This window comes from Salsuginibacillus halophilus (assembly GCF_003014715.1).
GTDB lineage: Bacteria > Bacillota > Bacilli > Bacillales > Marinococcaceae > Salsuginibacillus > Salsuginibacillus halophilus.
The window spans coordinates 57,672-115,342 of record NZ_PYAV01000009.1 but is presented as its reverse complement, the minus strand read 5'-3'; the positions used below and the strand labels follow the sequence as shown (position 1 = coordinate 115,342).

Annotated in this window: 49 protein-coding genes, 1 tRNA gene and 2 other annotated features (2 of these 52 cut by a window edge); of the genes, 45 read left to right on the top strand and 5 right to left on the bottom strand. The window is 45.0% G+C overall.

Going from position 1 to position 57,671, the window contains the following annotated elements; all coding sequences use genetic code 11:
• Both arsC and B0H94_RS10155 read right to left on the bottom strand, forming a co-directional pair.
• Positions 1-119, bottom strand: partial view of an arsenate reductase (thioredoxin) gene (arsC, locus tag B0H94_RS10160; protein ID WP_106589154.1) — the start only. It extends 304 nt beyond the left edge of the window; only the first 119 of its 423 coding nucleotides appear in the window; it begins with the start codon at positions 117-119; the stop codon falls past the left edge of the window.
• A 20-nt stretch (positions 120-139) separates the two neighbouring features.
• Positions 140-1,435, bottom strand: a complete 1,296-nt coding sequence (locus B0H94_RS10155) for an arsenic transporter (protein ID WP_106589153.1) — start codon at positions 1,433-1,435, stop codon at positions 140-142.
• A gap of 129 nt (positions 1,436-1,564) precedes the next feature.
• Here B0H94_RS10155 and arsD point away from each other — a divergent pair, with 129 nt between their 5' ends.
• Together arsD and arsA are read left to right on the top strand one after the other, a co-directional pair.
• Entirely contained in the window at positions 1,565-1,918 is a 354-nt protein-coding gene (arsD, locus tag B0H94_RS10150; protein WP_106589152.1) for an arsenite efflux transporter metallochaperone ArsD, read from the top strand.
• 33 nt (positions 1,919-1,951) lie between these two features.
• The gene (gene arsA / locus B0H94_RS10145) at positions 1,952-3,673 is read left to right on the top strand and encodes an arsenical pump-driving ATPase (RefSeq protein WP_106589151.1); all 1,722 of its coding nucleotides are present in this window, start codon (positions 1,952-1,954) and stop codon (positions 3,671-3,673) included.
• A 66-nt stretch (positions 3,674-3,739) separates the two neighbouring features.
• Here arsA and B0H94_RS10140 read toward each other — a convergent pair whose 3' ends face one another.
• Entirely contained in the window at positions 3,740-4,138 is a 399-nt protein-coding gene (locus B0H94_RS10140; RefSeq protein ID WP_106589150.1) for a sigma-w pathway protein ysdB, read from the bottom strand.
• A gap of 259 nt (positions 4,139-4,397) precedes the next feature.
• On the opposite strand from B0H94_RS10140, the gene B0H94_RS10135 reads away from it, so the two are divergent.
• On the top strand, positions 4,398-5,483 hold the full coding sequence (locus B0H94_RS10135) for a M42 family metallopeptidase (protein ID WP_106589149.1): 1,086 nt from the start codon (positions 4,398-4,400) through the stop codon (positions 5,481-5,483).
• Between the two features lie 693 nt (positions 5,484-6,176).
• Here the strand turns inward: B0H94_RS10135 and sspI are convergent.
• Positions 6,177-6,389 (bottom strand): small acid-soluble spore protein SspI, encoded by a 213-nt coding sequence (gene sspI, locus B0H94_RS10130; RefSeq protein ID WP_106589148.1) that lies wholly within the window; start codon positions 6,387-6,389, stop codon positions 6,177-6,179.
• Between the two features lie 94 nt (positions 6,390-6,483).
• Here sspI and B0H94_RS10125 point away from each other — a divergent pair, with 94 nt between their 5' ends.
• From B0H94_RS10125 to uvrC, 15 genes are all read left to right on the top strand, one after another.
• A complete protein-coding gene (locus tag B0H94_RS10125) occupies positions 6,484-7,239 on the top strand; it encodes a TrmH family RNA methyltransferase (protein WP_106589147.1) in 756 nt (251 codons plus the stop codon).
• 551 nt (positions 7,240-7,790) lie between these two features.
• Positions 7,791-8,025: a binding site (T-box leader), on the top strand.
• 57 nt (positions 8,026-8,082) lie between these two features.
• The gene (pheS, locus tag B0H94_RS10120; protein WP_106589146.1) at positions 8,083-9,117 is read left to right on the top strand and encodes a phenylalanine--tRNA ligase subunit alpha; all 1,035 of its coding nucleotides are present in this window, start codon (positions 8,083-8,085) and stop codon (positions 9,115-9,117) included.
• Between the two features lie 14 nt (positions 9,118-9,131).
• Entirely contained in the window at positions 9,132-11,561 is a 2,430-nt protein-coding gene (gene pheT, locus B0H94_RS10115; RefSeq protein WP_106589145.1) for a phenylalanine--tRNA ligase subunit beta, read from the top strand.
• A 710-nt stretch (positions 11,562-12,271) separates the two neighbouring features.
• A complete protein-coding gene (gene zapA / locus B0H94_RS10110) occupies positions 12,272-12,529 on the top strand; it encodes a cell division protein ZapA (protein WP_106589144.1) in 258 nt (85 codons plus the stop codon).
• A 6-nt stretch (positions 12,530-12,535) separates the two neighbouring features.
• The gene (locus tag B0H94_RS10105; RefSeq protein ID WP_106589143.1) at positions 12,536-13,075 is read left to right on the top strand and encodes a CvpA family protein; all 540 of its coding nucleotides are present in this window, start codon (positions 12,536-12,538) and stop codon (positions 13,073-13,075) included.
• Positions 13,076-13,149: 74 nt separating this feature from the next.
• Complete coding sequence (gene polX, locus B0H94_RS10100; protein ID WP_106589142.1) at positions 13,150-14,859, top strand: DNA polymerase/3'-5' exonuclease PolX; 1,710 nt, start codon at positions 13,150-13,152, stop codon at positions 14,857-14,859.
• 29 nt (positions 14,860-14,888) lie between these two features.
• Positions 14,889-17,246 (top strand): endonuclease MutS2, encoded by a 2,358-nt coding sequence (locus tag B0H94_RS10095; RefSeq protein WP_106589141.1) that lies wholly within the window; start codon positions 14,889-14,891, stop codon positions 17,244-17,246.
• 389 nt (positions 17,247-17,635) lie between these two features.
• Positions 17,636-19,336, top strand: a complete 1,701-nt coding sequence (locus B0H94_RS10090) for a long-chain-fatty-acid--CoA ligase (RefSeq protein ID WP_106589140.1) — start codon at positions 17,636-17,638, stop codon at positions 19,334-19,336.
• A gap of 752 nt (positions 19,337-20,088) precedes the next feature.
• Entirely contained in the window at positions 20,089-21,783 is a 1,695-nt protein-coding gene (locus B0H94_RS10085; RefSeq protein WP_427909947.1) for a long-chain-fatty-acid--CoA ligase, read from the top strand.
• Between the two features lie 117 nt (positions 21,784-21,900).
• Entirely contained in the window at positions 21,901-22,500 is a 600-nt protein-coding gene (fadR, locus tag B0H94_RS10080; RefSeq protein ID WP_245893957.1) for a fatty acid metabolism transcriptional regulator FadR, read from the top strand.
• A 19-nt stretch (positions 22,501-22,519) separates the two neighbouring features.
• Positions 22,520-23,293, top strand: a complete 774-nt coding sequence (locus B0H94_RS10075) for an enoyl-CoA hydratase (protein WP_106589138.1) — start codon at positions 22,520-22,522, stop codon at positions 23,291-23,293.
• 21 nt (positions 23,294-23,314) lie between these two features.
• On the top strand, positions 23,315-24,088 hold the full coding sequence (locus tag B0H94_RS10070; RefSeq protein WP_106589137.1) for an electron transfer flavoprotein subunit beta/FixA family protein: 774 nt from the start codon (positions 23,315-23,317) through the stop codon (positions 24,086-24,088).
• Positions 24,089-24,104: 16 nt separating this feature from the next.
• Entirely contained in the window at positions 24,105-25,082 is a 978-nt protein-coding gene (locus tag B0H94_RS10065; protein ID WP_106589136.1) for an electron transfer flavoprotein subunit alpha/FixB family protein, read from the top strand.
• 180 nt (positions 25,083-25,262) lie between these two features.
• On the top strand, positions 25,263-25,577 hold the full coding sequence (gene trxA, locus B0H94_RS10060) for a thioredoxin (protein ID WP_106589135.1): 315 nt from the start codon (positions 25,263-25,265) through the stop codon (positions 25,575-25,577).
• Positions 25,578-25,713: 136 nt separating this feature from the next.
• Complete coding sequence (gene uvrC / locus B0H94_RS10055) at positions 25,714-27,444, top strand: excinuclease ABC subunit UvrC (RefSeq protein WP_245893966.1); 1,731 nt, start codon at positions 25,714-25,716, stop codon at positions 27,442-27,444.
• An 18-nt stretch (positions 27,445-27,462) separates the two neighbouring features.
• On the opposite strand, the gene B0H94_RS10050 is transcribed toward uvrC, so the two are convergent.
• Positions 27,463-27,849, bottom strand: coding sequence for a DUF2507 domain-containing protein (locus tag B0H94_RS10050; RefSeq protein WP_106589133.1), 387 nt, complete (start codon positions 27,847-27,849; stop codon positions 27,463-27,465).
• A gap of 120 nt (positions 27,850-27,969) precedes the next feature.
• On the opposite strand from B0H94_RS10050, the gene B0H94_RS10045 reads away from it, so the two are divergent.
• The 27 genes from B0H94_RS10045 to lon form a co-directional block, all read left to right on the top strand.
• Complete coding sequence (locus B0H94_RS10045; RefSeq protein WP_106589132.1) at positions 27,970-29,322, top strand: TrkH family potassium uptake protein; 1,353 nt, start codon at positions 27,970-27,972, stop codon at positions 29,320-29,322.
• Positions 29,323-29,789: 467 nt separating this feature from the next.
• Complete coding sequence (locus B0H94_RS10040; RefSeq protein WP_106589131.1) at positions 29,790-30,419, top strand: succinate dehydrogenase cytochrome b558 subunit; 630 nt, start codon at positions 29,790-29,792, stop codon at positions 30,417-30,419.
• Positions 30,420-30,435: 16 nt separating this feature from the next.
• Positions 30,436-32,217: a succinate dehydrogenase flavoprotein subunit gene (gene sdhA, locus B0H94_RS10035; RefSeq protein ID WP_106589130.1), complete on the top strand. Its 1,782-nt coding sequence runs from the start codon at positions 30,436-30,438 to the stop codon at positions 32,215-32,217.
• Positions 32,214-32,972 (top strand): succinate dehydrogenase iron-sulfur subunit, encoded by a 759-nt coding sequence (gene sdhB, locus B0H94_RS10030; protein ID WP_106589129.1) that lies wholly within the window; start codon positions 32,214-32,216, stop codon positions 32,970-32,972. The genes sdhA and sdhB overlap by 4 nt, the downstream gene beginning before the upstream one ends.
• 157 nt (positions 32,973-33,129) lie before the next feature.
• Positions 33,130-33,354: a helix-turn-helix domain-containing protein gene (locus B0H94_RS10025; RefSeq protein WP_106589128.1), complete on the top strand. Its 225-nt coding sequence runs from the start codon at positions 33,130-33,132 to the stop codon at positions 33,352-33,354.
• A 308-nt stretch (positions 33,355-33,662) separates the two neighbouring features.
• Positions 33,663-33,926, top strand: a complete 264-nt coding sequence (locus B0H94_RS10020) for a phosphocarrier protein HPr (protein ID WP_106589127.1) — start codon at positions 33,663-33,665, stop codon at positions 33,924-33,926.
• Entirely contained in the window at positions 33,926-35,650 is a 1,725-nt protein-coding gene (gene ptsP, locus B0H94_RS10015; protein ID WP_106589126.1) for a phosphoenolpyruvate--protein phosphotransferase, read from the top strand. Before B0H94_RS10020 ends, ptsP begins: the two co-directional genes overlap by 1 nt.
• Positions 35,651-35,807: 157 nt before the next feature.
• Positions 35,808-36,254 (top strand): MarR family winged helix-turn-helix transcriptional regulator, encoded by a 447-nt coding sequence (locus B0H94_RS10010; protein WP_106589125.1) that lies wholly within the window; start codon positions 35,808-35,810, stop codon positions 36,252-36,254.
• A 28-nt stretch (positions 36,255-36,282) separates the two neighbouring features.
• Positions 36,283-37,089 carry a glutamate racemase gene (gene racE, locus B0H94_RS10005; protein WP_106589124.1) on the top strand — a complete coding sequence of 269 codons (807 nt, stop codon included), beginning with the start codon at positions 36,283-36,285 and terminating at the stop codon, positions 37,087-37,089.
• A gap of 78 nt (positions 37,090-37,167) precedes the next feature.
• A complete protein-coding gene (locus B0H94_RS10000; RefSeq protein ID WP_181315349.1) occupies positions 37,168-38,250 on the top strand; it encodes a GerMN domain-containing protein in 1,083 nt (360 codons plus the stop codon).
• A 361-nt stretch (positions 38,251-38,611) separates the two neighbouring features.
• A complete protein-coding gene (gene rph / locus B0H94_RS09995; protein ID WP_106589122.1) occupies positions 38,612-39,403 on the top strand; it encodes a ribonuclease PH in 792 nt (263 codons plus the stop codon).
• A complete protein-coding gene (locus B0H94_RS09990) occupies positions 39,375-39,977 on the top strand; it encodes an XTP/dITP diphosphatase (protein ID WP_106589121.1) in 603 nt (200 codons plus the stop codon). The genes rph and B0H94_RS09990 overlap by 29 nt, the downstream gene beginning before the upstream one ends.
• Positions 39,978-39,979: 2 nt before the next feature.
• Positions 39,980-40,495, top strand: a complete 516-nt coding sequence (locus tag B0H94_RS09985) for a metallophosphoesterase (RefSeq protein ID WP_106589120.1) — start codon at positions 39,980-39,982, stop codon at positions 40,493-40,495.
• 141 nt (positions 40,496-40,636) lie between these two features.
• Positions 40,637-40,713 (top strand) — tRNA-Arg (locus B0H94_RS09980).
• Between the two features lie 474 nt (positions 40,714-41,187).
• Positions 41,188-42,090: a branched-chain-amino-acid transaminase gene (gene ilvE, locus B0H94_RS09975; protein WP_106589119.1), complete on the top strand. Its 903-nt coding sequence runs from the start codon at positions 41,188-41,190 to the stop codon at positions 42,088-42,090.
• 44 nt (positions 42,091-42,134) lie between these two features.
• Positions 42,135-42,390, top strand: a binding site (T-box leader).
• A gap of 93 nt (positions 42,391-42,483) precedes the next feature.
• The gene (ilvB, locus tag B0H94_RS09970; RefSeq protein WP_106589118.1) at positions 42,484-44,208 is read left to right on the top strand and encodes an acetolactate synthase large subunit; all 1,725 of its coding nucleotides are present in this window, start codon (positions 42,484-42,486) and stop codon (positions 44,206-44,208) included.
• Positions 44,205-44,726: an acetolactate synthase small subunit gene (gene ilvN, locus B0H94_RS09965; protein ID WP_106589117.1), complete on the top strand. Its 522-nt coding sequence runs from the start codon at positions 44,205-44,207 to the stop codon at positions 44,724-44,726. Before ilvB ends, ilvN begins: the two co-directional genes overlap by 4 nt.
• Before the next feature lie 63 nt (positions 44,727-44,789).
• Positions 44,790-45,806: a ketol-acid reductoisomerase gene (gene ilvC / locus B0H94_RS09960; RefSeq protein ID WP_106589116.1), complete on the top strand. Its 1,017-nt coding sequence runs from the start codon at positions 44,790-44,792 to the stop codon at positions 45,804-45,806.
• Positions 45,793-47,343: a 2-isopropylmalate synthase gene (locus tag B0H94_RS09955; RefSeq protein ID WP_106589115.1), complete on the top strand. Its 1,551-nt coding sequence runs from the start codon at positions 45,793-45,795 to the stop codon at positions 47,341-47,343. The genes ilvC and B0H94_RS09955 overlap by 14 nt, the downstream gene beginning before the upstream one ends.
• A gap of 24 nt (positions 47,344-47,367) precedes the next feature.
• Complete coding sequence (gene leuB / locus B0H94_RS09950; RefSeq protein WP_106589114.1) at positions 47,368-48,447, top strand: 3-isopropylmalate dehydrogenase; 1,080 nt, start codon at positions 47,368-47,370, stop codon at positions 48,445-48,447.
• A gap of 41 nt (positions 48,448-48,488) precedes the next feature.
• Positions 48,489-49,901, top strand: coding sequence for a 3-isopropylmalate dehydratase large subunit (gene leuC, locus B0H94_RS09945; protein WP_106589113.1), 1,413 nt, complete (start codon positions 48,489-48,491; stop codon positions 49,899-49,901).
• Between the two features lie 38 nt (positions 49,902-49,939).
• On the top strand, positions 49,940-50,527 hold the full coding sequence (gene leuD, locus B0H94_RS09940; protein WP_106589112.1) for a 3-isopropylmalate dehydratase small subunit: 588 nt from the start codon (positions 49,940-49,942) through the stop codon (positions 50,525-50,527).
• Between the two features lie 162 nt (positions 50,528-50,689).
• On the top strand, positions 50,690-52,105 hold the full coding sequence (locus B0H94_RS09935; protein ID WP_106589111.1) for a sodium/glutamate symporter: 1,416 nt from the start codon (positions 50,690-50,692) through the stop codon (positions 52,103-52,105).
• Between the two features lie 53 nt (positions 52,106-52,158).
• Positions 52,159-53,205, top strand: coding sequence for a tetratricopeptide repeat protein (locus B0H94_RS09930; protein WP_106589110.1), 1,047 nt, complete (start codon positions 52,159-52,161; stop codon positions 53,203-53,205).
• A gap of 114 nt (positions 53,206-53,319) precedes the next feature.
• Positions 53,320-54,642 (top strand): trigger factor, encoded by a 1,323-nt coding sequence (tig, locus tag B0H94_RS09925; protein WP_106589109.1) that lies wholly within the window; start codon positions 53,320-53,322, stop codon positions 54,640-54,642.
• A 389-nt stretch (positions 54,643-55,031) separates the two neighbouring features.
• Entirely contained in the window at positions 55,032-56,312 is a 1,281-nt protein-coding gene (clpX, locus tag B0H94_RS09920) for an ATP-dependent protease ATP-binding subunit ClpX (RefSeq protein ID WP_106589108.1), read from the top strand.
• 287 nt (positions 56,313-56,599) lie between these two features.
• Positions 56,600-57,671 carry the start of an endopeptidase La gene (gene lon / locus B0H94_RS09915; RefSeq protein ID WP_106589107.1) on the top strand. The gene runs 1,247 nt beyond the window's last position, so 1,072 of the gene's 2,319 nt are visible here — the first part of the coding sequence; its start codon is at positions 56,600-56,602; the stop codon falls past the right edge of the window.

Genomic DNA, 57,671 nt, shown 5'->3' with positions numbered 1-57,671 from the left:
ATACCTGCAGAGTAAACCTCAAATTCATCGCTCAAATAGTGGCGCCCGAAGCCTTCCGCCATTTGGCTGCGGCAGGAGTTTCCTGTACATAAAAAGTAAATGATTGGTTTGTTTGACATGACTTACACCTTCCTTTGAATTAATAAATAAGTAACAGCCAGAAGTAAAGTGCAGCTAACGTAATAAACAAGGTTGGGATCGTAAGAATGATACCAACTTTAAAGTAGTACCCCCAGGAAATTTTAACGCCTTTCAATGACAGTACATGCAGCCAAAGCAGTGTAGCAAGGGACCCGATCGGAGTAATTTTTGGTCCCAGGTCGCTGCCGATTACATTGGCGTAAATCATTAACTCTTTCATTAAGCCGTTCAGTTCAGCACCATCAATGGCAAGTGCGTTAATCATCACGGTCGGCATATTATTCATGATTGACGATAAAATGGCAGCTAAAAATCCCATAAACATTGTCCCGGCGAAAAAACCTTCGCCTGCTGCAGCTTGAATGCCTTCAGCGAGAACATCGGTTAAGCCGACGTTTTGCAGCCCGTAAACGACAACGTACATTCCGATGGAAAAAACGACAATTGCCCACGGTGCACCTTTCATTACTGTACGTGTTTCAACAGCCGGACTGCGACGGGCAAGTAGTAAAAAGATGACTGCGACAATACCTGCAACAAAGGAGACAGGTAAGTGTATAAATTCGACGACTAAGTAGCCGACGAAAAGAACACTAAGAACAATCCAGGAAATGCGAAACATTTTTGTATCTTGTATCGCATCACGTGGTCGTTTTAAGTGAGATGCATCGTACGTACGCGGAATGTCTTTACGAAAGACGACAAACAAAACGAGAATACTTGCGGCGATGGAAAATAAGTTCGGCACAATCATGCGTGAAGCGTACTCTAAAAAACCGATACCGAAAAAGTCCGCAGAAACAATGTTAACAAGGTTACTTACAATGAGTGGAAGGCTCGTGCTGTCAGCAATAAATCCGCTTGCCATAATAAACGGAAGGATCATTGCTTCTTTAAAGTTAAGCGCACGGACCATCGCAAGCACGATCGGTGTTAAAATGAGCGCAGCACCGTCATTTGCAAAAAAAGCAGCGACAACTGATCCAAGCAGAGAAATATAAACAAACATGCGGATGCCGCTTCCTTTCGCAATCCTCGCCATATGTAGGGCCGACCACTCAAAAAAGCCGATTTCATCAAGAATTAAAGAAATAATAATAATCGCGATAAAAGTTAGTGTCGCATTCCACACGATTCCTGTAACTTCAATCACATCGCTTACATTAACGACACCTGCAATCAACGCGAGAACAGCTCCGGCAGCAGCTGACCAGCCGATAGAAAGTCCGCGCGGCTGCCAGATCACAAAAGTAAGCGTAAGTAAAAAGATAATCACAGCAACAAAGATCTCCAAAGCGGTGATCCTCCTTTCTGTTATAGATTTTTAATCACATTGGTTGCATGTGAAGCCTACAGTGACTATTATATAATTATATAATTATATGTCAATCAATAAACGAAACGAATTAAGGAGGATAACTTAATGGTATTACAAGTATTTGATCCAGCGATGTGTTGTGAAACTGGGGTATGTGGTCCGGAGGTAGACCCGGAACTTGCTAGAGTAGCTGGTGATATTTCGGCATTGAAAACAAAGGGCATAACGGTAGAACGATTTAACCTTGGCAATGCGCCGGCCCCTTTTGTGGAAACGCCTGCTGTAAAAGCACTGCTTGATGCAAAAGGAGCGGATGTCTTGCCGGTTGTGCTCGCTGATGGAAAGGTTGTCAAAGAGGGTGCTTATCCGTCACAGGAAGAATTCGAAGCATGGACAGGTATTAAGTTGAAGCAATTAGATGAAAGTCAATCCAAGGGTGTAGATATAAAAATCCGCTAACCATCGGTACGCTGAAGTAGAGGGAGGAACATTATGAAGCAACATTTTGTACCAGGGACACATATTCAAACAAAGTATAATTTTTTCACTGGTAAAGGAGGGACTGGAAAAACCTCAACTGCGGCAGCTTCAGCACTCAGCCTTGCTGACAAGGGTTATGAAGTACTGCTCGTGAGTACTGATCCAGCTTCTAATCTTGATGATTTATTTACATTAAATTTAAATAGTGAACCAACTGTTATTCCGGAGCAACGAAACCTTCATGCAGTGAATGTAGAACCAGAAACAGCAGCAGAGGCGTATCGTGAACGAGTCGTAGGTCCGTACCGCGGCATTCTTCCGGATTCGGCTGTAGAACAAATGGAAGAGCAAATGTCTGGCGCCTGTACGGTAGAAATCGCCGCCTTTGATCAATTTGCCGGCTGGCTTTCTGACGATGCGAGAGATTTATATGACTATTTTATCTTTGATACGGCGCCGACCGGACATACCCTCCGGCTTTTGCAACTTCCGGGGGCATGGACCGAGTTTTTTGCTGAAAATACAACCGGCGCATCTTGTATTGGCCCACTTTCTGGTTTAACGGAAAAACAGCAGGGTTATGAAGAAGCGTTTGAACGGTTAAAACAAGTTGAAGAAACAACGATGTTTTTTGTGGCTAGACCGGCAGAAGCGCCTTTAGAAGAAGCTGCGCGTAGTGCAGAAGAGCTTGGAGATCTCGGTTTAACTCAACAGGTGTTGATTGTAAACGGGGTGCACCCACTCTTAGAACAAGAAGTTAAAACAGAGGATGAAGTTAGCCGAGAGTTTAAACAAAGCCAGCTCAAAGCTTTACAGCAAAAACCGGAAGTGCTTGCACATTTGACGCAGTATATTCTGCATTTAAAGCAACAGAGCGTCGTTAATCCAGCCACAGCCCGAGAGCTGCTTACACCGGGCAGTGGGGGTGAGAAGTTAGAAATGACGTCCGTACCGGTGTCTTCCACAGCATTGGAGACATGGGTTGATGAAGTGCTTAAGGCAAAACAGCAATTAATTTTCACAATGGGAAAGGGCGGTGTTGGTAAAACAAGTACAGCAGCAACGATTGCACAACTGCTTGCTGACCGTGGTGCCCCAGTCTTACTTGCCTCAACTGATCCAGCCACGCACTGGGAAGACCGGGATGCGTCTTCTGGTACTTTTGCTGTCCGCACAATTGATCCAGAAAAAGAGACGGAAAAATATCGTGCACAAGTGCTGGCGAGTATGGAGGGGGAACTAGGTGAAGAAGGGATTGCTTATATGAAAGAAGAGCTTGCTTCACCGTGCACCGAGGAAATTGCTGTGTTCTACGCATTCAGCCGGCTTGTCGAACAGGCCGATGATTATTATGTTGTTATTGATACCGCGCCGACAGGACATACGTTACTTTTACTTGATGCAGCCGGTTCGTACCATCGAGAGCTGCTGGAAAAAACCGGTGATGATCAAGCGATACGTAGGCTTTTACCTCGGTTGCGGGATCCAAAGCAGACAGCATTCCTTCTCGTAACGCTGCCGGAGGCGACACCGGTGTATGAAACAGAGCGTTTGCAAAAAGATTTAATTCGAGCAGGGTTAACGCCTTCTACATGGCTTATCAATCAAAGCTTAAGCGCAGCTGTCCCTCAAGATTCGCTGTTACGTGCGCGGGCTGCAGGTGAAATGACATGGATTAATCGAGCTGAACAAGTAGCGGAAAATGTGATAGTCAGACCGTGGCAACAGCAGTAAACGTTTGTTGACCGCACCATTTGCAAAAAAAAAGAACCTGCATCATTGTGGTGCAGGTTCTTTTATTCACTCCGATTGATTTCCGTGTTCTTCAAGCAGTTCCTTTACAGGACTCTTCCATTCAACTTCAGCTTCTGGGTAAGCCATTTGGATTTCGTTTTCAATAAACTTAAAATCGTCTGTAGATAAACCCTTTAATCTCTCTTTACGTTGCGGCCAAACGATCACATGAACAATTTCAAAAGCATTCTCGGTTGTACCTAAATATTTTTCCCCTTCAAACATGGCACCTTTGTAGGTAATGAATAAGTTTTTGCGAACGTTCTTTTTTTCATCTAAAAAGAAGAACTGTCTCCGTTCGTGGGCAGCTTCGAGCTTGCGTTTTGGGTTGAAAAAATACTTTGCAGCTGCATAAATGATGATGATAATCGCAGCTAGAATGAGCAGGCGCAAGACAATTGCCATACAATCCCCTCCTGATGTCAGCCGTCACTTACTAATTCCATTGTATACGATCGCTTCTCATTTGTCGTTGCTGGCATACGCTTTTTCGATATCGTTACTTATATGTATTCCCTTACGTTTTTGAGATTAAGCATGTGACTGAAATTTCTCCACATTTTACGGAAAAGGTTTGAGAAACGAAACAAATCCGTTTATACTAAATTTATGCAATGTGTTCTTACTCACATTAATAGAATTACATAGTTCAGGAGGGGTCAGGTTGGCAAACATGGATGAAACCTTAACAATGTTAAAAGAGTTAACTGACGCAAATGGCATCCCAGGAAACGAAAAAGAAGCACGCGAAGCGATGAGAAAGCATATCACACCTTATGCGGATGAAGTTACCACAGATGGTCTCGGCAGCTTAATCGCCAAAAAAACGGGGGAAGCAGATGGACCACGGGTTATGGTTGCCGGTCATTTAGATGAGATCGGCTTTATGGTTACACATATTGATGAAAAAGGCTTTTTAAAGTTCCAAACCGTTGGCGGCTGGTGGGAGCAGGTTATGCTTGCTCAACGCGTGAACGTTATGACGAAAAATGGTAATATTACAGGAATTGTCGGCTCAAAGCCACCTCACATCTTACCGCCGGAGCAGCGGAAAAAGATGGTTGAAAAAAAGGATATGTTTATTGATATCGGTGCTTCAAGCCGTGAAGAGGCGGAGTCGTTTGGCATCCGTCCGGGGGATTCTGTTGTACCAATATGCGATTTTGAAGTTATGACAAACGAAAAGCTGCTTATGGCTAAAGCATGGGATAATCGGATCGGTTGCGCCATTGCCATTGAAGTATTAAAGCAGCTGCAAAATGAAGAGCATCCGAACGAAGTTTACGGTGTCGGTACGGTTCAGGAAGAAGTCGGACTGCGCGGAGCGAAAACATCGGCGCAAAAAATTCAGCCGGATATCGGTTTTGGGGTGGATGTCGGTATTGCCGGTGATACACCAGGTGTGAACGAAAGCGATGCCCGCGCTAAAATTGGTGAAGGTCCACAAATTTTAGTGTATGATGCATCCATGATTTCTCACCGCGGCGTACGTGAGTTTGTCGTTAACACAGCAGAGGAGAACGAGATCCCGTATCAATATGACGCGATGTCTGCCGGTGGAACGGATTCTGGTGCTATTCATTTAACTGCAAATGGCGTACCAGCTTTGTCAATTACGGTACCAACGCGTTATATCCACACGCATGCTGGTATTCTTCACCGCGATGACTTTGAAAATGCAGTTAAACTGATTGTAGAAGTTATTAAAAAACTTGATCAAGATACTGTTGAAAACATCACATTTGAATAATAAAAACAGAAGGGGGCTGTCCCAAAAGGGCAGTCCATTTCCTTTTTTTCCAGATTTGAACACTAAAAAAGAGATCATCCTTTTGAACAATGGAAAGTAACCACACCCACCAAAGAAAGGAAGATCTCTTATATTTAAATAAAATACCATGGGTCAGCTTCTTCTATCAATAAATTTCAGCGATTATATTCCGGAAAGCCATGTTTCTCGTGTGGTGCATGAAATGATCGAGCAAGCTGAAAGCCAAATCTTCTACGATCCTTACGATGGGGGCAACCGCTCTTCATATCATTCGAAAATGAGATGATAAAAGTCATTTTATCTTGTTTAGGCGATTCATGCCCCACCTCTTAGCTTAGCGTAGGTGGGGGTGGTTCAAATGTTTGTATCTAGAAGTGGTACTCCTAACGTGATATCCAAAAGGGGATTGATGATCCGCAAATTTAAAAGTAAACGAAACGAAAGACGGCGACTCCCAGAGGATCAAGCGCAGGCTGAAGATCCACTTGTTCGAATGGTTTTTATTCGAACAAGTTAGCTGAAGCCAAGCCCTCGGGAAAGCGTCCGTCTGAAGTGAAGGTTGCGTTCATTATTATCAAGCGATAGGCGATTTCAAACGTCAAGAAAAAACGACGTCAAAGTAGCATTAACATAGCAAAACGACCGTCAACTTCTCGTTTCTAGAATCCGGGTCTATACATTTTGAGCTTCTTTAGATAACGTTTTCACCATCTCATCCTTTTCATCTTCGTCTGCTTGTTTCCAAAACATCTCAAATAAAACTCCAAGGCCAGGCAGCATCTTTTCTTCACCTTTTGTAAGTGCATCCTGAATGGTTGCCTCCATATCTTCTTTGCTGCTTCCGGAAATGTTAGACATGACAGCTTGACGCAAATTAATGCTCATACCCGAAAACCTCCTTCTCATGTATAATAAATGTACGATCTTCTACATAGGTTGAGCCGACAATGAGAAAATATACATAAGGACGGAGGCTATTATGGAGCGAATTGAGTCAAGTAAGAATCAAAAAGTGAAAGATGCAAAACGGCTGCGCTATAAAAAGTACCGTGAACGTGATGAGCGCTTTTTAATTGAAGGCCCGCATCTAATTGAAGAAGCATTGAAAAGCGGCAGGGAAATCGAGCGGATTTTTGCGGATGATCCAGATAAAGTACCTGACGTTGCCGGCCGTTACAATATTCCGACGGCCCTCGTAAACGAACAGGTTATTCAAGAGTTAACTGGTGTACAAAATCCGCAGGGATTGGTTGCAGTATGCATGATACCTTCTAAGCCTGAAAAGCTTGTAGAAGGCATTTATTTACTGCTTGATGAAATTCAAGATCCTGGAAACGTAGGTACAATGATTCGTACCGCAGATGCGGCCGGCGCTAAAGGTGTCATCCTTGGTGAAGGATCAGCGGATGTTTATAATGAAAAAGCGGTGCGGGCAACGCAAGGCTCAATATTTCATATCCCTGTGATTCAAGGACCGCTTGAAGAGTGGATCGATCAACTGAAGGAGCAGGGTGTTCCAATTCTTGGTACAGGAATTGCTGAAGGTACAAGCCATACAGCACTTGCTCCCCTGAAATCATTTGCTTTAATTGTTGGTAACGAAGGGGGAGGAGTTAAGCCGGAGCTGCTTGAAAAAACAGACCAAAACGTTTATATTCCTATCCACGGGGACGCCGAGTCTTTAAACGTTTCTGTAGCGACTGGGATTTTGTTATATCATTTACGTAAAGGATAAATCAGTTGAGTGATGCAAGGTTGATTTGAACTTTTCAGACTGTCGACAAAGTACAAAACCTAACATTAACGCACAGCTTACTGCTCCAAGCGGCGGGCTGCCTTATGAAGAGGATAAAACCGAACAATGAACGTAACCAACACTACCGACGGGCGCTTTCCCGAGGGCTTGGCTTCAGCTAACTTGTTCGATTGATTTCCAATCGAACAAGTGGATCTTCAGCCTGCGCTTAATCCTCTGGGAGTCGCCGTCTTTCGTTTCAGTCACTTGTACATTTGTCTTTTGTGTATGGTTCGTTGGATCACTCATAAAGCGTCGTTATGGAATGGATTCATTTAGATATGGCTTGATCAAATGGATCTTTACCATTCATGACCAGCAAATGACGCTAAGCTGACGAGCCTCGGCGGCGACGCCACCAAGATCAGCGCGAGCCGAAAAGCGACGTCAGCCATCGTTCATCTTAAAAATATGTCTACACACTGTAAGGTTAATTTGAGCCTTTGTCTTTTCAAGTGTTTTTTTGTATAATATAAAAAAATCGAGTAAAGTGAACAGCAGAGAAGGAGAGTAGTACCCCGGCCCCCGTTTGACAGGGAGGAACAGCCGTTGACTGAGAGCGTTCTCATCTAGGACTGGGCGAATTCACTCTGGAGCTGGCGCCGGAAGACTTCCAATGTTGGAAGTTAAGGTTGCCCCGGTCCTTTTAAGGATCGTTATTGATGAGAAGTGAACAGCCGAAGTGGCTGTTAAAAAGGGTGGTACCGCGAAACCTTCGTCCCTTTCCGTCGTGAAAGGAGCGAAGGTTTTTTACTGTGCTCAAAACTTAAAGGAGGCAAAACGATGATTGAACGTCTCGGTGAATTAGAAAAAGAAGCGCTTGCCAAAGTGGCTGCTGCTGAAGATGTGAAACAGCTTGAAGAAATTCGTATTACGTACTTAGGCAAAAAAGGACCGATCACAGAAGTATTGCGCGGTATGGGGAGCTTGTCAGAAGAAGAGCGCCCAAAAGTCGGTCAAAAAGGGAATGAAGTGCGCACATCGATTCAAAGTGCAATTGATGAAAAAAATGAAGAGCTTGAAGCTGCAGCACTTGAAGCTCGTTTAGCAGAAGAAGCGATCGATGTTACGCTCCCCGGTCGCCCAGTACGCCGCGGGGCCCGGCACCCGCTGACAGCGGTGGTAGAAGAAATTGAAGATATTTTTATCGGTATGGGCTTTGATGTTACTGAAGGACCGGAAGTTGAAACCGATGCTTATAACTTTGAAGCGTTGAACCTGCCAAAAGATCATCCGGCGCGGGATATGCAGGATTCATTTTACGTGACAGATGACTTGCTCCTACGTACACAAACATCTCCTGTTCAAGCACGAACGCTTGAGACAAAAGGTGGAGAGGGGCCGGTGAAAATTGTCTGTCCAGGCAAAGTATACCGCCGCGATGAAGACGACGCTACCCACTCTCACCAGTTTATGCAGGTTGAGGGGCTGTACGTTGATAAAAACGTTCGCTTGAGCGACTTAAAGGGAGTTTTAGAAACGTTTGTGAAGCAGTATTTTGGAGCAGACCGTACAATCCGGCTCCGGCCGAGCTTTTTCCCGTTTACCGAACCTTCTGCAGAAGTGGATGTATCCTGTGGGATTTGCGGGGGCACCGGCTGTCGTGTGTGTAAGCATACAGGCTGGATAGAAGTTCTTGGCGCCGGTATGGTTCACCCAAATGTACTTGAAATGAGTGGTTTCGACCCTGAAGAGTATAGCGGCTTTGCGTTCGGCATGGGCGTAGAACGCTTTGCAATGTTGAAATACGGCATTGATGATATTCGCCATTTCTATACAAACGATCAACGCTTTCTTGATCAATTCAAACGAGTGTAAGGAGGAGTGAGCACATGTTAGTATCACTACAATGGTTAAATGATTACATTGATATAAGCGATTTGACTGCGGAAGAGGCAGCGGAAAAATTAACGCGCGGCGGGATTGAGGTTGATCATATCCACCGTTATCATAACGGGCTTGAGCAGCTCGTCGTTGGTGAAGTGCTTGAGGTTAGTCAACATCCGGAAGCAGATAAATTATCCGTTTGCCAGGTGGATACCGGGGATGGCACATCTCAGATTGTCTGCGGTGCACCGAATGTAGCTGAAGGGCAGAAAGTAGCTGTAGCACTTCCTGGCGCTGAACTTCCAAACGGTATGGTTATTAAAGAAGCGAAGCTTCGAGGACAGCCATCACAAGGAATGATTTGCTCTTTAAATGAACTTGGTATAAGCGACAGCGTTATTCCAAAAGAAGAAGCAGACGGTATTACAGTGCTTCCGCAAGAAGCTGAAGTTGGTACCGATGCAGCTGAGCTGCTGCAATTGAATGATGCAGTTTTGGAACTTGATTTAACCCCAAACCGGGCAGATGGCTTAAGTATGATCGGACTCGCTTATGAAATGGCGGCGCTGCTCGAGCGTGAAATGAAGCTGCCGGAAATTGATCACGGCACAAAGCGCGGCAATGCTGCAGATGAAGTGAGCGTACAAATTGATGTACCGGAAGATGCGCCGTATTACGGTGCGAAAGTATGTCATAATGTAACGCTTCAATCATCGCCGCTTTGGTTAAAAACGCGATTGATGGCAGCAGGGATCCGACCGATCAACAATGTTGTAGACATTACAAACTTTGTATTGCTTGAGTACGGTCAGCCGCTGCATGCTTTTGACTTTGATGCGTTCGCTTCAAATGAAGTCCTGGTCCGCCGTGCTTTAGACGGTGAAACGATCGAAACGCTTGATGGAACAACACGTACATTACAGCCAGAGCATTTAGTCATTACAAATGGCGATAAGCCACATGCTGTTGCGGGTGTCATGGGCGGTGCAGAATCAGAAGTGACAGACGCTACTGCGACAATTCTGCTTGAAGCAGCGCAATTTAACTCCTCTAGCGTTCGCCGTGCTTCGAAAGATTTAGGCTTGCGCAGTGAATCCAGTCTTCGGTTTGAAAAGGGCATTGATACGAGCCGTACACCGGAGGCCGCTGAGCGCGCTGCCCGCCTGTTTGAGAGCTTGGCAGGAGCCGATGTTTTGTACGGTACTGTAGAAGCGGATTACCGTCCGGGAACGGAGCAGACGATCACAACAACAGCTGCAAAAATTAATAATCGCCTCGGCACAGCATTGTCGACAGATGAAATTACAGCAATTTTTGAACGGCTGGATCTTCAGGTACAAAAAGACAAAGACCATTTAACCGTTTATGTTCCGCCGCGTCGTGCAGACTTAGCGATTGAAGAAGATTTATCTGAAGAAGTTGCCCGGATTTACGGCTATGACCAAATCCCTTCGACACTGCCTGAAGGTACGACGACTGTAGGACGCTTAAGTCAATACCAAGCACGCCGCCGCAGTGTTCGCCGCTTCTTGGAAATGTCCGGGATACATGAGGCTGTAACGTACTCATTAACACGAGACGATGCCAAGGATGAATTCCGCCTGCCGGCTCATGCTGAGCAGTACCCGGTGCATGTGGCAATGCCGATGAGCGCTGATCGCAGTGTCATGCGGACAAGTTTGATACCTCACTTGTTGGAAGCGTTAAGCTATAACCGAAACCGTCAGATGGAAGATACCGCTTTATTTGAAATGGGATCGGTCTTTTTAAGTGATGAACCTGTCGTAGAAAAACAGCCGAATGAACGAGAGATGATCGCTCTTACAGTTTCGGGTACGTGGCAGTCCCACCGGTGGCGCGGCGAAAAGCAGCCGGTTGATTTCTTTACAATTAAAGGAGTCATTGAAGGGATGTTAACGGAGCTCGGCTTGTTTGAAGCGGCCGCTTTTGTGCCAAATACGGCTATGGAAGGGTTTCATCCTGGTCGTACAGCAGAAATCGAAGTGCACGGTGAAAAGCTTGGTGTGATAGGTGAAATCCACCCGTCAATGCAAAAAGCATACGATTTGGCTCCGGTATATGCAGCTCAACTTGATATCGAAAAGCTGTTGCAGCTTGATGCTGACCCGGTGAAATATACAGCTTTACCACGCTTTCCAGCTGTCACGCGTGATTTAGCAGTAGTTGTTTCAAGCTCAGTTGCGGCTGGAGAAGTTGCTCGGATCATTGAAGAAAGCGGGCAGCCATTGCTTGAATCTGTCGCCTTATTTGATGTTTATGAAGGAGAGCACATTGAAGAAGGTAAAAAGTCACTTGCCTTCTCGCTCCGCTACCGCGATCCGGAAAAAACACTTACAGACGATGAAGTTTCTCATGTTCATGAAAACATCGTACAAAACCTTGAACGTAAAGCAGGCGCAGCTTTACGCAGCTAAAATAACCTTATTCGATGCTGTCCGGACACGACGGGCAGCATCATAGTGTGTAGACAAACTTTCAAGAAAAGCGCAGTCTGACGTCGCTTTTCGGCTCGCGCTGATCTTGGTGGCGTCGCCGCCGGCGCTCGTCAGCCTTGCGTCATTTGATGGTCATAAATTGTAGAGGTTCTTTTAATTAAGCAATATCTACATAAGTCAATTTCATAACAAACATTATCTATTAGAAATGATGATAGTCTGTAAATTGAAAAGTAACCGAAACAAAAGACGGCGACCCCCAGAGGATTAAGCGCAGGCCGAAGATCCACTTGTTCGATTGGTAATCAATCGAACAAGTTAGCTGAAGCCAAGCCCTCGGGAAAGCGTCCGTCTTGGGTGAAGGTTACGTTCATAATTCGGTTTTTTCTCTTAATAGGGCAGCCAGCGGCGGTTGAAGCAGTAAGTTGTAAGTTAATGTTAAGTTTTGTACTTTGTCTACAGCCTGCGATGCTGTCCGTACATGACGGGCAGCATCGTTTCTACCTCATAGGTGCCGGCTGTTTCGTGAACGTTTTTTGCAGGTGGAAATGTAATCATGTAATGATTCCTTTGATAGACTTTATGATCCTTTCACCCGGAATATTTTCAACAATGTCGTATTCTGTTATTATTGAGGATAGTTTAAGATCTGTTACGAATGTGTATGCAGGTGGAATAGGGGGATCAACGTGTCTGAAGGAAAGGAGCGACAGCGTACGACTGTAAGCATATATGGACAACAGTATACGGTCGTGGGTGAAGATGAACCAGAGCACGTGCAAAACGTTGCGCGCGCGGTCGATCAAAAAATGCGTGAGATTAAAAGCATCAACCCGTACTTGGATACCACCCGTTTAGCCGTTTTAACAGCGATCAATGTAATGGATGATCAACTGAAACAACAAGCATTAACGGAGAAGGAACGACTGGAGAAAGACGAGGATTAAATTGCTATGCTTAGTTTGATAATATTACTCATACTCATCGGAAGCTTTTTTATTGGCCTTAGGCGAGGCTTTATATTACAGGCCATTCACTTAGTTAGTTTTTTTGCAGCTTTAATTGTTGCATTTATATTTTACGACGATTTAGCAGAGCATTTAGTTATGCTCATTCCATACCCTGATTTCTTAGATCCAGCAGACGGTGAAGGCATGCTGCTTTCATCATTTTATTTTGAAGACGTGTACTACAATGGGATCAGCTTTGCGCTATTATTCTTTTTAACGAAAATTGTTCTTCAAATTATTGGTTCAATGCTGGATTTTGTGTCCACACTGCCGGTGCTCCGTACGGTCAACTGGTTTTTAGGTGGTGTGCTCGGCTTTATTGAAACTTATCTCATTTTATTTGTTGTGTTCATTGTTGCGCTATTATTGCCTGTTGATTTCATTCAATCGGTGATTAGCGACTCGCTTGTGGCACGATTGATGGTTGAAAACACCCCATTTTTATCTGACTGGCTGTATAGCTTATGGGTAGATGAACGATAAAGGACAACGAAGGGAAGCTTGGCGCCGCCAAGTTTTCTTTTTTCGTCGAACAAGGATTAAAGGAGGCAGACGTGTTGAACAAAAAAGATATCATTGCCATGCTTGAAGATATTGCAACATATATGGAGATTCAAGGAGAAAATACATTTAAAATATCCGCTTACCGTAAAGCGGCCCAGGCACTGGAGCGGGACGAACGGTCTTTAGCTGAAATTGATAACCCAGCTGCACTAAGTGGAATTGGTAAAGGGACAGCCGGCGTTATTCAAGAATATATTGATACAGGAGAAAGCAGCGTTTTAAAAGAACTGCAGGCACAAGTACCAGAAGGGCTCCTTCCGCTGTTGAAACTGCCTGGGCTTGGCGGGAAAAAAATTGGGCGCTTGTATCAAGAGCTTGGTGTAACGAGCGCAGAAGAGTTGGAGGCAGCTTGTGATCATAAAGAAGTACAGGCTTTAAGTGGTTTTGGAGCCAAATCTGAAGAAAAAATTTTAACTGCCTTAAAAGAAGCAGGCAGCCGTCCGGAACGTCTGCCGATTGCAGAAATGCTGCCCGTTGCTGAGACGGTGGAGCAGTATTTAACTGAAATGGACGGGATCACACGTTGGCAGCGTGCAGGTAGTCTCCGGCGTATGGAGGAAACGGTGAAAGATATCGATTACATTATATCCACAACCGATGCAGCCACTGTACGAGAGCAGTTAACAAGCATGCCGGACATTAAAGAAATTACAGCGGATGGTGAAACGAAAGTGTCACTTGTCCTTGCCAAAGGATATCATATTGGCGTGGATTTCCGTCTCGTTACTGACGAACAATTTGCTACAACATTGCATCACTTTACAGGCTCAAAAGATCATAATGTACTTATGCGTCAACTTGCTAAAGGGCAGGACGAAAAAATCAGCGAGTATGGTGTAGAGAACCAAGCAACTGGAGATATACAGACTTTTGTTGATGAAACGGCGTTTTACGCACATTTCGGACTGCATTTCATTCCCCCTGAAGCGCGGAGCGGCAGAGATGAAACCGAAGTTTTTCAAAGTGATTACAACGTGGTCGCTGAAGCTGATATTGTAACAGATCTGCATATGCACACAACTTGGAGTGACGGCGGTTTTTCAATTGAAGAAATGGTGGATGCCGTTCGTGCTAAAGGGTATACGCATATGGCTGTAACTGACCATTCAAAGTTTTTGCAGGTAGCCAATGGTTTGAATGAGGAAAGGCTCCGCAGACAGATCGAAGAAGTTCGACGCGTGAATGAAGAAAAACAAGACATTGAAGTGCTCGCTGGGACGGAAATGGATATTCGGCCAGACGGCACCCTGGATTTTTCTGATGATCTGTTAAAGGAGCTTGATTTTGTGATTGCATCCATTCATTCGGCTTTTTCACAAACGCAAGAAGAATTGCATCACCGTTTAGAGCAAGCGCTAAGTAATCCTCATGTACACATGATTGCGCACCCGACCGGGCGGTTGATTGGAGCTCGCAGCGGCTACGATATTGATGTAGAATGGCTCATGAAGCGGGCGGCTGAAACGAATACGGTGCTTGAATTAAATGCCAACCCAAATCGTCTTGACCTTAATGCGTACTGGCTGCGGCAGGCAGAAGCTGCTGGGGTTATGATTGCAGTTAATACGGACGCGCATAAGGTTGATATGCTTGAGCATATGAGTGCCGGCGTCGGTATGGCCCGTAAAGCTTTACTCAAACCTGAACAAATTGTAAACACATGGACATACGAAACACTGCGCCGCTGGCTTGCCAAAGATTAAGCGGCTCGATATAGAAAGGATGTCTTGTCATGAATGACCGGGTCCTCCGGCTGTTAGAGTACGATAAAATGAAAGACCAGATGAAACAGCATGTAGCCTCGTCACTCGGACGAAGCGCTGTAGATGAACTTCAGCCGATGACTGATTATGCTGATATCAAGGCGCAATTGGAAGAATCTGATGAAGGGGCAGCTGTCATTCGGTTAAAAGGACAAGCACCGCGCGGCGGCATTTTCGATATTCGCCCGCAAATAAAGCGGGCAGAAATCGGCGGTATGCTCAATGAAAGTGAACTTATTGAAATAAGCGCAACAATTCATGCTGGTTATCAATTGAAAACTTTTATCCGCTCTTTAATTGATGATGATTTATTACAGCTCCCCCGTCTTGAAGCAAAAGTAGAAGATATTCATGCCCTGCAGGGACTTGAGCAGGAAATTAAACAAAGCATTGATGATCACGGTAAAGTGCTTGATAGCGCAAGCTCGGATTTGCGGAGGATTCGTCAACGGTTAAAAACGACAGAATCAAGTATACGTAGTAAACTTGAACAGCTTACTCGCTCTTCAGATCATCAGGCGAAGCTTTCAGACGCGGTGGTGACGATCCGAAATGACCGTTACGTGATCCCAGTAAAACAGGAGTATCGCAACGCATTCGGCGGTATTGTTCATGATCAATCATCTTCTGGCGCGACGCTATTTATCGAGCCGCAGTCTGTCGTAACATTGAACAATCAGCTCCGCGAAGCAAAAGCTGATGAGCGGGATGAAATCGAGCGGATATTACGTGAACTCTCGACGCTTGTAATGAATAACACAGGTGGGTTGCTCGAAAACGTGGCGATTCTTGCGAGTCTTGATTTTATCTTTGCAAAAGCTTATTACGCAGTGTCTTTGAAAGCTGAACGTCCGACATTTGTTGATCAGCAAATGCTTGAGTTCAGCAGGGCGCGCCACCCGTTGATTCCACAAGACGAAGTCGTACCGATTGATGTGGCTCTTGGGGATGAGTATCAATCACTTGTCATTACCGGGCCGAACACTGGTGGTAAAACGGTGACATTGAAAACGGTAGGATTGTTAACATTAATGGCCCAGTCCGGTTTGTTTCTACCTGTGGCTTCAGGTTCAACAGCTGGTATATTTCAGACGGTCTGTGCGGACATTGGTGATGAACAGTCGATTGAGCAAAACTTAAGTACGTTTTCCTCGCATATGACAAACATTGTGGAAATGCTGGATATGATTAATCATGAAAGTCTTGTGCTGTTCGATGAGCTTGGCGCAGGAACAGATCCTGCAGAAGGAGCGGCACTTGCTGTAGCAATTCTTGATGAAGTGAAATCCCGAGGCGCACGTACAGTAGCAACTACGCATTATAGTGAATTGAAAGGCTACGCCTACAACCGTGAAGGAGTCATGAACGCAAGTGTAGAGTTTGATGTAGATACCTTGCAGCCAACATACCGTTTATTAACCGGTGTGCCAGGTCGTAGTAACGCATTTGCGATTTCCCAGCGGCTCGGTTTGGATAAAGATGTGATCAACTCGGCTGAAACGCACGTATCCCAGGAGACGCGAGAAGTTGAGCAGATGATTACATCACTTGAAGAACAGAAAAAGCTCGCAGAACAAGACGTGCTTGAAGCTGAAGAAATCCGGCGGGATGCCCGGCAGATTCACAGGGAGCTTGAAAAAGAATTTGAAGCATTTCAAGCGGAAAAAGAAAAAGAACTGGAAAAAGCTCGTGAACAGGCAGAAGCAGAAGTGAAAAAAGCGAAGCAGGACGCTGAAGATATTATTGAGTACTTGCGTGAGTTGCAGCGAGAAGGCTTGGAGGTCAAAGAGCATGAGTTGATTGATGCGCGTAAACAGCTTGAAAATGCAGCACCTAAAACTGCAAAGAAGCAGGAAAAAGTAAAAGAGAAAACACGAAAACAGCAAGCGATTGAACTAGGTGATGAGGTGAAAGTCATCAGCTTTAACCAGCGCGGACAAGTGCTTGCAAAGGTGAGCGACAATGAGTTTCAAGTTCAGCTTGGGATTATGAAAATGAACGTCAAAAAAGATGATATGGAAAAGATTAAAAGTGAACCAAAGCAGTCACCTAAGCCGGTAGCGCGTGTGCAATCGAACCAGCACGTAAAGCCTGAACTTGACTTGCGTGGTGTGCGTTACGACGAAGCGATGCACCGTGTTGAAAAATATTTGGATGAAGCTGTGCTTGCAGGGTTTCAAAAAGTAGATATTATACATGGGAAAGGTACCGGTGCGCTTCGTAAAGGTGTGAAAGAGCTTTTGAAAAAACATCCGAACGTTAAAAATACCCGCGATGGTGGTATGAACGAAGGCGGTATCGGTAACACCGTCGTCGAGTTAAAATAATTGCGCTAAATGTAGTTTGTGAGGAAAGCGGTGTTGGTGTGGATACGTTATGGAAAGTACTGCTCATCTGTTGTGCTGGATTTATTCTAGCAGGTTTCATTTACTTGTTTTTTATTGCTTGATCCGTAAAATGGTTTAGGCCTATAAGTGAACAATGCGGGTATCTGTACGATTTCTACAGGTACTCGCTTTTTAATGTTTGTTTTCATCTCATATTCAGGCTGTTCTTCACAAAGTGTTATTAAAATCAAACGAAAATAGAAACCTCACTCCAAAAGAAAAATTTTCAAAAATTTTAAAATTGTCTTTTAAAATGAAAGCGGTTGCAATAAAATAGAGTTAGAGGGGAATGTTTACAAGAGAAGAGTCAATAAAGGAGGCAGTGTTGCATGCAGACAGAAACCAAACCTGTTTGGCTGTCCAATTATCCAGAAGCTGTTCCGGCATCAATGACTTACGAAGAAAGATCGCTGCAGTCGTATCTGCAGGAATCAGCAACAAACAGTCCGGAAAAAGAAGCAGCGCATTTCATGGGTACGTCACTCACGTACCGTGAGCTGTATGATCAGGCTTTGCGCGTAGCTGACCAACTAAGAAGTTTAGGGATTGAAAAAGGTGACCGTGTTGCAATTATGCTTGCAAATACACCACAGTCTGTCATTTCCTATTACGGAGCTCTATTTGCCGGTGCGATCGTTGTTCAAACGAACCCACTTTACGTAGAGCGTGAAATTGAGCACCAAATGGTAGACTCTGGTGCAAAAATTATGATCTGCTTAGACCTTGTTTATCCAAGGGTGCAGAGCGTGCGTGCGAACACTGATTTAGAGCATGTCATTGTAACAAGTATTAAAGACTTTCTGCCGTTTCCAAAAAACTTAATTTATCCATTTGTTCAAAAGAAAAACACCGGGATGAAAGTTGAAGTAGATTATGATAGCACGACGCATGCTTTTAAATCTTTGTTAAAAAACGGTACGCCAAAAGATCCGGAAGTTGAAATCGACCCGAAAAATGACTTAGCACTGCTGCAATATACTGGTGGTACAACAGGGCCTGCTAAAGGCGTCATGCTCACTCATTACAATCTCGTCGTCAACACACTTCAGTGCCGGACATGGATGTATCGCATGGAAAAAGGGAACGAGCGTATACTTGCTGTTCTGCCATTCTTCCACGTTTATGGCATGTCAGTGGCGATGAACATTTCAATCATGTACGAATCTACTTTAGTGATTTTACCTAAATTCGATCCAAAAGATGTTTTAAAAACGATCGAAAAGCAGAAAATCACGTTGTTCCCTGGTGCGCCTACCATGTATGTCGGTCTAATTAATGATCCTGATATTCATAAGTATGATTTGTCATCGATTAAAGCTTGTCTTAGTGGTTCAGCGCCGCTGCCAAGTGAGGTGCAAGATCAATTTGAGTCTCTGACCGGCGGCCGGCTGGTGGAAGGTTATGGGTTAACAGAGACTTCTCCAGTTGCTGCTTCAAACCCGATTTGGGAAGAAAGAAAGAATGGTAGTATTGGCATTCCTTGGCCGGATACAGAGCTTGCTATTTTAAAGCAGGAAACAGGTGAGTCTGCACCTCCCGGCGAAATTGGCGAAATTATGATTCGTGGTCCACAAGTAATGAAAGGTTATTGGGGACGCCCGGAGGATACAGCTGCTGTGTTTAAAGATGATTGGTTTTTAAGCGGCGATATGGGTTACATGGATGAAGATGGCTTCTTTTATATCGTTGACCGTAAAAAAGATATGATTATCGCTGGTGGATTTAATATTTTCCCACGTGAAATTGAAGAAGTGCTTTATGAACATGAAGGTGTACAGGAAGCTGCAGTGATCGGTGTACCTGACCCTTATCGCGGAGAAACTGTGAAAGCTTTCATCGTACCAAAAGAAGATGTTGAGCTGACCAGTGAAGAGATCGAAGCTTTCTCTCGTAAGAACCTGGCTGCCTTTAAAGTACCGAAGTTATACGAATTCCGCGAAGAACTTCCAAAGACCATGGTCGGAAAGATTTTACGGCGGGTCCTTGTCGAGGAAGAAGAAGAAAAGCGTAAAAAAGAAAAAGAAGCATAATAAACAAGGCGCACTGTCAATTTTGGCAGTGCGTCAGCATTTAGACAACCTTTCAAGAAAAGCGAAGGCTGACGTTGCTTTTTGACGGACGCTTGCCTCAGACACGGCCTCAACTTCCTCGGCAGAAAGTCACTGCCTGCGGGATTTTCGGCTCGTGCTGTTCCTGGTGGCGTCGCCGCCGATGCTCGTCAGCCTTACGTTATTTGATGGTCATGAATCGTAGAAATTCTTTTGATTAAGCAACATCTACATGAATCAATTTCATCATGACGCTTTATGAGCGATCAAGCGAACCATATCCAATGGAAATCCTTAATGATCTGTTAACTAACAAGTAACTGAAACAAAAGACGGCGACTCCCAGAGGATCAAGCGCAGGCTGCAGATCCACTTGTTCGATTGGTAATCAAATCGAACAAGTTAGCTGAAGCCAAGCCCTCGGGAAAGCGTCTGTCGGTAGTGTTGGTTACGATCATGATTCTGTTTTTCCTCTTATTAGGGCAACCGCGGGGGTTGGAGCAGTAAGCTGTGAGTTAATGTTAGGTTTTGTACTTTGTCGCCAGTTTGGCGCACTATCAATTTTGGTAGTGCGTTTTTTGCATAATAAACCAAATTACACGTAGAAACAGTTGATGAATTCGTAAAAATTTCAAAAATTTCAAATTGGGTATTCAAAAATGAACGACTATTCAGTACAATGGTACTTGAGAGGAGAAGCTGACTGAAAAGGAAGGTGTTAAGGAGGAACGGTTTTGCAAAAAACGATAGATCGTCCATGGACACAATTTTACCCGGAAGAAATTCCAGCGGAGATGAATTACGAAATACAACCATTGCATGCTTTGTTAGAAAATGCAGAAGCTTCGTTTCCAAAAAATAAAGCGATATCATTCCAAGGTACAACGCTTACTTATCAAGAACTTGGGGAGCAGACACGGGCATTTGCTAACGAACTTTCCGCGCTGGGGGTGGAAAAAGGGGATCGTGTAGCAATTATGCTGCCAAATACACCGCAGTCAGTCATTGCATATTATGGGGCTTTAATGATTGGTGCTGTCGTTGTGCAAACGAATCCTTTATATGTAGAGCGGGAGCTGGAGCACCAAATGGCGGATTCTGGTGCTAAAGTGATCGTTTGTCTTGACTTACTTTATCCAAAAGTTATGAAAGTAAAGCATGCAACACAGCTTGAACATGTCATCGTAACCGGCATTAAGGATTACTTACCATTTCCTAAAAACATGATTTATCCCTTCATTCAAAAGAAAAATCAAGGGATGAAAGTGAAAGTTGAATACAGCCGTACTGTGCATGCTTTTAAACCAATGATTAAGCGTGGTAGTACCTCGAAGGTTCAAGTCTCAATTGATCCAGATCATGATCTCGCACTTTTGCAGTATACCGGGGGCACAACAGGGCTCGCTAAAGGGGTTATGTTAACTCACAGAAACCTTGTAGCAAATACAACACAATGTCTTCAGTGGATGTATCGACTCGAAAGAGGCAAAGAAAAAACGTTGGCGGTACTTCCGTTTTTCCACGTGTACGGCATGACAGTTTCAATGAATTTATCGGTCATGAGTGCATCAGAAACGATCATACTACCGAAGTTCGACCCGAAAGAAGTGCTCGAGACGATACAAAAAGAGCAAATTTCGATTTTCCCTGGTGCTCCAACGATGTATATCGGATTAATTAATCATCCAGATGCTGCTTCGTACGATTTATCTTCAGTACAAGCCTGCATGAGCGGTTCTGCAGCTTTGCCACTTGAAGTACAGCAAACGTTTGAAGAAATGACCGGTGGTAAACTTGTAGAAGGATACGGACTGACTGAAGCAGCACCTGTTACACACTGTAACCTATTATGGGGCACGCGTCGTGAAGGTAGTATTGGCCTGCCTTGGCCGGATACAGAAGCAGGGATTTATTCAGAAGAGAACGGGATGCTTCCACCGAATGAAATTGGAGAACTGGTCATTCGCGGTCCACAAGTGATGCAGGGATACTGGAAACGCCCTGAGGAAACAGCAGCAACGTTTTATGAAGACTGGCTGCTAACTGGAGATATGGGCTATATGGATGAGGATGGTTTTTTCTACATTGTAGATCGGAAAAAGGATATGATTATTGCAGGCGGCTTCAACATCTACCCGCGTGAAGTTGAAGAGGTGCTTTATGAGCACGATGACATTCAAGAAGCGGTTATTGTTGGTGTGCCGGATGAGTACCGCGGTGAAACCGTCAAAGCGTTTATTGTACTTAAAGAAGGCTCTGAAGTTGACGAGGCTGCGCTGGATGCATTTTGCCGTAAAAACCTAGCAGCTTACAAAGTGCCGCGTAGTTATGAGTTCCGCGACGAACTTCCTAAAACAACGGTTGGCAAAGTATTGCGCCGGGTTTTAGTTGATGAAGCTCAAACTGAAGAAAAAGCAAAGTCTTCTTAAGAAACAAATTGACAGAATGGCCGGGCTCAGATAGAATGAAAATACGCTGAGTGAATGGTCATTCACTTTTCCCGAAAAGCCAGCGTATCATGTCGGGGAAAAGAGAGGAAGACAAAATTGAGTAAACGAAATTCTTTAAAATACAATCAAATTATTGATGCCGCTGTAACTGTTATTGCAGAAAACGGCTATCATAATGCTCAAGTTTCAAAGATCGCAAAAGAAGCCGGCGTTGCAGATGGAACAATTTATCTTTACTTCAAAAACAAAGAGGACTTACTCGTCTCACTGTTTGAAGTGAAAATGGGCCAGTTCGTTGACACAATCACCACTGAACTAGAACGCCTCCCGGATGTTGAGGATCAACTGCGTGCGCTCGTCCGCCTGCATTTTCAACAACTGAATGCTGACCCTGAACTTGCTGTTGTAACCCAGCTCGAACTACGGCAGTCCAATAGTGCGCTGCGTAGTCAGATTAACGAAGTACTCAAAGGTTATTTACAAGTTGTCGAAGAGATGATTGTTACAGGTAAGCAAGAACAGGTCTTTTCAGATGTGATCAACGAAAAACTCGGGCGTCAAATGGTGTTTGGCACATTAGATGAAGTTGTTACCAACTGGGTCATGAAAGACTGTCGGTACGATTTGATGGAGCTTGTTGAGCCGGTGCATGAACTGCTTTTAAACGGTTTTAAAGGAAATCAGTCAGAGCGATAAACGAAGGGAGAAGATGACAATGAGTGAACTGCGGTGGGAAGTTTCGAATCAAACCGCCTTTATCACAATTGCGCGTCCGCCGGCGAATGCGCTTTGCCGTTCGCTGCTTGAAAACCTTGACAGCGTGCTGACAGAGATCGAGAAAGATCCTGAAGTGAATGTTGTCATCCTGCACGGAGAAGGAAAGTTCTTTGCTGCAGGGGCAGACATTAAAGAGTTTACAGAAGTTGAAAGTGGCGAAGCCTTCGCCAAGTTAGCTAGTGATGGGCACGCGTTACTCCAACGGATCGAAACCTTTCCAAAGCCGATCATCGCAGCCTTGCACGGTGCCGCCCTCGGCGGAGGGTTGGAGCTTGCGATGAGCTGTCATATCCGGATCGCTGCTGAAGGCACAAAACTAGGTCTTCCGGAATTAAATTTAGGTTTAATTCCAGGATATGCCGGTACCCAGCGCCTGCCACAGCTTGTCGGCCGGGCGAAAGCTGCGGAAATGATGCTTACTTCAGATCCGATTACGGCTGAAGATGCCAAAGCTTGGGGGCTTGTAAATCAAGTGGTGGCTGAAGATGAGCTTCTACAAACAAGCGAAGCAATGGCTGCGAAAATTGCAGCGAAAAGCCAAGTAACAACAGCAATGGTAACGGAGCTGCTTGCTTATGCAGCTGTAGGAGATTTTGAAAGCGGTTCCGACCGTGAAGCTGAGTTATTCGGCCGCGCTTTTGCCTCTGAAGATGGCAAAGAGGGTATTCAAGCTTTTTTAGAAAAGCGGGCTCCAGAATTTCAAAATAAGTAACCTTTACAAGGAGGTCTAAAGATGAACATTTATGTTGTAATGAAGCGTACTTTTGATACAGAAGAAAAGATTGAGATCAATAACGGCGTCATCGATGAAGAAGGTGCTGAATTTATCATCAACCCATACGATGAATATGCGATTGAAGAAGCGATTGTGCTGCGCGATGAACACGGCGGCGAAGTTACTGTTGTAACGGTAGGGGACGAAGAAGCCGAAAAAGAGCTGCGTACAGCGCTCGCTATGGGGGCAGATCAAGGCGTGCTCATTGATGTAGAAGACCTTGATGAGGAGCCGGATCACTTTACAATTGCTGAACTTTTGGCGGCCTACTTCAAAGACAAAGAATACGATCTTATTCTAGGAGGTAACGTTGCTGTGGATGATGGTGCTGGTCAGGTTGCACCACGTCTTGCTGAAAAACTCGGCATCAACCAGGTGACGACAATCACTGATATTAAAATTAACGGCACATCAGCGACCATCGAGCGTGATGATGAAGGTGATGTTGAAACGGTCGAAGCACAACTCCCACTTGTAGCTACGGCGCAGCAAGGTTTAAATGAGCCGCGTTACCCTTCGCTTCCAGGTATTATGAAGGCGAAGAAAAAGCCGCTCGAAACGATCGATTTAGATGATCTTGATTTAGATGAAGAAGATGTAGCAGCGAAAACGCGAACTGTAGATCGTTATCTGCCGCCGGAAAAAGAAGCGGGACGTATGATTGAAGGTGGACCGGAAACCCAGGTAGATGAACTCGTAGGTTTACTGAAAAACGAAGCGAAAGTCTTATAAATAGGGGGAACAGATCATGGCAAAAAAAGTACTGGCTCTTGGCGAAGTAAAAGATGGCGAACTCCGTAATGTTTCCTTTGAAGCAATCGGAGCAGCTCAGACGATTGCAGACGGCGGCGAAGTTGTCGGTGTACTCTTTGGTGAAAACTTGCAGGCACATGCAGAAGCAATGATTCAAAACGGTGCAGACCGGGTCTTAATTGGCGAAAGTTCCGAGCTTAACGTCTATGTTACAGATGCTTACACGCAAGCTTTATCAAAGGTGCTTGATGAAGAATCGCCGGAAGGTCTTGTTATTCCGCACACTTCTGCAGGTAAAGACCTGGCTCCGCGCATTGCTGAAAAGCTAAACTCAGGCCTTGTATCTGATGTTGTTGGTGTAGAGCAGGCAGGGGATGAAATCATTTTCACACGCCCAATCTACTCCGGAAAAGCATTTGAACAAAAATCCGTTACTGAAGGTACGGTATTTGCGACGATTCGCCCGAATAACGTAGCAGCACCGGCCAAAGATGAATCGCGCTCTGGTGATATTACAGCTGTGGACGTTAGCATTAGTGACTTACGCACAACGATTAAAGATGTTGTGAAAAAGAGTACCGGCGGTGTTGACTTATCCGAGGCGAAAGTTATTGTTGCGGGCGGACGCGGTGTGAAAAGTGCTGAAGGATTTAAACCGCTTGAAGAACTTGCTGATGTGCTCGGAGGCGCTGTAGGTGCTTCACGTGGAGCGTGTGACGCTGAATACTGCGACTATTCACTGCAGATTGGTCAAACTGGTAAAGTTGTAACACCGGACCTTTATATTGCAGCTGGCATTTCCGGCGCGATTCAGCACCTTGCAGGAATGTCCAACTCAAAAGTTATCGTAGCAATTAACAAAGATCCAGAAGCACCGATCTTTGAAGTTGCTGATTACGGTATCGTTGGTGACCTGTTCGATGTCATACCTCTTCTCACAGAAGAGTTGAAAAAAGTGAAAACTGAAGCATAAGATAGAAGCGGTCTGTGTCAAGCGGGCCGCTTCTTAACTTTTAGAGGTGTTTTGTGTTCAAACATTTATGTTTGAACGGATTGACCGCTGGGTACAATGAAATTGTGAGCAAGTCGTTAGCGGAGCATAATCGTGCATGATATAATCCACATGTAAGCTTAATGAAGGGGGAAATGATTTATGGCTATTGTAAATGTAACGGATCAAAACTTTGCGGAAGAAACTGGTGAAGGCGTCGTACTCGCAGATTTCTGGGCACCTTGGTGCGGCCCTTGTAAAATGATTGCACCGGTACTTGAAGAAATCGATGCAGAAAAAGGCGATAACGTAAAAATTGCAAAACTTGATGTTGATGAAAATCAGGAAACTGCAGGCAAGTACGGTGTCATGAGCATCCCGACTTTAATGATTTTTAAAGACGGTGAAGTTGTTGAGCAGGTTGTAGGTTTTCAGCCGAAAGAAAACCTTGTTGAGCTGATCGAAAAGCATCAGTAAGCATTGAACAATTTATCGTGTTGCGGGGCTGTCCAAAGAAGGGCAGCTCCCTTCTTTGCTTTTGGGGGAGGTGAGCCGGGTGGAAACATTAAAAGAAAAGCTGGCGTTGCTGCCGGATCAGCCGGGCTGTTACTTAATGAAAAACAAAGCTGGCACAGTGATTTACGTTGGCAAAGCGAAAGTTTTAAAAAACCGTGTCCGCTCTTACTTCAGTGGTTCGCATGATGCGAAAACACAGCGCATGGTTAATGAAGTTCGTGATTTTGAGTATATTATGACTTCAAGCAACCTTGAAGCGCTTCTTTTGGAAATGAACTTAATCAAAAAGCATGAACCACGTTACAATGTGTTATTAAAAGATGATAAATCTTATCCATATTTGAAAATTACAAATGAAACACATCCAAGACTTTTAACGACTCGTAAAATCAAAAAAGATGGAGCAAAATATTTCGGGCCGTTTCCTAACGCTTCGGCTGCAGCAGAAACGAAAAAGCTGCTGGACCGGCTCTATCCGCTGCGTAAATGTCGAACAATGCCGGACCGGGTCTGCTTGTATTATCACATCGGGCAATGTTTGGCTCCTTGTGAATTTCATGTATCGAATGAAACGAATAAAAAAATGGTACAAGAAATCACTTCATTTTTGAATAACGGTCACCAGAAAGTGAAAGCTGAACTGCAAGAAAAGATGAACGAAGCATCGGCTGAATTGAACTTTGAGCGGGCAAAAGAGCTGCGCGATCAAATTCAGCATATTGAAGCAGTGATGGAAAAGCAGACGATGATGATGAATGATCAAATTGACCGTGATATCTTTTCTTATGCGTATGATAAAGGGTGGATGTGCGTTCAAGTGTTTTTTGTACGGGGTGGGAAATTAATTGAACGTGATGTTTCAATTTTTCCATTTCATCAGGAACCAGAAGAAGACTTTTTAACGTTTCTCGGCCAGTTTTATTTACAAAAAGAACACATCAAGCCAAAGGAAGTATGCGTACCACCGCCTGTATCAACTGAATTTGCAAAAGAGCTTGTACAAACGACCGTTGTGCAGCCAAAGCGTGGACGTAAAAAGGAACTAATAGATTTAGCAGAAAAGAATGCAGCACAGGCTTTAAAAGAAAAGTTTGCTTTAATTGAACGGGATGAAGAGCGTACGGTAAAAGCTGTTGAGGCACTTGGGGAGGCGATGGAGATTGACCCTCCTTATCGGATTGAAGCCTTTGATAACTCTAATATTCAAGGTGTAGATCCTGTGTCTGCGATGGTGACGTTCGTGGATGGTAAGCCGGAAAAAAAGCAGTATCGTAAATATAAAGTGAAGAGTGTCGACGGGCCGGACGATTATGCATCAATGAAAGAAGTTGTACGCCGGCGTTATGTTCGGTTATTGAAAGAAGAAGCAGAGCTGCCGGACTTAATTTTAATTGACGGTGGTAAGGGACAGCTTACTGCTGCTCAAAGTGTCTTAACAGACGAGTTAAACCTTCCGATTCCTGTCGCTGGTCTTGCAAAGGATGAAAAGCATCGCACCTCTAATCTGCTTATGGGAGAACCTCCACAGGAAGTGGCTCTTCCCAGGGATAGTCACGCATTTCATTTACTGCAGCGTATTCAGGATGAAGTTCACCGGTTTGCGATCAGCTTTCATAGACAAAAGCGTGCTGAGCATTTATCAGCTTCTGCGCTCGACGATATTCCCGGAGTTGGCGAAAAACGTAAGCGCGCGCTTTTAAAACATTTCGGCTCGATTGAAAAGATCAAGCAGGCAGATACTAGCGAGTTAGAGCGTTTAGCACTGCCAAAAAACGTAGCCGAAACGGTTGTTGACTATTTGAGCCAATCCAACCGTCACGGTGAATAACGTTCAGCTGTAAGCCTGCTACGCCTCCCAGGAGATATGGAGCTCAATGACTCGGCGCTTCGGTGTCAGTAAAGCTTCGGCCGGAGCGCTTTTCATCTGCTCAATTTGTTCTGCTAAAAAACCAGCCTCAAGGGAGCGGTCAAATTTTGGTGTTTTTTCATCTGGTTCAAGTTCCAACTGAAAAATGAGGTCACGTTTACGTTCTTTCGTACAGTGAAGTGTTCCCCAGCCAGCCTCATTGAAAAAGGTAGTCAGTTCTTCAAGCGTATGTAATGGATACTGCCGGGCGAGGCGCCGGCCGCCCCAGTATAAAAGCTCACCTTCGTCATTACCAAACAAGTCCGGGAGTAAAGACGACCGGAGCAATTCGTAGCCGAAATGTGTTTCTTTATAAATTTCTTCCATAATTAGCCCCCTAAAAGATACAATTTAATTATAACGGTAAGTATTTCATTTCTCTATAGTTAAAAAAGGTTTGTTGATGATATACTCTCCCTTACTGATATGCATGGAGGCGACGGCGATATGAGGCGTGGATTAAGTCAGTTTATGACTCCTTTTCGTATTATTATCATAGCTTATATTGCAGCGATGGCACTGATCAGCTTTTTCTTGTACCTTCCTGTTACACACAAGCCTGGTGTTAATATGAGTTATATGGACGCGTTGTTCACATCGGTTTCAGCTGTGAGCGTTACAGGTTTAACAACAATTGAAGTAGCTGAAACATTTAACTATTTTGGAATCTTTTTTATCGCCCTTGCGATTCAGCTTGGCGGTATCGGGATTATGACACTAGGCACGTTTGTTTGGATGCTGTTTGGACGTCGTATTAATTTGTCCCAACGCATGTTAATCATGGTCGACCATAATCAATATCAATTTTCAGGTATGGTTAAACTGATGAGAGGAATTTTACTAACAGCGCTCGCAATAGAAGCTGTTGGCGCGCTTGTGTTAGGAACGTACTACATACAGTATTTTGATAGTATCGGCGAAGCTTACTATCAAGGGGCTTTTGGGGCACTCTCAGCTTTTACAAATGCTGGATTAGATGTGACGGGCAATTCCCTTATACCGTTTGCCAATGATTATTACGTACAATTCGTAACTGTACTATTAATTATTGCAGGAGCGATCGGTTTTCCTGTGTTAATGGAAGTTCGCGAATATTTACGAAGCAAGCAGGATAATTTTCGGTTTAGTTTATTTACAAAAGTGACGGTTTCAACTTATGCCGTCGTGTTTGTCATTGGTATTATCGGCATATTGTTGTTAGAGCGGGGTTATTACTTTGCAGGACTCTCCTGGCATGAAACCTTTTTTCAGACGATGTTTACTTCAGCAACAGCAAGAAGTGCCGGTTTAAGCGTTTTGGAAGTTTCAGATTTCACGATTCCTACGATTTTGTTTATTTCCGGCTTAATGATTATTGGTGCGAGTCCTTCTAGTGTTGGCGGCGGTATTCGCACAACAACACTTGCAGTCATGTTCTTAACGATACGCAGTTTTGCTCTCGGTAAGAGTGATGTGAAAGTTTTTGGACGTGAAGTACACCCTGAAGATAAGCAGAAAGCTTTTATTGTGCTTTCGTTCTTTGCCGTCGGTTTATTTGGTGCGGTGTTGTCGATTGCAGCAATCGAGCGTGGGAATCAAGCAGTAGAGTTTTCTGATATTATTTTTGAAACAAGTTCTGCGTTTGGAACGTGTGGGCTGGGTACCGGTATTACGTCGTCTTTGTCTGATCCAAGCTTAATGATTTTAATGATGCTCATGTTAATTGGACGTGTAGGTATCCTTGTATTCTTATTTTCAGTTAAGCGAAAAGACACAAAGTCACATTACAAATACCCAACAGAAAGAATGATTATAGGCTAAGACAATGAAACGAAGGGCGGTGTCGCTTTTCGGCGGCGCCGTAGAAGCAAAACTACAGCAGAAAAGCGATGTTAATTTCAAGGCAATACTTCTTGAAAATTAGCAGTTTACTACAGGTATTGTTTCGCAGGATTTGTCTACAACTTGAGATTTCCATTTGTGAAATCCGACAAAGCTGTATCCGTTTTCTTGACGTCTTATAGGCGGGGGAGTAAAATGAATGTGTCAAAAGAATGAAGGAGGGAATTGCAACCCCCTTCTTTTTTTATCAGGATGATTCAATTAGTTTTGAAAATTAAAGCACGTTACAAGTAGAGCAGAGGGTTGTACATAATAATCCGTTCAATTACGGGTTCGACCTGCAGCTTGTGGATGTGTGAAATCAAGGGAGGTCGTCGGTGACAAAGAAGCATTTAAATGTTCAACGACGAATGATGTAGTAAAAAATTTATGGGGGGAGCCTGAACATGCCTCAGAACAAAGAGTATTTTAATCGGCGGTTGCACTCACTTTTAGGTGTAATCCCGGTGGGAATCTTTCTCATTCAACACTTTATTGTTAACCACTTTGCAGTTTATGGCGCTAGTAACTTTAACGCAGCAGCAACTTTCATGGAAAGTCTGCCGTTCCGCTATGCTTTAGAAATTTTTCTAATCTTTTTACCGATTTTATTTCATGCGATTTATGGTTTATATATCGTTTTTCAAGGTAAGAGCAACACGAGCCGGTACGGTTACTTTAGGAACTGGATGTTTTTACTTCAGCGTATCACTGGAGTGTTTTTAATTATCTTTATCGCTTGGCACGTCTGGGAAACACGGGTACAAGCTGCTCTTGGTGCTGACGTAAATTATGATATGATGGCCGATATTTTAAGCAGTCCATTCATGCTCGCGTTTTACATAGCTGGTGTGGTTGCTGCGACGTTCCACTTTGCAAACGGTCTCTGGTCTTTTTCAGTATCTTGGGGAATTACAGTTACACCTCGTTCGCAGCAGATCGCTGGTTATGTCAGCATTGGTGTTTTCTTAGTTCTTACATTCATCGGCATTCGAGCAATTTTAGCATTTATCAATCCTGAATTAGCGAATATGTAAGGGGAGTGTCCATATTATGGCAAACGGCAAAACGATCGTTGTCGGCGGCGGCCTGGCAGGACTTATGGCAGCCATTAAAGCAGCAGAAGCTGGCGTGAGCGTTGACTTGTTCTCACTTGTCCCGGTTAAACGTTCGCACTCTGTCTGCGCGCAGGGCGGTATCAACGGTGCCGTCAACACAAAGGGTGAGGGTGACTCTCCTTGGGAGCACTTTGATGACACAGTTTATGGTGGCGATTTCCTCGCAAACCAGCCGCCGGTAAAAGCGATGACAGAAGCGGCACCTGGTATTATTCATTTAATGGACCGAATGGGTGTGATGTTTAACCGTACACCAGAAGGTCTTTTGGATTTCCGCCGCTTTGGTGGAACACAGCACCACAGAACTGCGTTCGCCGGTGCAACAACAGGTCAGCAGCTGCTTTATGCATTGGATGAACAAGTTCGACGTTATGAGGTTGAAGGGCTGGTTACGAAATATGAAGGCTGGGAGTTCATGTCTGCAGTTGTCGATGATGATGGCGTCTGCCGCGGCATCGTTGCTCAAGACCTGAAAAACATGGAAGTTCACAGCTTCCGCGGTGACGCGGTCATTATGGCAACAGGCGGCCCGGGGATCATCTTCGGAAAGTCAACCAACTCAGTTATTAATACAGGCTATGCAGCTGGCGCTTTGTATCAGCAAGGTGTTTATTATGCTAATGGTGAGTTTATTCAAATTCACCCAACAGCAATTCCAGGGGATGATAAGCTCCGCTTAATGAGTGAGTCAGCCCGCGGTGAAGGCGGCCGTGTCTGGACTTATAAAGACGGTAAGCCTTGGTATTTCCTTGAAGAAAAATATCCGGCCTATGGAAACCTGGTACCTCGTGATATTGCGACGCGAGAAATCTTTAACGTATGTGTTGAGCAGAAGCTTGGCATTAACGGTGAGAACATGGTATACCTTGATTTATCACATAAAGATCCTGAAGAGTTGGATGTTAAGCTTGGCGGAATTATGGAAATCTACGAAAAGTTCATGGGAGATGACCCACGCAAAGTGCCAATGAAGATCTTTCCAGCGGTGCACTATTCCATGGGTGGCATGTGGATTGACTATGATCAAATGACCAATATCCCTGGCTTATTTGCAGCTGGTGAGTGTGATTATTCACAGCACGGCGCGAACCGCTTAGGTGCGAACTCTCTTCTTTCTGCAATTTACGGAGGCATGGTTGCCGGTCCAAAAGCTGTAGAGTATATGCAAGGGCTTGAGGAACTAGCTGAAGACAAGCCGGCTTCGATTTTCGAGGCGCAAGTACAAAAAGAGAAAGATATGAACGAAAAGATCTTTAATATGAACGGTACGGAAAACGCGTACGAAATTCATAAAGAGCTCGGTGAGTGGATGACCGACTATGTAACAGTTGTCCGCGATAATAAAAACCTGCTCCGCACAGATGAAAAAATTCAAGAACTTCTTGATCGTTGGGAAAACATCAACATGGATGATACGGCGCGCTGGAACAACCAAGCTGTTTCCTTCACCCGTCAGCTGCATGGCATGCTGCACTTGGCCCGCGTTATCACAATGGGGGCTTACCACCGCGATGAATCCCGTGGCGCTCACTATAAGCCGGAGTTTCCTGACCGTAATGATGAAGACTTCTTGAAAACGACGAAAGCGAAATTTGACCCGGAAACAAACGCACCGGTATTTGAGTACGACGAAGTTGACGTGTCCCTGATCACGCCAAGAAAACGCGATTACTCTAAATCAAAATCAGGGGGCAAACAAGGAGCTGGTAAACAATGAGCGAAGAAAAAACCGTACGCTTTATCGTGACCCGGCAGAACGATCCTGAGTCTGAACCTTATACAGAAGAGTTCGAGCTTGGTTATCGTCAAAATATGAACGTGATCTCAGCTTTAATGGAGATCCGCCGTAATCCGGTAAACGCTGAAGGAAAAGCGACAACACCAATTGTTTGGGATATGAACTGTCTAGAAGAAGTTTGTGGTGCATGTTCAATGGTGATCAACGGCAAGCCGCGCCAGTCGTGTACAGCGCTTGTCGACAACCTTGAACAGCCGATTAAACTTGAGCCAATGAAAACATTCCCGGTCGTTCGTGATTTGATTGTGGACCGGAGTCATATGTTCGATGCTTTGAAAAAAGTTAAAGCCTGGATTCCAATTGATGGGACATATGATTTAGGCCCGGGGCCGCGTATGGCAGAAAACAAGCGGCAGTGGGCGTATGAGCTTTCAAAATGTATGACTTGTGGCGTATGTTTAGAAGCATGTCCGAATGTTAACGACAATAGTGATTTCATCGGCCCGGCTGCTGTATCGCAGGTTCGCTTGTTCAACGCTCACCCAACAGGTGAAATGAACAAATCTGAACGTCTGGAAGGCTTAATGGATGAAAACGGTCTGCACAACTGTGGTAACTCACAAAACTGTGTACAGTCTTGTCCGAAAGGTATTCCGCTGACGACAAGTATTGCAGCACTCAACCGTGAAACCACGATTCAGTCATTTAAAAACTTCTTCGGAAGCGATAAGTAATAAACAAGGGGCTGTCCTAAACGGGCTGCCCTTTGTTTTTGCTTTAAACTGGGGCTTTGTGCTATCACGTCCGTTCATTTTTCACATAAAATGTGGTGACTCCTTAAATGAAGGATTGTGCAATGGAGTTTGGTCAACACAGAAAGGGTGACAATGGATGCGTGATGTTGAACGGGGTCCCCGTCCTCTCTTAACGAAACGCGAGCGAGAAGTGTTTGAATTGCTCGTTCAGGATTATACGACAAAAAAGATTGCGGATCAGCTCTACATCAGTGAAAAAACGGTACGCAATCATATCTCGAACACGATTCAAAAATTAGGGGTCAGCAGTCGTTCACAGGCAGTCATTGAGCTTATTCGTATGGGTGAGCTGAATATATAGCCTCGTACATGCAGGGTATGATACGCAGTGGACGTGCTTTTCATTTTTTCAGTTGCACGCACCATCAGGATGTGCTAAGATACGACATGTAATTAAAAGCTTTTCAAAATTAATCACATCCGGCGTGTGACTGACCCGATCAGGCATGAGGAGCTAGCAGACGGACTTGGTGTAAACGAAGTGGCGTAGTGCATGCTCTTCATGCCTTTTTTACGTTCGGTGTTCTGCGGTTAGATCGCATCGGAAACGGGAAAAGTGAATAGAAAGCCGGGTAGTATTCGAATTAAGATGCAAAAGGAGAATGATTTATGCAGGAAAAAACATTTACCATTACTAGTGAAACAGGAATTCATGCACGCCCAGCGACACAGCTCGTGAATAAAGCGGGACAATTTGCAAGCGATGTAAACCTAGAGTATAACGGAAAATCAGTCAACTTAAAGTCGATCATGGGTGTTATGTCTCTCGGCGTTGGACAAGGGGCGGAAGTGACAATTAAAGTTGACGGCAGTGATGAAGAAGAAGCGATGCAGGCAATCGAGGAAGTAGTGAAAGAAGGTTTAGGCGAATAATGACAACAACAATCGAAGGCATTGCAGCTTCGCGCGGTTACGCGATCGCTGAAGCTTTTATTCTTGAAGCGCCGGATACATCGTTTCATAAAACAAAGGTTGAAGATCCGGAAGCAGAAAAAAGCCGCTTTCAAAAAGCCGTAACTTCTGCAAAACAAGAGCTTGAAGCGATCAAAGCGAAAACATTAAAAGAGCAGGGAGAAGAAAACGCTGAAATCTTTTCCGCCCACCTGCTCGTCCTTGAAGACCCGGAGCTGCTTGATGCAGTTTATGCAAAAGTAACTGAAGAAACGATGAATGCTGAAGCAGCTTTAACAGAGGTTTCTGATATGTATGTCACAATGTTTGAAGGCATGGATAATGAGTACATGAAAGAACGCGCTTCTGACATTCGCGATGTTTCAACGCGCGTTTTGCATCACTTGCTTGGCGTAACGCATACGTCGCTTCAAGATATTGCGACAGAAACGATTGTTTTCGCTGAAGATTTAACACCTTCTGACACAGCCCAGCTTAACCGTGACTATACGCTCGGCTTTGTTACAAACATTGGTGGAAGAACTTCTCACTCTGCGATTATGGCCCGCTCTTTAGAGCTTCCGGCTGTTGTTGGAACAAAAGAGGCGACCACCCGCGTTCAACATGGGGATCAAGTCATTGTAGATGGGTTTGAAGGGATTGTCATCATCAATCCTGATGAAAATCAACTGCGGGAATACGAGAAAAAACAAAAAGCTTTTGAAGCTCAGAAAGCGGAGTGGGAGAAGCTTGTAAACGAATCTTCTGTGACTGCAGACGGGAAACATGTAGAGCTCGCTGCAAACATCGGTACTCCTGAAGATATGACAGGCGTACAAAGTCATGGTGCAGAAGGGATCGGGTTATACCGTACAGAGTTTTTATACATGGGCCGTAATGAACTGCCGGATGAAGAAGAGCAGTTTAACGCTTACCGCTCAGTTGTCGAACCAATGAATGGTAAACCTGTTGTTATCCGGACACTTGATATTGGTGGTGACAAAGAACTGCCTTATCTTGATCTTCCTGAAGAAATGAATCCATTTCTCGGGTACCGGGCAATCCGTCTTTGCTTAGAAGAAACAGATATGTTCCGTGTACAGCTGCGTGCACTACTTCGCGCAAGTGCATATGGTAACTTAAAGATCATGTTCCCGATGGTAGCAACCCTTGAAGAATTCAGAGAAGCTAAGGCACTGCTTGATGAAGAACGCCAAAAACTGAAAAGCGAAGGTACAGACGTTAGTGATGACATTGAGGTCGGGATCATGGTAGAGATTCCGGCAACAGCTGTCCATGCTGATATCTTTGCAAAAGAAGTTGATTTCTTCAGTATCGGTACAAATGACTTAATTCAATATACGCTGGCTGTTGACCGTATGAGTGAAAAAGTGTCGCACTTGTATCAACCTTATCACCCGGCAGTCCTGCGCTTAGTGCAACAAGTAATTACTGCAGCACATAATGAAGGAAAATGGGCCGGTATGTGCGGTGAAATGGCTGGTGAAGAGACAGCAATCCCGCTTCTACTCGGTTTAGGGCTTGATGAATTCAGCATGAGTGCAACTTCTGTACTGCCTGCCCGGAGCCTGATTCGCTCGCTTTCTGTTGAAAAAATGGAGCGTTTAGCTGCAGAAGCACTAAGAAAAAGTACAGCTGAAGAAGTGGCTGAACTTGTTCGCGAAAAGGTCACAAGTGACGAATGAACCGTTAGAACCGCTCTTCTGCAGGGCGGTTCTGTTTTGTGTCAGGAATATCCTGGGCGCGGCTTGCATTCCGTGCGAAAAACAGCGAAAATGAGAAGTGCAAGCATGTACCGCCGCTTCAACCCAAAAAGGGAAGATGGCGTGGGGAGGAAATGAAATGACTGAAAAGCCTCAAGTAGAAAATGTGGAAAAGTCGTTACGGCGCATTGCCTATATTGTGAAACAGCGCGGTCGCGAGATCCTAAATCAATTTCCGATTACACCACCGCAGTTTGTTGCGCTGCAGTGGCTGCATGATAAAGGTGATATGACCATTGGTGAACTTTCGAATAAAATGTATCTTGCCTGTAGTACCACGACAGATCTTGTTGACCGTATGGAGAAAAATGATCTTGTAGAACGGGTGAAAGATGAAGAGGACCGCCGTGTCGTCAGGATTCACCTTTTGAAAAAAGGCGAGACCATTATTCAGGAAGTCGTAAAAAAGCGGCAAGAATACTTAAGTGAGTTACTCGATAAGTTTTCAGAAGAAGAAGTTAACCGGCTAGAAGAAACGTTAGCTGCCTTACATGATGAAATGGAAGCAGACAAGGCACGCAAATAAAAATAAGCAAGTAAACGAGGGAGTACAGGTGGATCGACCAATCGGTGTGATTGATTCAGGCCTTGGCGGCTTAACTGTGGCAAAAGAAATCGCCCGGCAGCTGCCGAAGGAACAAATGGTGTATATCGGAGATACACAACGTTGTCCCTATGGGCCGCGCCCGAAAGAAGAAGTACGTAAGTATACATGGGAAATGATCAATGAACTACTTATATATGATATTAAAATGCTCGTGATTGCGTGTAACACAGCAACAGCTGTCGTCCTTGATGAAGTAAAAGAAAAGCTTAATATGCCAGTTGTTGGTGTCGTTCACCCTGGTGCTTTAGCGGCGATTAAATCGACAGAAACACACAAAATCGCTATCATTGGTACACAAGGGACGATTGCAAGCGGGGCATACGAAGATGCGCTTCGCACCATTCACCCGCAAGTGGAGGTTTCGAGCCTGGCCTGTCCTGAATTTGTACCGCTTGTGGAAAGCGGCGGCTTTCTTGAAGCTGGTGGTTACCGTACGGTTGAATCTACATTACAACCTCTGCGGCAGAAAGATTGCGACACCTTGATTCTTGGTTGTACGCATTATCCGCTTTTAACGAATTGGATTCAGCAAGCTGTCGGGCGTGAAATGAAACTGATTTCGTCAGGGGAAGAAACAGCTCGCGAAGTCAGCACACTTTTATATCACCAAAACCTTTTATATACAGAGGAACGCGAACCGGTTCATCACTTTTTTACGACCGGAGAAGCTGATTATTTTCAAGCAATGGCAAAGACGTGGCTTGATGTCCGCCTTTTTACGGTGACAATGGTATCTTTAAGTTCAACCGCATAGCTTGGATATGAAAATATGGTCTATTCCCTCCTTGGACACGTATATATGAACTATAATTCGTGCGAGGAGGGACAACATATGAAAAAACAACGATTCCGGACCGTTGTACCTGTAACGATGATGGCGACAGCGCTTGTCGTTGCCGGATGCAGTCAAGCAACCGATAACGCGGAAACGTTAGATGACATTGATTTCGGTGAAGAAGGTACAACCACATGGGAAGAGGGTGAACTTCCTGAAGACCTCGCCAGTGAAATCAATATCGAACCTTCCGATGACGATGCTGTCGAGGAAGAAGAAGGAGAAGAAGTTTATGTGGAACGAGAGCTTTATCTTTTAGATGATGAAGATATGGTTGTACCGCAAACGCTGTCGCTTCCAGTAGAAAAAGGGGTTCTGCAGCAGTCGCTTGAATATTTAGTGATGGATGGGCCGGTTACGTCAATGCTTCCGGACGGATTTCAGCCGGTCTTGCCACCGGGAACTGAAGTGTTGGGGGTAAACCTTGAGGAAGATGGAACTGCGGTAGCAGACTTTTCCGAAGAAGTGACCACTTATCCAGAAGATCGTGAAGAAGCTGTGCTGCAGGCGGTTACATGGACGTTAACCCAATACGAAGAAGTTGACCGCATTCAAATTTTAATTAATGGCCATGAACAAGAAGTTATGCCGGTTGCAGAAACGCCCGTAGGTGATGGCTGGACACGGGAGCACGGGATTAACCACGAAAGTGCCGGGGTTTTGGATATGCATGCTGCTGAATCACATACTTTGTATTTTGCCCGGGATCACCGTAATGGTACGTACTATGTACCGGTGACTAAGCGAATGTCTGAAAGCGAGGATGAATTTGCTGCCATCGTTTCAGGATTAGAAGAAGGTCCTTCTTCAAAAAGCCCGCTTTACTCGCCTTTAGCCGACGGTGTCACTGTAGCTGGCACACCGGAAATCGATGATCATACCGTATCGGTAAGTTTTGAAAGTGTATCTGATGAATTCAATGAAGCAGCTATGGATGCACTAGTGTTAACTTTAACGGAACTTGAAGATGTTGAAGACGTAAATATTGAGGTGGATGAAGAAGCAGTTACAAAAGAGGCACTTCAACATGTAAGTGAGCCCGTGTCGCGGCCGTCGTTTATTAATAAGACTGCTTTTTAAGGACAATCCTATCTGTGGCCGGGCTTAAATGTGTTTCTTCTAACTGCACTTCAAATTTTGACAAGCAGCCTGGCCGCAGGGTTATCGATCATTTACAAAGGCAAACACCTGTAACTGTTATCGTGGCACGTACTTAAGTACTGTTATAAAAAACGTACCCGGTACGATAGAGAGATCTTAAGAGCTGAGCACATCGTAGAAAACCGTTATTCTTTGCTCTCGAAGTATGAGTGTTAAGTGTTTGAGACAGTATTTACCCTTGTTCATTTACGACAACTTATTCTGTCTACACGCCGGCAAGGAAGTTGAGGCTTCCTTGTTTTTCTATTTTGTAAAATCGTAAATTGAAGGAGGAAATACGTTGCGAAAAGATGGACGACTTGAGCCGAATGAACTGCGAACGGTAACAATAGAGACAGATTATTTAAAACATCCAGAAGGCTCGGTGTTAATTACAGCTGGAGAAACAAAAGTCATTTGTACAGCGACAGTGGAGGAAAAGGTGCCCCCGTTTTTGCGCAATCAAGGTCGCGGCTGGGTCACTGCTGAATATTCAATGCTGCCGCGGGCGACGGCACAGCGTAACATCCGTGAAGCCGCAAAAGGAAAGTTGACCGGAAGAACAATGGAGATTCAGCGGTTAATCGGCCGGGCACTGCGTACTGTTGTTGACACTGAAAAGCTGGGTGAACGCACGATTTGGGTGGATTGTGATGTTATTCAAGCAGATGGTGGGACAAGAACGGCAAGTATTACAGGTGCATTTACTGCATTAGCGATGGCGCTTGCTCGCATGGTAGAACAGAACAAGCTTAACACCTTCCCTGTCGTTGAAGAACTTGCGGCTGTGTCTGCTGGTATTGACGGAGAAGGACAGACGCTCTTAGATTTATGTTATGAAGAAGATGCTGCAGCAGATGTTGATATGAATATTGTTATGACAGCTAGCGGCCGGTTAGTCGAGGTCCAGGGATCGGGCGAAGAAGCCACCTTCACCCGCGCACAGATGAATGAACTGCTTGATTTCGGGGAACAGGGTATTCAGCAATTAATTGAGGCACAGCGCCATGCACTAACAGAGATTCATCAAGACATTCCAGATTGGATGAAAGGAGTTTCGCCGGATGCGTCAAGTTTTAATTGCGACGAATAATGAAGGTAAGGCAGCAGAGTTTCGGGAAATGCTGCAAGACCGTGCGGAAGTGTTAACGTTAAAAGATGTTCCCGCGGCGCCGGAAGCAGAAGAGACCGGTGCCACGTTTCAAGAGAACGCAGCAATTAAAGCTGAAGCTGCTGCACAAGCCTTAAATATGCCTGTGATTGCTGATGACTCAGGACTTGAAGTTGATGCTTTAGATGGAGCGCCAGGCGTATATTCGGCCCGGTTTGCCGGCCCTCAAAAAGACGATCGCGCCAACAATGATTTGCTGCTTGAAAAACTTCAAGGGCTGCCACAAAAAGAGCGGACAGCTCGGTTTGTTTGTGTGCTTGCAGTTGCCCGGCCGGAAAAAGAAACTTTGACTGTAAAAGGAACAATTGAAGGCGTGATTGCTATGGAACCTCAAGGGACGAACGGCTTTGGTTATGATCCACTAATGTATCTGCCGGAACTTGGTTGCACGATGGCCGAGTTAAGTTCTGTAGAGAAGAATGCACAGAGCCATAGGCATGAAGCGTTGAAGCAGCTTTTACATGTGTGGAATGAAATTTTTCAAGAGGGTGAATAAAAATGGGAGAGAAACTTTTAGTAATGAGTGACAGTCACGGGGCTGTTGAAGAAGTTGCCAAAGTTTACAAACGGCATGAAGCCGAAGTCCAGGCAGTCATACATTGCGGTGATTCAGAACTCAAAGCATCTGCACCGGAGCTTGAAAACTTTTATGTCGTAAACGGGAACTGCGATCCGTCTGGAACATTTCCAGAAGAAATCACGGTGCAGGCAGGTGGTTTAAACGTTTTTGCTGCACACGGACACCTGCTCAACGTGAAAATGAGTCATCAGTCATTGCTTTATAAAGCTGAAGAAAGTGAAGCGAGTCTTGCTTGTTTTGGGCACTCGCATGTCCCTGAAGCTTACAAAGTCGGTAGTACTGTGCTGCTTAACCCTGGCAGTCTTCTATTTCCAAGACAGACGACAATACCATCTTATGCAATTGTAACGACCGGTGATGGACAAGTTGTTGAAGTTCGTTTTTACGAAACTAAAACTGGTAGTGAAATTGAAGATTGGCAGAAACATTTTTAACGAGCTTGTCAGCAGACGTCTCTAGCCTATAGAAGTTTGTTGCAAGACGGGTCGTGCACTTACAGAAAACGAGTTGACATTGCGGTTGAAATTCGCTATTATAATTTGTGTCGTCCGCTGCAAAAAGCAGTCGTACACCGCGGCCCAGTAGCTCAGTTGGATAGAGCAACGGCCTTCTAAGCCGTAGGTCGCAGGTTCGAATCCTGCCTGGGTCGCCAATAATAATCAATTTACAACCCCTCGCCGGTGGCGAGGGGTGTTTTATTATGTGTAGACGAGAAGGCTGACTTATATATCAGGTTCGAGCGGACAGCTCCCTCATTGTTCATGAAGCTCGAAGATCGACACGCACATAAACGAGGAAACTATAAAGTAATGCATGCAAATGATGGTAGTGGACAGGCAGAACCCTTGGTGTAGCAGTGAAAAATTTTTAATATTCTATATACCCTGTCAAAACAGATGTGTAAACGTATTCACTAATCGTCTTTGTGAGAAAATTGCACGTTTTTTTCGGAAAAGTGGTTGACCGTCTTGTTTATGAGGCGTATGATAATCCTTACAAACAAAATTGTTTTCAAGAGAGAAACAATTGCCTTCTGGAGAAGGACACAATTGTTGAGTTAAGATGAGATATAGTTGAGAAAAGCCTTGCTCTTACGAGGATTGGATTATGACTAGAGGTGATGAACGTGAGCGAACAATGGATCTTTTTGGACGGATCGTTTGTCCGAAAAGAGGATGCGAAGATCTCCGTCTACGACCACGGTTTCTTATATGGAGATGGCGTGTTTGAAGGCATCCGGGTATATAGTGGAAATGTGTATAAATTGTCGGAACATTTGGAACGACTGTACGATTCAGCGAAGTCAATCATGTTAGAAATTCCTTATAATCAACAAGAATTAACTGACATTATCGTGCAGGCGCTGCAGAAAAACGAATTGAATGATGCTTATATCCGTCTCGTTGTTTCGCGCGGTGTGGGTAATCTTGGTTTAGACCCGGCGTCATGCCCCGCCCCTCAAGTCATTGTGATTTGCGAAGAATTAGCGATTTATCCTGAAGAGCTGTACGAGAAAGGCCTGGAAATTGCGACAGTAGCTACACGGCGCAACCGGCCGGATGTACTTGATCCTAAAGTAAAGTCGCTCAACTACTTGAATAATATTCTAGTTAAGCTTGAAGCGAACATGGCCGGTGTTAGTGAAGCTTTAATGCTAAACGATGAAGGCTATGTGGCAGAAGGATCTGCGGATAATATATTCATTATAAAAAATGAAACGTTGTATACACCACCAGGCTATGTCGGTGCGCTTGAAGGAATTACACGTCAGGCGATTATCGAACTAGCTGAAGAGCTTAATTACGAGATTAAAGAAGTGCCTTTTACCCGGCACGATGTTTATACAGCAGATGAAGTATTTTTAACTGGTACTGCTGCGGAAGTGATCGCAGTTGTGAAAGTTGATGGTCGTGTCATTGGTGATGGTACTCCTGGAGAAGAAACTGGAAAGCTTCTTGAAGCATTCCGTGATAAAGTAGCCCGCGACGGCGTGCAGGTCTATGAAGGGTCCAGCGTCCGCGTAGGTTAGAGCAGAGCTAAGCATAGCTGAGTAGAGACAAAGAGCTTAAATCAAGTAACACTTTGATGAGGCCTAGTAGTTTTCCTTGAGGCAGCAGACAGAGAGCCGCGTAAGCTGAGAAGCGGTGCTGACCGGGAAAGTGAACTCACCTCTGAGTGCCGCAGTGAAACGCAGTAAGCAGAGTAGCTGCCGGCCGGGAGTGACGCTCCCGTTATCAAAACGAGCGCTCAAGCGATAGAGCGCTCTCGAGCCGGTGTTTGTGAAAATACCGGAAAGAAGGGTGGTACCGCGGATCTTTCCGTCCCTTCGGCTGTCACAGCCGATGTAGGATGGAGAGATTTTTTTATGGAAAAAAGGCATTGTAAACATCCGGTTGATCATGCTTGAAGGAGGAGAAAAGTCATGAGTGCGAAAACGGAAATACAGTACGCACAACAAACTGCAGCGAATGAAGAAATGAAAGGTTCCTCAATGCTGATCCGTGCCTTGGCAGAAGAAAATGTTGACGTAATTTTCGGGTATCCCGGAGGCGCAATCCTGCCAACGTACGATGAAATTTATAAAACAGGAATCCGGCATATTTTGTCCCGGCACGAGCAGGGCGCTATCCACGCAGCTGAAGGTTATGCCCGCGTCGCCGGAAAACCGGGGGTTTGTGTTGTAACATCCGGGCCGGGAGCGACCAATGTTGTTACCGGCATTGCCGATGCAATGATCGACTCGCTGCCGCTTGTTGTTATTTCCGGACAGGTTGCAACATCAGTGATTGGAACAGATGCATTTCAAGAAGCCGACATGGTCGGAATTACAATGCCGGTAACGAAGCATAACTATCAAGTCCGTTCTGTTGAGGATTTGCCGCGCGTCATTAAAGAAGCTTTTCACATTGCTACAACGGGGCGTCCAGGGCCGGTATTAATTGACCTGCCGAAGGATGTTTCGGTAGCAACCGGAATCTTCAATTATGAAAATGAACTTGATCTGCCAGGTTATCATCCTACTGTTCATCCAAACCGCCTGCAGATCAAAAAATTGCAAGATGCAGTAACGAAAGCAGAGAAACCGGTCATTTTAGCTGGAGCAGGTGTACTGCACGCACAAGGAGCGGAAGAACTTACAACTTTTGCCGAAACACAAGGCATACCGGTAGCGTCTACTTTGCTCGGGTTGGGGGCTTTCCCAGGTGAGCATGAACAGTTCCTGGGCATGGCAGGTATGCATGGAACGTACGCAGCGAACATGGCCTTGCATGAAGCTGATCTTTTAATTAGTGTAGGCGCTCGTTTTGATGACCGGGTTACCGGAAACCTTGAACATTTTGCGCCAACTGCAACGATCGCTCACATCGATGTGGATCCGGCTGAGATCGGTAAAAATATTGAAACGCACATTCCTGTTGTAGGTGATGCCCGCGAAGCATTAAAGAGCCTTGTGGAAATGGATGGGGAACGTGGTGATTTCACAGCTTGGAAAAACACACTGCATGAATGGAAAACGAAATACCCGCTTTGGTATAACGAAGACGATGAAACGATTAAGCCGCAGCGTTTAATGGAAGAAGTCTATGAAGCAACCAACGGTGAAGCCATCGTTACAACAGATGTTGGTCAGCACCAGATGTGGGCAGCACAGTATTATCACTTTAATAAGCCAAACCGGTGGGTGACCTCCGGCGGCCTCGGAACGATGGGTTTTGGTTTCCCATCCGCCATTGGAGCTCAGTTTGCTGAGCCGGATACGCCGGTTGTAGCGGTTCTTGGCGATGCCGGCTTTCAAATGACCGCACAAGAGCTCTCGATTCTGCAAGAGTTGAACCTGCCGGTAAAAATCATCCTGGTAAATAATGCTTCACTTGGTATGGTACGGCAGTGGCAGCAACTGTTTTATGAAGAGCGCTATTCCAACTCGCTCTTTCCGATCCAGCCGGATTTCGTAAAGATGGCCGAAGCTTATAACATTAAAGGCAGCCGTATTGATAACCTTGAAGAAGTGCGCGGGGCGCTTGATGAAGCACTCGCCCACGACGGTCCGGCGCTGATCGATTTCCGTGTAACACCGGATGAAAATGTGTATCCAATGATTGCGCCAGGCAAAGGACATCATGAAATGGAAGGTGTGACTCCATGAAGCGAACCATTACCGCTACGGTAAACAATAACTCCGGGGTCATGAACCGGATCACCGGTTTGTTTGCCCGTCGTCAGTTCAACATTGAAAGTATTACTGTGGGCATGACGGAAAACCCGGATGTGTCGCGGATGACATTTGTCGTTAATGTTGATAATTACCGGAGCCTTGATCAAGTCATTAAGCAGTTGAACAAACAAGTGGATGTGCTGAAAGTACGCGACATCACAGACGAATCCACAGTTGAGCGCGAGCTTGCTTTAATTAAAGTAGTGGCTGCGCCGCAGCACCGCAGTGAAATTGAAGCGGTAGCAAGTCCGTTTCGCGCCTCCATTATTGATGTCGGGCGCGAAAGCGTCACATTGCAGGTAACAGGTGATCAAGAAAAAGTTGAGGCTTTGATTGATCTTATGAAACCTTATGGGATTAAAGAGCTTGCGCGTACCGGTGTTACAGCCTTTAAGCGCAGCTCAAAGAAAACGACGATCGACAACCCGCGCTATTCAATTATTAACTAAGCGTAAGGAACTTGTCGTCGCTATAAAATTCAAATGATATTAAATTAAGGGAGAGATGTACAAATGGCAACAGCATATTATAACAATGACGTGAATGAAGCAATTCTACAAAACAAAACAATCGCAGTGGTAGGTTACGGCTCCCAAGGTCACGCCCACGCACAAAATCTGCGTGACAGCGGCTCTAATGTGATTATCGGTTTGCGCCCAGGTAAGTCCTGGAACAAAGCAGAAGAAGACGGCTTCAATGTTTATACAGTACAGGAAGCAACGAAGCATGCAGATGTGATTATGATTCTTCTTCCGGATGAGCTGCAGCCAGTTGTTTATGAAAATGAAATCAAGCCTGAACTGACAAGCGGAAAAGCACTAGCTTTTGCTCACGGCTTTAACATTCACTTCAGCCAAATCCAGCCGCCGTCGGATATCGATGTATTCATGGCTGCACCGAAAGGACCTGGTCATATCGTGCGTCGCACGTATGAAGACGGTTCTGGTGTACCTGGTTTATTTGCTGTATACCAAGATGCAAGCGGCACAGCACGTGAAGTAGCCCTTGCGTACTCCAAGCAGAACGGTGCCGGCCGTGCAGGCATCATCGAAACGTCCTTCCAGGAAGAAACTGAAACGGACTTATTCGGTGAGCAGGCAGTGCTCTGCGGCGGTACTTCTGCACTTGTTAAAGCAGGGTTTGAAACTTTAGTTGAAGCAGGATATCAGCCGGAAGTTGCGTACTTTGAGTGCCTCCACGAGCTGAAGCTGATTGTTGACTTAATGTATGAAGGCGGCCTTGAAGGCATGCGCCACTCCATCTCTGATACAGCACAGTGGGGCGATTTCCAAGCAGGACCACGTGTGATCACAGAAGACACGAAAGATTCTATGCGTGACATTCTTGAAGATATCCAGAGTGGTCGTTTTGCGAAGAGCTGGATCATTGAAAACCAAGCGAACCGTCCAGAGTTTAACGCGACCAACGCCCGTGAAAGCGAACATCAAATCGAGCAAGTCGGCCGCGAATTGCGTGAAATGATGCCGTTTGCGAAAAATAAAGGAGGAGTAGAGCGTGCGAAAAATTAACGTCTTTGACACGACGCTTCGAGATGGAGAGCAGTCTCCGGGAGTATCATTAAACTTTGAAGAAAAAGTTGAGATCGGTAAGCAGCTCGAACGCCTCGGTACAGATATTATCGAGGCAGGATTCCCTGCTTCATCCAAAGGGGATTTTGAAGCTGTGAAACGGATTTCCGACCTCGTCAGCGACAGTTCGGTGACGGGGCTTTCCCGCTCTTTACAAAAAGATATCGATGTGTCGTGGGAAGCGTTAAAAAACGGTGCTGAACCGAGGCTGCACGTATTCTTGGCGACGTCGCCTGTGCATATGAAGTATAAACTTGGTATGACACCGGATCAGGTCGTAGAAAACGCAGTAGAATCTGTAAAATACGCCCGCCAGCGTTTCCCGAAAGTGCAGTTTTCAGCAGAAGATGCATGCCGCTCCGATTGGGATTTTCTCGTTCGTATTACTGAACAGGTCATTGATGCTGGTGCAGAAGTAATTAACCTGCCGGATACGGTTGGTTATATCACCCCAGCAGAGATTCAAGAAATGTTTACGTATATGAAAGAAAATGTACGCAACATTGAAAAAGCAAATTTATCTGCGCACTGCCACGATGATTTAGGTATGGCAGTTGCTAACTCGCTTGCGGCTGTTGAAGGCGGTGCGGATCAAGTTGAATGTGCAATTAATGGGATTGGAGAGCGTGCAGGAAATGCTTCGCTTGAAGAGATTGCAGTCGCCCTGCACATCCGTGGTGACTACTACAAAGCAAAGACAGACTTGACGTTAAATGAAGTCAAACGCACGAGTGCCCTTGTCAGCCGTGTTACGGGGATGCAGGTACCGAACAATAAAGCTGTTGTCGGTGATAACGCTTTTGCTCACGAATCTGGTATCCACCAGGACGGTATGTTGAAGGAAAAGTCCACCTACGAAATTATCACACCTGAACTTGTTGGTGTATCATCCAACCGGATGGTGCTCGGTAAACATTCCGGCCGTCACGCTTTCGTAGAAAAGTTGAAGGAACTTGGTTATCACAACACGACCGAAGAAGAAGTAAAGCGTGTGTTTACAGCGTTTAAAGCCCTTGCAGATAAGAAAAAAGAAGTGAGCGATGAAGATATTTTTGCGCTTATGACTGAAGAGAAGCTTGATTCAAGCACAGCCCATTATGAGTTGCAGTCTCTGCAGGTAAACTACGGCACACACAATATCCCGACAGCTGCATTAACAGTCGCAGCGCCTGATGGAGAAGTTGTAGAAGAAGCTGCAACCGGCTCCGGCAGTGTAGAAGCTGTTTATAATACCATTGAGCGGATCGTTGGAGATGCGATCACTTTAAAAGATTATCGGATTCAATCGATCACCGGTGGAGAAGATGCACTTGCTGAAGTTTTTGTTACCGTGCGCTTAAATGATGAAGAAGCACCAGGACGTGGTACAGCCCACGATGTTCTTGAAGCTTCAGCTAAAGCTTACATTCACGCGGTTAACCGCATCTTAAGCCGCCGCGCTGAAGGAATGGAAACAGCGGAAACTTTAGAAGTCTAACGTGTAAATGATGGAGGTAGCGACATGACAAAGCAGATTACAGTACTTCCGGGTGACGGGATCGGCCCGGAAGTGGTTCAGGCAGCAGAAAAAGTGCTCCGCGCAGTTGGGGAAACATTTAATCATGAATTCACATTTCAATATGCACCGATTGGCGGAGAAGCAATCCGTAAGCATGAAAATCCGCTTCCGGAAGCTACTGTAGAAGCATGTAAAACAGCAGACGGTGTTCTCCTTGGTGCTGTCGGTCATCCAGATTTTGACCACCTTCCAGGAAGTGAGCGCCCAGAAGCCGGGCTTCTCGGCATCCGTAAAGCGCTCGGCTTGTTTGCAAACCTCCGCCCGGTAAGCGGCCATGAAAGTTTAAATGACGCATCGACTTTAAAACGCGAAGTGATTGATGGTGTCGACTTAATGATTGTTCGTGAACTGACAGGTGGATTGTATTTCGGTGAACCGAAAGAGCGCCGCGAAGCAGGTGGTGAAGAGGAAGCTGTTGATACATTGAGCTACCGTCGTTCTGAAATTGAGCGCATTGCCCGTCAGGCATTTGAACTTGCAAAAGTACGCCGCAGTCATGTGACTTCTGTTGATAAATCCAACGTGTTGGAAACGAGCCGCCTTTGGCAGGAAGTTGTAGAAGAAGTCGCAAAAGAATTTCCGGATGTCACCCTCGAACACATGCTTGTGGATAACGCAGCGATGCAGCTGATCCGCGATCCAAAGCAGTTTGATGTAATGGTAACAGAAAATACGTTCGGTGATATTTTGAGCGATGAAGCTTCGATGCTTACAGGTTCACTAGGGATGCTGCCATCAGCAAGTATCGGCAGTGACGGCCCGGGGCTTTACGAACCTGTACACGGTACTGCCCCTGATATTGCCGGGCAGTCAAAAGCCAATCCGCTTGCAACGATCGCTTCTGCCGGCATGATGCTGAAGTATTCCTTCGGTATGATTGATGAAGCGCAAGCGGTTGAAAACGCTGTGCAAGCTGTATTGACTGAAGGTTTACGCACTGGTGATATTGCTGGTGAAGGTGAAGCAGTTGCAACAACTGAAGAGATGACAGAAGCTGTTGTCCGTCACGTAAAAAGCAGCTGACGCGACGAAGCAGAGAAAAACAATAATGGAGGGGAATCAGGATGGCACCGAAGACGATCGTCGAAAAGATCTGGGACCGCCATGCAGTTCTTGAAGAAGAAGGTAAACCGGACTTATTATATATCGATTTACACATGGTGCATGAAGTAACGTCACCACAAGCATTTGAAGGGCTGCGCTTAAGCGGGCGTAACGTTCGCCGTCCGGACCGTACGTTTGCCACAATGGACCACAACGTACCAACACAGGACCGGACGAGTATCAGTGACATGATTGCAAAAAAACAAATGGAAACATTGTCTGCCAACTGTGAAGAATTCGGAATTGAAGTTGCAGATATCGACAGCCCGAATAACGGTATTGTTCACGTTATCGGCCCCGAACTCGGTTTAACCCAGCCGGGTAAAACCATTGTCTGTGGTGACAGTCATACATCTACACATGGTGCGTTTGGTGCGCTTGCCTTTGGTATCGGTACAAGTGAGGTAGAGCATGTTCTTGCGACCCAAAGCTTATGGCAGTCTCGTCCACAAACAATGGAAGTCCGTGTTGAGGGCCGACTGCAGGACGGCATTACAGCTAAAGATATTATCTTAGCGATTATTTCCAAGTTTGGGGTTGATTTTGGCACAGGACACGTCATTGAGTATACAGGTGAAGCCATCCGCGGCTTAACGATGGAAGAGCGGATGACAATCTGTAATATGTCAATTGAAGCTGGTGCTCGTGCTGGGTTGATCAGCCCTGATCAAGTAACTGTCGATTACTTGAAAGGCCGCCGTTTTGTAGAAGAAGGCGGAGATTTTGAAGCGCAGGCTGAACAATGGCTTTCATATGCGACCGATGAAGGTGCTGAATATGATGCAGCTTACGTCATTGATGCCCAGGAAATTGAGCCGATGGTCACATGGGGGACAAATCCTGCACAAGGTGTAAGCGTCCATGAGACGGTACCAGCACCTGAAGACGGGAATACGCCTGCAGAAGCCAAGGCGATTAAGCAGTCTTTAGAGTATATGGATTTAACACCTGGCACCAAAATGACCGATATCGAAATCGAGCATGTTTTCATTGGTTCCTGCACCAATTCCCGTATCAGTGACTTGCGTGAAGCAGCCGCTGTTGCAAACGGGCGGACGGTAGCAACGGGTGTGCGCGCGATGGTTGTTCCTGGTTCACAAGAGATTAAGCGCCGCGCAGAAAAAGAAGGTTTAGATGAAGTATTTAAAAACGCCGGCTTTGAATGGCGTGAATCCGGCTGTAGTATGTGCTTAAGTATGAACCCGGACTTTGTCCCTGAAGGGGAGCGTTGTGCCTCCACGTCAAACCGGAACTTTGAAGGCCGTCAAGGTAAAGGCGCCCGCACACACCTTGTCAGCCCGGCGATGGCAGCAGCTGCTGCTGTCACAGGCTCGTTTGTTGATGTGCGCGATCTGGATAAAGCAACAGTTTAATCACGATAACAATTTTAAGTGAAACGGGAGGGAGCAACGTGGAACCTATTGTTGTCCACAAAGGGAATGTAGGTGTCTTGAATCGTGTAAACGTAGATACCGACCAGATCATTCCAAAACAGTTTCTAAAGCGTGTGGAACGCACCGGTTTTGGCCAGTTTTTATTTTATGATTGGCGCTTTAACGCTGATGGCTCTGACAATGAAGACTTTGAGTTGAATCAACCCTCAGCCGAAGGTGCGACCATCTTACTTGCTGATCATAACTTCGGGTGCGGGTCATCGCGTGAACATGCACCGTGGGCCCTTGATGATTACGGATTTAAAGTCATTATCGCACCGAGTTTTGCAGATATCTTCTACAATAACTGCTTCAAGAATGGCATTTTACCGATCCGTTTACCAGAAGATGAAGTATATCAGTTAATGGAAAATGGCAAAGATGAAGTTTATGAACTAACTGTTGATTTGGAGAATCAGAAAATCTCTGATGATCACGGTTTTGAAACAACATTTGAGATTAACGATTACTTGCGTAATATGCTATTGAAAGGTCTCGATGAGATCGGGATTACGTTAGAATATGAAGCACACATCGATGCGTATGAAAAGCAGGTAAATGCGTAATTCATCATTACCGCTGCAGGGTGCCTTACGTGGTGCCCTGCTTTTTTACGATTTTTGAAAAAAACATGGTGTCACTTAAGGCTTCGTGATATCCTCATGAAGGTGCTTCGACCTTACATAAGCATTCCAAAGTCAACATTAGAAAAGAAGCAGGTGATGTGAATGTCAGCAGATATGATCGGGATGGCGATCGTTGTATTAAGTTTAATTTTAGTTTTTGGTAAGTGGGTACGGCTCCAGTCTTCTACACTGCAGAAGCTGTTTTTGCCGAGTTCATTAATTGGCGGGTTTATTGCGCTTTTACTCGGACCTGAAGTTTTAGGACGAATGATTACTGCCGTGACAGGGAATGAAATGTTCAACTACGGTTTTTTTACAGAGGACATGTATGAGGTATGGGCTTCTTTACCAGGTTTGTTAATCAATGTTGTGTTTGCGTGCTTATTTATTGGTTTTATACTGCCGAAACCAAAAGAAATTTGGAAAACAGGCGGTCCGCAAATTGCACTCGGTTACACGCTCTCGTGGGGCCAGTATGTAGTCGGGATTTTACTTGCTTTACTCGTTTTAAGTCCGCTGTACGGTCTGCCGCCGGCAGCTGGTGCTTTAATCGAAATTGGTTTTGTTGGCGGGCACGGGACAGCAGCTGGTCTTGAAGGAACTTTTGAACAGATTGGTTTTCCGGAAGGCTATGATTTAGCCGTAGGTTTAGCAACAGTGGGGGTGCTCTCCGGTGTTATTACTGGGGTAATTTTAATTAACTGGGCAACGCGCCGGGGAAAAACACAAGTGCTTGGTCATCCAGGTGAAGTTTCGCTTGAAAAGCAAGTAGGTGTTGTCGAACACCATAAGCGTGAATCAGCAGGCCAGCTTACAACCTCCCCAATGTCCATTGAGCCTTTATCGCTTCATGTTGCTTATGTGGGCATTGCGATTTTCACAGGTTGGCTCATGCTCACCGGGCTGCAGCAACTTGAGCAGGTAACTTGGGGAGCATGGACAGATGTTGAACTTATGGCTTATATGCCGCTTTTCCCATTTGCCATGATCGGCGGTATTTTCTTACAGCTATTTTTAACAGCTTTTGATAAATACGACACTGTAGACCGTGGAATGGTTTTAAGAATTCAAGGCCTTGCACTTGACCTTCTTATTGTCAGTGCACTTGCAACCCTCGCCTTATCTGTGCTTGGCACATATTTTGTACCATTTATCATCTTAAGTGCAGCGGGGATCATGTGGAATGTAATTGCGTTTATTTACCTCGCACCACGGATGATCCCAAACTATTGGTTTGAACGGGGAATGGGTGATCTTGGACAGTCCATGGGTGTAGCTGCAACAGGCTTATTATTAATGCGAGTTGCTGACCCTGATAATAAAACACCGGCGATGAATGCCTTCGGTTATAAACAAATTTTATTTGAACCGGTAGTCGGCGGCGGACTGTTTACCGCAGCCTCAATTCCGTTCATTATTCAATTTGGCCCAATTCCGGTGTTAATCGGTGTTACAATTTTAATGGCTGGTTTTTGGATTTTAGGTGTTGTTGCTTTTGGTCCGAACAAAACGAAGTGATAACAATTGAGCGCTCTGTACGAGAAGGATGCTGCTAAAGGAGGCGCCGATCAATGAAAGATAACGAGCGTCAACAGAACATTGTCCACTTTCCAGGTTCACTCGAGCGGCTTGTAGAGCAAGGGATGGAGCATTTTCGAAGCCGCGAGCTTTCAGAAGCAATTGAAAAGTTTAAGCAGGCTTTAGCATGGGACGAAACAAACGAGCAGGCTTCAGTTGGTCTTTTGTTAACGTATACAGAGAGCGGTCATGTTGAGGAAGGTATCGCTTTGGCTCTTAAGATGCTTCAGCAGGACCGGGCCGATTATTTTGAAGTGATGCAGCTCTATATTACATTATTAATGCAGCAAGGTTCCTATGAAGAAGTTGTGAGCACTTTGCAGGCTGTACAGCAGGAAACGCAGTACCCTGCTGATATGGCAGAGTACTTTTTTGAGATGATGGAATTAGCTAACCGAATGATGGGTGAAGATTTCAATCAAAATTTAACGGAAGGTTCGTCTGAAGATGAAATGCTCGATCCAGATGACGCAGTCCTCCCGGAAGAAACACTGTTACAGCTTGAACAAGGAGAAGCTCCGCAGCAGTGGCAGGCTTTATCAATATTGAAAAAATATCCATCCTTAGAAGTGAAAGCACGGCTTGGGCATTTGCTCGTTCAAGATGAATTGTCACCGGTCATTAAAACATTCATTTTGTTTCTGCTTCGAGACTGGGAAGTTAATGAAGAGGTTGAAGTGATAAAAGCCGAGGGAACAACGAAACTCGTACCTGCAAACATCGGCCGGTTAGAGAATGCACCTTGGGCTGAGCCGGTCTTTACTGCTTTACAAAACCATTTGGAAGCAGACAATATTACACTTTATGAGGCAGCATCTCAAATTTGGTATCAAGCATTACTAAAAGCTTTTCCGTTTCCCCCTGCAGAAGCAGAAGATGATGAATGGCTTGCTGCCCTTCATTACGAGGCGTTAACATACTACGGAGATCTTCCATGTTTTGAAGATTTAACTAGAAAGTACGATGTAGACCAAATTCGTGTAAAGGATCTGCTTCGTGTCATTCACCAATTAAATGAAGAAACAGGTTTTCCATTGTAAATTCGTTTATAAGAAACCTTTGCTGCTTTATTGAAAAGCAACCGGTGTATGTTATAATATAGTGGTTGTAAAGTTGACCGAAAATCTACCTATGAAACTTGGAGGGACCTATAAATGACTGCAACATGGGAAAAGAAAGAAGGTAACCAAGGCGTCCTTACAATTAATGTTGACGCAGAAAAATTAGATGAAGGCCTCGATCAGGCTTTTCAAAAAGTTCGTAAGCAAGTAAACGTTCCAGGCTTCCGTAAAGGCAAAGTACCTCGCAAAGTGTTCGAACAGCGCTTTGGCGTAGAGTCACTTTATCAAGACGCGGTGGATGCAATCCTCCCACAAGCGTATGCTGCAGCAGTAGATGAAGCAGGTATTGAGCCGGTAGATCAGCCGGATGTTGATATTAAAGAAATTGAACAAGGGCAGGGCGTTGTATTTGAAGCAACAGTTACTGTGAAGCCTGAAGTTCAGCTTGGCGAGTATAAAGGTCTTGAAGTTGAAGACATGAACACTGAAATTAATGACGAAGATGTTGAAGAAGAGCTTAAACAACAGCAGGAAAAGCACGCTGAACTTGTCGTTGTAGAAGACGGCGCAGTTGAAAACGGCGACACTGCTGTCATCGACTTTAAAGGCTTTGTTGACGGTGAAGCTTTCGAAGGGGGCGAAGCGGAGAACTACTCTCTAGAAGTTGGTTCCGAGCAGTTCATCCCAGGCTTTGAAGAACAGCTCGTCGGCATGAGAGCAGACGAAGAAAAAGATGTTGTTGTAACGTTCCCGGAAGAGTACCACGCTGAAGAGCTTGCTGGTAAAGAAGCTACTTTCCAAACGAAACTGCACGAAGTGAAGCGTAAAGAGCTCCCGGCACTTGACGATGAGTTCGCGAAAGATGCAAGTGACGAAGTAGAAACGCTTGACGAGCTGCGCGCGCAGATTAAAGAGCGTCTTGAAAATGAAAAAGCGCAGGAAAAAGAAAATCATATTAAAGATACCCTTGTTGAAAAAGCATCCGATAACGCAGAGATTGACATCCCTGATGCAATGCTCGTAACTGAAGCTGACCGTATGCTTCAAGAGTTCGGCCAGCGTCTGCAGTCTCAAGGCATGAGCTTAGACATGTACTATCAGTTCGCTGGAACGGACGAAGATGGTATGAAAGAACAGTTCAAGCCGGAAGCTGAAAAGCGCGTTCAAATGAACCTTGTTCTTGAAGCGATCGCTGAAGCTGAAAACGTGGAAGTATCTGAAGAAGACATCGAGAATGAATTGGATAAGATGGCAGAAATGTATCAGCGCGATAAAGAAGAAATCCGCAGCCTTGTACAGATGCAGGGTGGCAATGATATGCTTAAGAATGACCTGCGCGTCCAAAAGGCAATCGATGTTCTAGTAGAAAACAGCAAACTTGTTGAACAACAAGAAGAACAAACAGCAGAACAATAATTGTAAAAAGCTGCGGCAAGCTATTAAACCGCAAGCACCCGCGTAATCTCAGGTCATCGTTTTCAAACACTGCCAAGCTTCTTGGTAGTGGAAACGGTGGCCTTATTTTTCTAATGAATGATTTGTGCCGGTATGGTTTGAAAATTGTCTTTTTCGGGCAACCTTAATGAAACGGGCAATCTTTTTCCGGTGCATACATAGGGTAATGAAAGAGCACAAGCCTTCTGCTTGTACGCAAGTGTAATGCGTGTGATACAATGCAGTAACAATTGAGAAGGCAACTGTGTAACATGTGCAGTTATGCGCAGCAACTCTTAGTGTTAGTCAGCGTTTAATTGTACGTATTGACGGAAAATGATGTACAATGACCATAGAAGGGGTGAGAATTCATGAAATTCAGTGAAGAAAAAGGGCAGTTGAAGTGCTCTTTTTGCGGGAAAACGCAGGATCAAGTACGTAAGCTGGTAGCAGGACCAGGTGTTTATATATGCGATGAGTGCATTGAGTTGTGCACAGAAATTGTAGAAGAGGAATTAGGCACAGAAGAAGAAACCGAACTCGAAGAAATTCCAAAACCCCAGGAAATTAACGAGATTTTGGATGACTATGTAATCGGTCAAGATAGCGCTAAGCGGTCACTGGCAGTGGCTGTGTATAACCATTACAAGCGTGTTGGTAATGGTCAAGTTAAAGGAGCCTCAGCTACGACAGATGAAGTTGAGTTAGCTAAAAGTAACATTTGTATGATCGGCCCTACAGGAAGCGGTAAAACGTTAATGGCACAAACCTTAGCTAGAATCTTAAATGTACCGTTTGCGATAGCTGATGCTACATCCCTTACAGAAGCAGGTTATGTTGGTGAAGATGTTGAAAACATTCTTTTGAAACTAATTCAAGCCGCTGATTATGATGTGGAAAAAGCTGAAAAAGGTATTATTTACATTGATGAAATTGATAAAGTTGCTCGTAAGTCTGAGAACCCATCAATTACGCGCGACGTTTCAGGTGAAGGTGTTCAGCAGGCGCTTTTAAAAATTCTTGAAGGCACTACTGCAAGCGTACCTCCACAAGGTGGACGTAAGCATCCTCATCAAGAATTCATTCAAATCGATACGACCAACGTACTCTTTATCGTTGGTGGTGCGTTTGATGGTATCAGTGATGTTGTTAAGCGCCGACTTGGTAAACAGGTTATTGGCTTTGGTTCTGATTCTGAAAAAGCTGAGCTTGATGAGAGCGAATACCTTGAAAATATTCAGCCTGAGGATTTGCTCCGCTATGGTTTAATTCCAGAGTTGATTGGACGTCTTCCAGTGATTTCAAGCTTGAAGCCATTGGATGAAGACGCGTTAATCGATATTTTAACGCAGCCAAAAAATGCGCTTGTTAAGCAGTATCAGAAGCTGCTTCAAATTGATGATGTCGAACTTGAATTTACTGAAGAAGCGCTGCGTGAAATCTCCAAAAAAGCGATTGAACGTAATACTGGTGCCCGCGGTCTGCGCTCCATCATTGAGGGCTTAATGCTTGATGTCATGTATGATCTGCCGAGCGAAGAGAATATTGTAAAATGCATTATTACAGGCGAAAGTGTGAAAAACGAGTCTCACCCGATTCTCCAAGATGAAAACGGGAATGAGGTAGAGTTTAAGCCACAGGAAAGCGCCTAAGCGGTATCATTTACAAGGTGTCTGTATGAATAAAGAGGCTGTCCCATAGTCCGGGCTGAAACTACCGGGCGGACAGCCTCTTTTCTATACGACGCGTGCGTATATCTACTGCCGTGTTGTTGATACTACATAGCGTGGTTTCAAAAACTAAAATTGTTTGTTTACTGCAATTCGACAGGGGTACAGACGTGCGATAAAATGAGATGCAGCTGTTGTTTATCAAGTGATGAATATACATAATCGATGCGTCTATAGACGTATGCCAACAAGTTTATGGAGGTGGCACAATGAGCAAAGGTAATCAGCGGACGATTCCGCTTCTCCCGCTTCGTGGAATGCTTGTATACCCAACGATGGTCCTGCACCTTGATGTCGGCCGGGAGCGGTCCGTCGAAGCGTTGGAAAAAGTCATGGTTGAAGATAAAGAAATTCTTTTGACGAGTCAAGTTGATGTTTCTACTGACGACCCTGGTGAGGAGGAAGTATATCACTTTGGCACACTCGCTTACATTAAGCAGATGCTCCGCCTTCCAAATGGAACAATTCGTGTTCTTGTTGAAGGTTTAAACCGTGCCAGAATTGAAAACTTCACGGACCAGGACTCATATCTTGAGGTTGAAACAACGGTTTTCGATAGTGAAACTGAAGAGCCGGATGCAGAACAAGAAGCTTTAATGCGCAATGTACTCGAACAGTTTGAGCAGTATACAAAGATGTCTAAGAAAGTGACAAATGAGACGCTTACTTCGGTTCAAGACATTAAAGAGCCGGGACGTCTAGCCGATATTGTTGCATCACACCTGCCTTTAAAAATTGAACAAAAGCAGCGGCTGCTTACCTTGATTGATGTTACTGAACGTTTAGAGGAACTGCTGGACATTTTAAATAATGAAAAAGAAGTGCTTGGCCTGGAGAAAAAAATTGGTCAGCGCGTCAAGCAGTCCATGGAGCAGACCCAGAAAGAATATTACTTACGTGAGCAGATGAAGGCGATTCAAAAAGAACTTGGCGAAAAAGACGGCAAGTCGGGCGAAGTTGAAGAATTGCGGGAAAAAATTGAAGCAGCTGAAATGCCGGAAAATGTGGAAGCAAAAGCTTTTAAAGAACTCGGTCGTTACGAAAAAGTTCCAGCAAGCTCTGCCGAAAGCTCAGTGATTCGTAATTATATTGAGTGGATCGTCAGCCTGCCTTGGCAGACAGAAACGACCGATCACCTTGATACAAAGCGAGCAGAGCGCATTTTAGATGAAGACCATTACGGATTAGATAAAGTTAAAGAGCGTGTACTTGAGTATTTGGCGGTCCAAGAACTCACCCAGGAGTTAAAAGGGCCGATTCTCTGTCTCGCAGGTCCTCCCG

What these genes read in the sequence shown, in the direction of transcription:
- arsD (WP_106589152.1), top strand. Translation starts at nt 1,565, where the DNA reads ATGGTATTACAAGTATTTGATCCAGCGATGTGTTGTGAAACTGGGGTA.
- arsA (WP_106589151.1), top strand. Translation starts at nt 1,952, where the DNA reads ATGAAGCAACATTTTGTACCAGGGACACATATTCAAACAAAGTATAAT.
- B0H94_RS10140 (WP_106589150.1), bottom strand. Translation starts at nt 4,138, where the DNA reads ATGGCAATTGTCTTGCGCCTGCTCATTCTAGCTGCGATTATCATCATC.
- sspI (WP_106589148.1), bottom strand. Translation starts at nt 6,389, where the DNA reads ATGAGCATTAATTTGCGTCAAGCTGTCATGTCTAACATTTCCGGAAGC.
- B0H94_RS10125 (WP_106589147.1), top strand. Translation starts at nt 6,484, where the DNA reads ATGGAGCGAATTGAGTCAAGTAAGAATCAAAAAGTGAAAGATGCAAAA.
- pheS (WP_106589146.1), top strand. Translation starts at nt 8,083, where the DNA reads ATGATTGAACGTCTCGGTGAATTAGAAAAAGAAGCGCTTGCCAAAGTG.
- pheT (WP_106589145.1), top strand. Translation starts at nt 9,132, where the DNA reads ATGTTAGTATCACTACAATGGTTAAATGATTACATTGATATAAGCGAT.
- B0H94_RS10105 (WP_106589143.1), top strand. Translation starts at nt 12,536, where the DNA reads ATGCTTAGTTTGATAATATTACTCATACTCATCGGAAGCTTTTTTATT.
- B0H94_RS10095 (WP_106589141.1), top strand. Translation starts at nt 14,889, where the DNA reads ATGAATGACCGGGTCCTCCGGCTGTTAGAGTACGATAAAATGAAAGAC.
- B0H94_RS10090 (WP_106589140.1), top strand. Translation starts at nt 17,636, where the DNA reads ATGCAGACAGAAACCAAACCTGTTTGGCTGTCCAATTATCCAGAAGCT.
- B0H94_RS10075 (WP_106589138.1), top strand. Translation starts at nt 22,520, where the DNA reads ATGAGTGAACTGCGGTGGGAAGTTTCGAATCAAACCGCCTTTATCACA.
- B0H94_RS10070 (WP_106589137.1), top strand. Translation starts at nt 23,315, where the DNA reads ATGAACATTTATGTTGTAATGAAGCGTACTTTTGATACAGAAGAAAAG.
- B0H94_RS10065 (WP_106589136.1), top strand. Translation starts at nt 24,105, where the DNA reads ATGGCAAAAAAAGTACTGGCTCTTGGCGAAGTAAAAGATGGCGAACTC.
- trxA (WP_106589135.1), top strand. Translation starts at nt 25,263, where the DNA reads ATGGCTATTGTAAATGTAACGGATCAAAACTTTGCGGAAGAAACTGGT.
- uvrC (WP_245893966.1), top strand. Translation starts at nt 25,714, where the DNA reads ATGAAAAACAAAGCTGGCACAGTGATTTACGTTGGCAAAGCGAAAGTT.
- B0H94_RS10050 (WP_106589133.1), bottom strand. Translation starts at nt 27,849, where the DNA reads ATGGAAGAAATTTATAAAGAAACACATTTCGGCTACGAATTGCTCCGG.
- B0H94_RS10045 (WP_106589132.1), top strand. Translation starts at nt 27,970, where the DNA reads ATGAGGCGTGGATTAAGTCAGTTTATGACTCCTTTTCGTATTATTATC.
- B0H94_RS10040 (WP_106589131.1), top strand. Translation starts at nt 29,790, where the DNA reads ATGCCTCAGAACAAAGAGTATTTTAATCGGCGGTTGCACTCACTTTTA.
- sdhA (WP_106589130.1), top strand. Translation starts at nt 30,436, where the DNA reads ATGGCAAACGGCAAAACGATCGTTGTCGGCGGCGGCCTGGCAGGACTT.
- sdhB (WP_106589129.1), top strand. Translation starts at nt 32,214, where the DNA reads ATGAGCGAAGAAAAAACCGTACGCTTTATCGTGACCCGGCAGAACGAT.
- B0H94_RS10025 (WP_106589128.1), top strand. Translation starts at nt 33,130, where the DNA reads ATGCGTGATGTTGAACGGGGTCCCCGTCCTCTCTTAACGAAACGCGAG.
- B0H94_RS10020 (WP_106589127.1), top strand. Translation starts at nt 33,663, where the DNA reads ATGCAGGAAAAAACATTTACCATTACTAGTGAAACAGGAATTCATGCA.
- ptsP (WP_106589126.1), top strand. Translation starts at nt 33,926, where the DNA reads ATGACAACAACAATCGAAGGCATTGCAGCTTCGCGCGGTTACGCGATC.
- B0H94_RS10010 (WP_106589125.1), top strand. Translation starts at nt 35,808, where the DNA reads ATGACTGAAAAGCCTCAAGTAGAAAATGTGGAAAAGTCGTTACGGCGC.
- B0H94_RS10000 (WP_181315349.1), top strand. Translation starts at nt 37,168, where the DNA reads ATGAAAAAACAACGATTCCGGACCGTTGTACCTGTAACGATGATGGCG.
- B0H94_RS09990 (WP_106589121.1), top strand. Translation starts at nt 39,375, where the DNA reads ATGCGTCAAGTTTTAATTGCGACGAATAATGAAGGTAAGGCAGCAGAG.
- B0H94_RS09985 (WP_106589120.1), top strand. Translation starts at nt 39,980, where the DNA reads ATGGGAGAGAAACTTTTAGTAATGAGTGACAGTCACGGGGCTGTTGAA.
- ilvB (WP_106589118.1), top strand. Translation starts at nt 42,484, where the DNA reads ATGAGTGCGAAAACGGAAATACAGTACGCACAACAAACTGCAGCGAAT.
- ilvN (WP_106589117.1), top strand. Translation starts at nt 44,205, where the DNA reads ATGAAGCGAACCATTACCGCTACGGTAAACAATAACTCCGGGGTCATG.
- ilvC (WP_106589116.1), top strand. Translation starts at nt 44,790, where the DNA reads ATGGCAACAGCATATTATAACAATGACGTGAATGAAGCAATTCTACAA.
- leuB (WP_106589114.1), top strand. Translation starts at nt 47,368, where the DNA reads ATGACAAAGCAGATTACAGTACTTCCGGGTGACGGGATCGGCCCGGAA.
- leuC (WP_106589113.1), top strand. Translation starts at nt 48,489, where the DNA reads ATGGCACCGAAGACGATCGTCGAAAAGATCTGGGACCGCCATGCAGTT.
- B0H94_RS09935 (WP_106589111.1), top strand. Translation starts at nt 50,690, where the DNA reads ATGTCAGCAGATATGATCGGGATGGCGATCGTTGTATTAAGTTTAATT.
- B0H94_RS09930 (WP_106589110.1), top strand. Translation starts at nt 52,159, where the DNA reads ATGAAAGATAACGAGCGTCAACAGAACATTGTCCACTTTCCAGGTTCA.
- tig (WP_106589109.1), top strand. Translation starts at nt 53,320, where the DNA reads ATGACTGCAACATGGGAAAAGAAAGAAGGTAACCAAGGCGTCCTTACA.
- clpX (WP_106589108.1), top strand. Translation starts at nt 55,032, where the DNA reads ATGAAATTCAGTGAAGAAAAAGGGCAGTTGAAGTGCTCTTTTTGCGGG.